Consider the following 57,063-nt stretch of genomic DNA (forward strand, 5'->3'; position numbering starts at 1 on the left):
GGCCCCGCCCGCTTGCCCCTCGTCTCAGCCAGTCCGAGGCGCAGGCGCATGAGGCGCTCGTCGCCAAGCTCGGCGAAAAAGGCATCTGGGCGAAATACGCCAATTTGAATTAAAACCGGCCTCAATTAAAAATGCCCGGGACTTGCCCGGGCATCCGCATCTCAGAGAAAAAACATCCGCTCAGTTCGGAACGGCCTGAACCTTGGCGCGCGCCTGTTCTTCGGCAACGCGCTGGGCGAACATCTGGGTGAAATCGATCGGGTCGATCATCAGCGGCGGGAAACCGCCGTTGCGGGTCACGTCGGCGATGATCTGACGGGCGAAGGGGAAAAGCATGCGCGGGCACTCGATGAAGAGAACCGGCAGCATGTGTTCCTGCGGGAAACCGGCAACGCGGAAGACGCCGCCATAGGTGAGTTCGGTATGGAAAACCGTCTTGTCGCCGTCCTTGGCTTCGGCATTCAGCGACAGCACGACATCGAAATCCGTATCCGAAAGCGGGTTGGCGTTGACGTTCACATTGATGTTGATCGTCGGCGCCTTGTCGCGGGCCTGCAGCGAACGCGGCGCGCCCGGATTTTCGAAGGAGAGATCCTTGGTATATTGCGCAAGGATCGAGAGGGTGGGGCTGGCCGCACCGTTGCTGTTGTTATCGTCTGCCATTGGCTTTTCCTCGAGGGGCATGGGAATGGTGCCGCCATCTAACATTTCAGGGAGGGGCTTACAACCCTGGGCGCTTGGCGCCGTTGATCGGCCGCAGCGCCTCAATCGCCGAGATGTTTGCCCGACCATGGTGAGTTGCGGTCCGGCTCCCTATGATAGTCCTCATCGTCGAGATCGACCACCTTCGAGTTCGGCCTGCGGTCGCGGAAATCGGGTTGCGGGCCGGCAGAATAGCCGCCCTTGGCATTGACGACGACGAAGCGCTTGGCGATCGCCCGCCAGACGAGTTCGCGCACCGGTGGGATGAGAATGAGGATCGCGACGATATCGGTGAGGAAGCCGGGAATGATCAGCAGCAGCGAGGCGATGACATTCATCGCCGGCCGCAGCAGCTCGCGCCCCGGCATCACCCCGTTTCGGCCCTCGCTCGACATGCGGCGCAAAATACCGATGCCCTGCCGGCGCAGCAGAACGACGCCGAGAACGAAGCCCAGCATGACGAGCGCCAGCGTCAGCCACAATCCGATTGCCCGGCCGACGACGACGAAACCGGCAATTTCGGCGAGCGGCAGCAGCAGAATGAAAGCTGGCAGGATCGAAAAACGCATGGTCGTCATGTCCCGGGCTTGCCGGTCTCCTCTTGGCGCCGGCGAAGATGCCAGCCATCATTTGAATCATCTGTATAGGCAGACTATATGGGAGTACAAATCAGAGATGTTAACGGCGGCTGCGATACGATATGAGTTCGAACGACTTCATCACATTATTCTTCCTGGTGGCGGCTGTGCTGATTTTCTTTCAGCTCCGCTCCGTGCTGGGCCGCCGCACGGGGAATGAGAAGCCGCCGCGCGATCTCTATACGCCGCGGGATGCGGCTCCGGCCGAAGCCGCCGATGCCGGCAAGGTCGTGACCCTGCCGCGCCGCGATTCGACGAGTGAGGATGAGGATCGCTTCGCTGCCATCGATGCCTTCGCCGCACCTGGAACGCCGCTCAACGAATCGCTGCGGGCGCTGAACAAGGCCGATCCCGCCTTCAGCCCGAAGGAGTTTCTGAACGGCGCCCGTATGGCTTACGAGATGATCGTCATGGCCTATGCCGACGGCGACCGGAAAACGCTGAAGAACCTGCTGTCGCGCGAAGTCTATGACGGCTTCGAGGCGGCGATCGGCGAGCGCGAAAGCCGGGGCGAGAAAGTGAAGTCCACCTTCGTCGGCATCGACAAGGCCGAAATCACCCATGCCGAAACGAAGGGCAGCGAAGCGCAGATCACCGTTCGCATCATCAGCCAGCTGATATCGGCCACCTACGACAAGGCGGATGTGCTGATCGAAGGCGACGCCGAAAACGTCGCCGAGGTCAACGACCTCTGGACCTTCGCCCGCGACACCCGCTCGCGCGATCCGAACTGGAAACTCGTGGCGACCGAATCGGAACATGAGTGACCACGCGCCGGACTTCGTCCTGCAGGCCATAAGCTTCGACACTCTGGAAGGCTGGAAGGATGATGATCCCTCCGGCCTTTTTGAGGTCATGCGACGCTGCCGCCGCCAGATCAGCGATGTCAAACCCTACCGCACCGGATCGCTCGGCCTGAGCTCGGAAGATCTGCTTCCGCTTCTGCTGGCCGCCGAGGATTTCACGCCGTCATCGCCGGCATCGGCGCGCGCCTTCTTCGAGATGCATTGCCGGCCTTTCGTGATCCGCCGCAAGGATGGCCATCCCGGCTTCGTCACCGCCTTTTACGAACCTGAGATCGAGGTGTCGGAGCGGCCGGATGAGGTTTTCCGTTTCCCCTTCTATCGGCGCCCGGACGATCTGATCGATCTCGACGATGCCAATCGCCCCGCCGAGCTGGACAATTCCTATGCTTTCGGCCGCCTGCATGATGGCCGTATCGCTGCCTATCCGGATCGCCGCGCCATCGATCAGGGATTTCTCGAAGGCCGCGGCCTCGAAATCGCCTGGGCGAAGTCGAAGGTCGACGTCTTCTTCGTGCATGTGCAGGGTGCGGCCCGTTTGCGCTACAGCGATGGCCGTATCGGCCGCATCACCTATGCGGCGAAGGCCGGCCATCCTTTCTCGGCGGTCGGCAAGCTGCTGATCGACCGAGGCGAGATTGCTCGCGCCGACATCTCGATGCAGACGATCCGCGCCTGGCTGGCGCGTAATCCCGAACGCGTCGACGAGGTGCTGTGGCATAACCGCTCTTATATCTTCTTCCGCGAGACGCCCTCGTGGGCTACCAGCCCGCGAACCGCCGATCTTCAGGCAGGCCCGATCGCCGCCGCCAAGGTGCCGCTTCTCGCCGGCCGCTCGCTTGCCGTCGACCGGCTGATCCATACCTTCGGTTTTCCTTTTTTCATTCGCGCTGAAAGCCTCACCCATCTCGATGACGGCCGGTCCTTCGGCCGGCTGATGCTGGCGCTTGATACCGGCTCGGCGATCGTCGGCCCGGCGCGCGGCGATATCTTCACCGGTTCGGGCGACATGGCGGGAGAAAGGGCCGGCACCGTCCGCAACGACGCCGATTTCACCATCCTTGTTCCCAAGGCCGCCGCTGGACGATTCGACTGATGGCCAAGGATCGAAAACTCAGCGCCGATGAGAGGATCCTCTGGGGCAAGGTTGCCCGCAGCACCCGGCCGATGCCTGAAAAGGCGGGTGAGTTGAATGAACTCGATGCCTTTCTCGTCGAGGCCGAAGCTGCCGCCGAACAGCAGAAGGCCGGAAAGCAGGCGTCCGCCGCGCCTTTGCCGCTGCAACCGGCAGCGCCTTCCGCGTCGAAACCGCCGGCCGGCGTGCATCATCCGCTGGAGAAGCCGGTCAAGCGCAAGATCGCTAAGGGCCGGCTGGCGCTCGAAGCACGGATCGACCTGCACGGCCTGGTGCAGAGCGAGGCTCATGTCATTCTGCTCGATTTCCTGATCCGCGCCCATGAGCGCGGCCTGCGTCATGTCTTGGTCATTACCGGCAAGGGCAGCTCGATGGGCAGTGCCGGCGCGTTGAAGCGGGCCGTGCCGCTGTGGTTCTCGAAGCCGGAATTCCGCTACCTGATTTCCTCCTACGAGCCGGCCGCACAGCATCATGGCGGTGAGGGCGCGCTCTACATTCGCCTGTCGCGGCGGCATGGGGAAAGGCCATGACCCCCTTCGGAGAGGCGGTTCGCAGGCTGAGAGCGCGCAAGGGTGTCTCGCAGAAGGAGATGGCGGAAGCGCTGAATGTCTCGCCCGCCTATCTCTCGGCGCTGGAACACGGCAAGCGTGGTTTGCCCACGTTCGATCTGCTGCAGCGCATCGCCGGTTATTTCAACATCATCTGGGACGAGGCTGAGGAACTGTTTCTGCTCGCCCGTTCTTCCGATCCGCGCGTCGTCATCGATACATCAGGCCTGCCGCCGGAATATACCGAATTTGCCAACCGATTGGCGCGGCGGATTCGCAACCTTGACAGTGCCGAGATCGGCCGGCTATCGGCACTTCTCGAAAATGGCGGCAAAGGCGACGGAAAAGCGTCATAATCCCCTGTTTTATGCCTTGTTCGGGGGACTTGCCATTGGGAAGTGTGCCCAAAAAACCTATATACGAGAGTGAAGAAAGCCGGTGATTCGCAAGGCCCGCCGCAGCTTTACGACAACAGGGAAAATCTCGACAGAATGAGCGATACATCCGCGACGGAAAACGGCGTAAGCACCGAATATGGCGCAGATTCCATCAAGGTTCTGAAGGGCCTTGATGCCGTGCGCAAACGCCCCGGCATGTATATCGGCGATACCGACGACGGCTCCGGCCTTCATCACATGGTCTACGAAGTCGTCGACAACGCCATCGACGAAGCGCTTGCCGGCCATGCCGACATCGTCACCGTCTCGCTCAATCCGGATGGCTCGGTGACGGTCACCGATAACGGCCGCGGCATCCCGACCGATATTCATACCGGTGAAGGCGTATCGGCGGCCGAAGTCATCATGACGCAGCTCCATGCCGGCGGTAAGTTCGACCAGAATTCCTACAAGGTTTCCGGCGGTCTGCACGGCGTTGGCGTCTCCGTCGTCAACGCATTGTCCGTCTGGCTGAAACTGAAGATCCGCCGCCAGGGCAAGATCCATGAAATGAGCTTCACCCACGGCGTGGCGGATGCGCCGCTGAAGGTCACGGGCGAAGCGCCTGACGAAACCGGCACCGAAGTGAGCTTCATGCCGAGCAGCGATACCTTCACCATGACGGAGTTCGACTACGGCACGCTGGAGCATCGTCTGCGCGAGCTCGCCTTCCTGAACTCGGGCGTGCGCATCCTGCTGACCGACAAGCGCCACTCCGATATCAAGCAGGAAGAACTGCGTTATGACGGCGGCCTCGAGGCCTTCGTTGCCTATCTCGACCGGGCCAAGAAGTCGCTCGTCGACAAGCCGGTCGCCATCCGCGGCGAAAAGGACGGCATCACCGTCGAAGTCGCGATGTGGTGGAACGACAGCTATCACGAGAACGTGCTCTGCTTCACCAACAATATTCCCCAGCGCGACGGCGGCACCCATATGGCCGGCTTCCGCGCGGCACTGACGCGCCAGGTGGTTTCCTATGCCGACAATTCCGGCATCACCAAAAAGGAAAAGGTGACGCTGCAGGGCGAAGATTGCCGCGAGGGCCTGACCGCGGTGCTGTCGGTCAAGGTGCCCGATCCGAAATTCTCCTCGCAGACCAAAGACAAGCTCGTCTCCTCGGAAGTGCGTCCCGTTGTCGAAAGTCTCGTCAACGAGGCGCTGAACACCTGGTTTGAAGAGCATCCGAGCGAAGCCAAGATTCTCGTCGGCAAGGTCGTCGAGGCCGCCGCGGCGCGCGAAGCGGCCCGCAAGGCCCGCGAATTGACCCGCCGCAAGGGTGCTCTCGATATTGCCTCGCTGCCGGGCAAGCTGGCCGACTGCTCCGAACGTGACCCGGCAAAATCCGAAGTCTTCCTCGTCGAGGGCGATTCCGCCGGCGGCTCGGCCAAGCAGGGCCGGTCGCGCGAAAACCAGGCGATCCTGCCGTTGCGCGGCAAGATCCTGAACGTCGAACGCGCCCGTTTCGACAAGATGCTGTCGAGCCAGGAAATCGGCACGCTGATCACCGCGCTCGGCACCGGCATCGGCAAGGACGAGTTCAATGCCGAGAAGCTTCGCTACCACAAGATCATCATCATGACGGACGCCGATGTCGACGGCGCCCATATCCGCACCCTGCTGCTGACCTTCTTCTTCCGCCAGATGCCGGAGCTGATCGAGCGCGGCCATCTCTACATCGCTCAGCCGCCGCTCTATAAGGTCGCCCGCGGCAAGTCGGTGCAGTATCTGAAGGACGAAAAGGCGCTCGAGGAATATCTCATCAGCCAGGGCCTGGAAGATGCCGCGCTGAAGCTCGGCAGCGGCGAAGTCCGCACCGGCCAGGATCTGCGCGAAGTCATCCTCGACGCGTTGCGCATGCGCGCTTTGCTCGACAATCTCCATTCGCGTTACAATCGTGCGGCCATCGAACAGGCGGCAATCGCCGGCGCCCTCAATGCCGAACTCGTCAGCGACCGGACGCGAGCGCAGGCACTGGCGAGCGAAGTGGCAAGCCGTCTCGACATCATCGCCGAGGAAACCGAACGCGGCTGGCAGGGCGATCTGACCAGCGATGGCGGCCTGCGCCTTGAACGCATGGTTCGCGGCGTCAAGGAGATCGTCGTACTCGACATGGCGCTGATCGGCTCCTCGGATGCCCGGCACATCGACCAGCTGGCGTCACGCCTCAAGGAAATCTACCAGACCCCGCCGTCGCTGCATCGCCGCGAAGGCGACCTCGAGATCTCGGGCCCGCGCGCCTTGCTCGACGCAATCTTCGCCACCGGCCGCAAGGGCCTGACCATGCAGCGATACAAGGGTCTTGGCGAGATGAATGCCGAGCAGCTCTGGGAAACGACGCTTGATCCGAACGTACGCTCGCTGCTGCAGGTCAAGGTCAACGACGCCACCGATGCCGACGGCCTCTTCGCCCGGCTGATGGGTGACGAAGTCGAGCCACGGCGCGAATTCATCCAGGACAACGCGCTGAGCGTCGCAAACCTCGATATCTGATCAATATTTTCTCAGCAAAAGGCCCCGCTGTTCTCGAACCGCGGGGCCGTTGTTTGTCCGGTTTCGCTCAATTCGCAACGAAACGGCCGTTAAAGGCGACCTCGGAGAGCGGTTTGCGCTGGCTGGGAAATTCGCGGGCCTGATTGCGTTCGGAGAGGACGGTTTTATCAGCCAGACGGCCAACGGCAACACCCGCCTCGACCCTGTATCCCGCGGGAATGCCGAAGGTCTTCATGATGTCCTCGTGTTTGATGCCGCCCATGCCATGGGCATAGAAACCGGAGAGGCGGGCCTGCAGGGACAGGTGGCCCCATGCCGCGCCGGCATCGAAGGAATGCGTGTAGCTCGGCTTTTCCTCGCCGGAACCGGCAGCCCCGGTGAAGCTTCGCGACACGACGAAGACCAGCGCTGACGCATTCCTAGCCCATTCCTGATTGGCATCGACGAGCAATGCGACGAATTTCTCCCAATGCTGTGAACCCTTCAGGGCATAGATGAAGCGCCACGGCTGCTGGTTGGAAGACGACGGCGCCCAATGGGCGGCGTCGAGCAGGCTGAGAAGCTGCGCCTCCTCGATGATTTCGCCGGTGAAGGCGCGCGGCGACCAGCGATCGAGAAACATCGGATCGATCGGATATTGGGATTCGCGGCTGTTGCTTTTTGTCATGCTGGTTCCGGGCGTTGGGGACAGAAATTCGGATCGGGGTTGGATTCAGTCCGTCCATACGATGTCGAGTTCCTCGCGAAAGGCGAAGCGCTTTAGATGATCATCGATGACACCCTGCATCCTTGCCTGTTGCGCGGGGTCGGCGACGGAAAGTGCCATGGTCAACGTCGCTTCGTCGGCGGCAAACATCACCTCGGCCGTATCGCTGAACGGTACCCGGCCCTTGTGCGGATCGAAATCGACGCTGAATTTATGGCTCCAGTGTTTGCACAGCTGCTGCAGATAGCGGCTTGCATGTTCCGTGCGCACGACAGCCTGGGAGAGATGCATTTTCGAACTCCACGTGATCTTCGTAACCGGAAGTCATATTTCCTGCTTTGTCGGCTTGGCAAGCGCTGCAACGTCGCAGTTTGGGTGCACAGACTGTCCTCGTAAAAGCGGCTATACTCGACAAAGATCATTCCCGTCGGTCCCGAATCTTGAGGAAAGTTTCAGAGCGTAAGGCGCAATTCAATGCGGTTTGTGCCGAAATCCGTCCGAATTCGAGGAAAGCCGTACCGCTTCGCGGCAAAGCCGTAATGACACCGGTGAATAATTCGTTCATAGGTGACTGCAAATCCGTTTTCGATGAGGAGGACTTCCATGAAGCTGATGCGTGTTGGCCAAGCAGGCAGTGAAAAACCTGCGCTTCTCGATGCCGATGGCAAGATTCGCGATCTCTCCGGCCATGTCGCCGATATCGCCGGCGAGGCGATCTCACCGGCTGGCCTCGCAAGGATAGCGGCAATCGATCCGAAGAGCCTGCCGGAACTTGAGCCCGGCCGCATCGGCGCCTGCGTTGCCGGCACCGGCAAATTCATCTGCATCGGCCTCAATTTCTCCGACCATGCCGCTGAAACCGGCGCCACGGTGCCGCCCGAGCCGGTGATCTTCATGAAGGCGACCTCGGCCATCGTTGGTCCAAACGACAGCGTCCGGATCCCGCGCGGTTCGGAAAAGACCGATTGGGAGGTCGAACTCGGCGTCGTCATCGGCAAGACCGCGAAATATGTCAGCGAAGCCGACGCGCTCGATTACGTCGCCGGCTATTGCGTGTCGCATGATGTTTCCGAGCGCGCCTTCCAGACGGAACGCGCCGGTCAGTGGACCAAGGGCAAATCCTGCGACACTTTCGGGCCGATCGGTCCCTGGCTGGTCACCAAGGACGAGATCGCCGATCCGCAAAACCTCGGCATGTGGCTGAAGGTCAACGGCCAGACGATGCAGAACGGCTCGTCCAAGACCATGGTCTATGGTGTCGCCCACATCGTTGCCTATCTCAGCCAGTTCATGTCGCTGCATCCGGGCGACGTCATCTCCACCGGAACGCCTCCGGGCGTCGGCATGGGCATGAAACCGCCACATTATCTCAAGGCCGGCGACGTGGTCGAACTCGGCATCGAGGGTCTCGGCACGCAGAAGCAGACCTTCCTAGCGGATCATTAACGACGCTTTCTGCTGAAAAACTTAAGTTTTCCAGTCGATACTGATGCCGGAGAGTCACTTCTCCGGCATTTCTTGTGCGGGTCTGGTTCGTCCATGTTGCTGTGCAACAAAAAACTGTTAGTCTGAGTAACGTGCCCGCGTAACGGAAAGATTCGATGCCTTTCAATCGGCGTCATCTTTTCGATAGAGAAAGGTGGCGCCTTTGTTTTATCAGCTTTATGAATTGAATCATGCTGCCATGGCGCCGTTTCGCGCCGCGGCCGATATCATACGGTTTGCCTATGCCAACCCGCTCAATCCGTTTTCGCATACGCCGCTCGGCCGGACGATGGCGGCCAGTCTCGAAATGTTCGAACGCACGACGCGGCGCTATGGCAAGCCGGAATTCGGCCTGAAGCAGACGGCGGTCGGCGGTCAAACGTTTTCCGTCCGCGAGGAGATCGTCTGGTCGCGGCCCTTCTGCAATCTCCTGCATTTCGCCCGCAATGTTCCAGCCGCCGCTCGCAGCAGCAACGATCCGCGCATCCTGATTGTTGCGCCGATGTCCGGCCATTATGCGACGCTGTTGCGCGGCACGGTAGAGGCGCTGCTGCCGAGTGCCGATGTCTACATCACCGACTGGATCGACGCCCGCATGGTGCCGATGACGGAGGGCACTTTCGATTTCGACGACTATGTCGACTACGTCATCGAGATGCTGCATTTCCTCGGTCACGACACGCATGTGATCGCCGTCTGTCAGCCTTCCGTTCCGGTGCTGGCTGCCGCTGCGGTCATGGAAGAGGCCAATGATCCGCTGTCGCCGGCGTCAATGACGCTGATGGGCGGCCCGATCGACACGCGCATCAACCCGACGGCGGTCAACAAGCTCGCCCAGGAGCGGTCGCTGCAGTGGTTCTCCGACAATGCCATCATGAACGTGCCCTGGCCGCAGCCGGGCTTCATGCGACCGGTCTATCCGGGATTCCTGCAGCTTTCGGGATTCATGTCGATGAATCTCGACCGGCATCTCGTCGCCCACAAGGAATTCTTCATGCATCTCGTGAAGAACGACGGCGAACCGGAAAAACATCGCGATTTCTACGACGAATATCTCGCTGTCATGGATCTGACGGCCGAATTCTACCTGCAGACGGTCGAGCAAGTCTTCATCAGGCATTCGCTGCCGAAGGGCGAACTGATGCATCGCGGCAAACGCGTCGATCCGGCGGCAATCCGCAAAGTGGCGCTGCTGACCGTCGAAGGTGAGAATGACGATATCTCGGGGGTCGGCCAGACAAAGGCGGCGCAGACGATCTGCGTGAACATTCCTGAACATATGCGCATGCACTATCTGCAGCCGGATGTCGGTCATTATGGTGTTTTCAACGGCTCGCGGTTCCGCCGCGAGATCGCGCCGCGCATCCTCGATTTCGTCCGCCAGCATTCCCGTTCTGCCGCCAAGCCTCCGGTCCCGCGTGTCATCAAGGGCGGCAAAACAGCCTGATTAAGGCATTGCTGAATTAGAAGAGCGGATTCAAGACCTTGTCCGATTTCGCGGGCAATCGTCTTGAAGGTGGTTATTGCGGTAACCACATCGATTTCAGCGTTCGGTATTCTGCCGGGCGTGGAAAGCGAGGATACCCGCACGATGAACCAGTCAGCATTGCTTCGACCGGATTGGACTCCGGCTACCATTGCCCTGATGATTCTCGGCTTCATGGTTTTCTGGCCTCTGGGTCTTGCCATGCTTGCCTACATCATCTTCGGCGACCGTCTGCGCGGCTTCAAGCGTGACGTCAACCAGGCGACCGATGGCTTTTTTGCCTCCTGCCGCCGTTCGAACGGCCGTCACCGCCCGCATTTCTCGACCGGCAACGTCGCCTTCGACGACTGGCGCAAGGCCGAGATCGACCGGATCGAGGAAGAGCGCCGCAAGCTCGATGAAATGCGCGAGGAATTCGACGCCTATATGCGCGAACTTCGCCGCGCCAAGGACCAGGAAGAGTTCGATCGCTTCATGCGCGACCGCAAGAACGCCAAGCGTGACGACAACGGCCCGGTCGCCGAATACCAGACGCCATGACGGCCTGAACGCCGAATTGATGACCGGCATCTTCCGATGCCGGTTTTTCTATGTCCGCTCCGCCGGCGAATCGGATAGAAAATACCCATGTTCTCGCTTTTGAAGACAAGGCCGAAAGCCCGGAAACCGGCGCCGCCCGAAACGCGGACGCTTGATGTGGCCGGCCGGCTGATGCCGTTGACCATCAAGCAGCACGACCGGGCGACCCGCATCACCTTGCGTATCGAGCCGGGCGGCCGGGCCTTGAAGATGACGGTGCCGAAAGGTCTTGCGGCGCGTGAGGTCAATGCCTTTCTCGATCGGCACCAGGGGTGGCTGCTCACCAAACTTGCCAAGTTTTCGACCGATGCCGGCCTGCGCGACGGCGGCGAAATTCTTTTTCGCGGCGTTTCCCACTGCATCCAGCATACCGGCAGCTTGCGCGGGCTGACGGAGGCGATTTCGATAGACGGCAGACCGGTGCTGCGGGTCAGCGGCATGGAGGAACATGTCGGACGGCGCATCGCGGCCTTTCTGAAGAAGGAGGCGCGGGCCGAACTCGTAACGCTGGCAACGATGCATGCCGGAACGATCCGGGCGTCGATCCGTTCGATCTCGATGAAGGATACGCGCAGCCGCTGGGGCTCGTGCTCGTCGGAGGGAAATCTGAGCTTTTCCTGGCGCATCGTCATGGCGCCGCCTTCGGTGATCGATTATCTCGCCGCCCATGAGGTTGCCCATCTCAAGGAAATGAATCACGGGCCGCACTTCTGGGCGCTCTGCCGCAAACTTTGCCCCGGCATGGACGAAGCGAAATCCTGGCTGAAGCGGCACGGCAGCCAGTTGCATGCCATTGATTTCGACTAGCCGAAAGGCGCTCTAAATACAGCTTTCCGTGCAAATTGGCTCGACTCTTGCCGCGTTTCGTGTCACTTCGCTGCCATGAGACCGGATATCAAGATCTGCGGCTTGACGACGCCTGATGCTGTCGATCGCGCGCTGACGCGCGGCGCGACCCATATCGGTTTTATTTTCTTCGAAAAGAGCCCCCGTTATATTGAGCCGGACCTGGCGGCAAAACTGGCCGAACCGGCGCGCGGCAAGGCGAAGATCGTCGCCGTCGTCGTCGATCCCAGCAATGACGAGCTGGACGAGATCGTCTCGCTGTTGAAACCGGATATTCTGCAGCTCCACGGCAATGAGAGCCCCGAACATGTGCTGACCATAAAGGCGCTTTACGGTCTGCCTGTGATGAAGGTGTTTTCGGTGCGCACCGCCGACGATCTGAAACGCGTCGAGGCCTATATCGGCATTGCCGATCGCTTTCTCTTCGATGCAAAAGCGCCGAAGGGTTCCGAATTGCCGGGTGGCAACGGCATTTCCTTCGACTGGAGCCTTCTGAGCTGGCTCGACGGCAGCATCGACTACATGCTCTCCGGCGGGCTGAACAAGAACAATGTCGCGGATGCGCTGGTGAAGACCAAGGCACGTGGTATCGACGTCTCCTCGGGTGTCGAAACAGCACCCGGCGTGAAGAGCGTCGCAATGATCGATGAATTTTTCGATGCGGTCGAAGAGGCGAATGCGCCTGTCGTGGCCTCAGGGAGTTGAGAGTGAACGAAACGCCTAAACCGAATTCCTTCCGTTCCGGGCCTGACGAAGACGGCCGTTTCGGCATTTATGGCGGTCGTTTCGTTGCCGAAACACTGATGCCGTTGATCCTCGATCTGCAGGACGAGTGGGACAGGGCCAAGAACGATCCGGCATTCCAGGCCGAGTTGAAGCATCTTGGCGCCCATTATATCGGCCGCCCGAGCCCGCTCTATTTCGCCGAGCGGCTGACGGCCGAACTCGGCGGCGCGAAAATTTATTTCAAGCGCGAGGAACTGAACCACACCGGTTCGCATAAGATCAACAATTGCATTGGCCAGATCCTGCTGGCCAAGCGCATGGGCAAGACCCGGATCATCGCCGAAACCGGCGCCGGCCAGCATGGTGTCGCCTCCGCCACCGTTGCCGCCCGCTTCGGCCTTCCCTGTGTCGTCTATATGGGCGCCACCGACGTCGAGCGTCAGGCGCCGAACGTTTTCCGCATGAAACTGCTCGGCGCCGAGGTCAAACCGGTGACGGCGGGCAGCGGCACGCTGAAGGACGCCATGAACGAGGCGCTTCGCGACTGGGTCACCAATGTCGAGGATACCTACTACCTGATCGGAACGGCGGCCGGTCCGCATCCCTATCCGGAGATGGTCCGCGATTTTCAGTCGGTGATCGGCACGGAAGCGAAAGAGCAGATGCTGGCAGCCGAAGGCCGCCTGCCGGATCTCGTCGTCGCTGCCGTCGGCGGCGGTTCGAACGCGATCGGCATTTTCCATCCTTTCCTCGATGATCCGACAGTGAAGATCGTCGGCGTCGAAGCCGGCGGCAAGGGCCTGCAAGGCGACGAACATTGCGCGTCGATCACCGCCGGTTCACCTGGCGTGCTGCACGGCAACCGCACCTATCTGCTGCAGGATGGCGACGGCCAGATCAAGGAAGGCCATTCGATTTCGGCCGGTCTCGATTATCCCGGCATCGGCCCCGAGCATTCCTGGCTGAACGATACCGGCCGCGTCGACTATGTGCCGATCATGGATCACGAAGCGCTTGAGGCCTTCCAGACCCTGACCCGCCTCGAAGGCATCATCCCGGCGCTCGAACCCTCGCACGCGATTGCCGAGGTGATCAAGCGCGCACCGAAGATGGGCAAGGACGAGATCATCCTGATGAACCTGTCCGGCCGCGGCGACAAGGATATCTTTACCGTCGGCAAGATTCTGGGAATGGGACTGTAAGACATGACCGCACGCATGGACAAACGCTTTGCCGAGCTGAAGGCCGAGGGCCGTCCGGCGCTTGTGACCTATTTCATGGGCGGCGATCCTGATTACGACACCTCGCTCGGCATCATGAAGGCGCTGCCGGAAGCGGGCTCCGACATCATCGAGCTCGGCATGCCCTTTTCCGATCCGATGGCCGACGGCCCGGCGATCCAGCTTGCCGGCCAGCGGGCGCTGAAAGCCGGCCAGACGCTGAAGAAGACGCTGCAGCTGGCGGCCGATTTCCGCAAGACCAACGACGCCACGCCGATCGTCATGATGGGCTACTACAACCCGATCTATATTTACGGCGTCGAGACCTTCCTCGACGACGCGCTCGCTGCCGGCATCGACGGCCTGATCGTCGTCGATCTGCCGCCTGAAATGGACGACGAACTCTGCATCCCGGCGATCCGCAAAGGCATCAATTTCATTCGCCTGGCGACGCCGACGACGGATGAGAAGCGTCTGCCGAAGGTTTTGAAGAACACCTCCGGCTTCGTCTATTACGTCTCGATGAACGGCATCACCGGTTCGGCGCTGCCGGATCCGTCGCTGGTTTCGGGCGCGGTCGAACGCATCAAGCAGCATACCAAGCTGCCCGTCTGCGTCGGCTTCGGCGTCAAGACGGCGGAACATGCCAAGGTCATCGGCGGTTCGGCCGACGGCGTGGTCGTCGGCACCGCCATCGTCAATCAGGTCGCCACGAGCTTGACCGCGGACGGAAAGGCGACGGCGGACACGGTTCAGGCTGTTGCCACGCTGGTGCGCGGCCTTTCCACGGGAACCCGTTCGGCGCGCCTTGTTGCTGCCGAATAGTTTGCCCACATTGGCACCAGTCAGTTAGGAGAATTCGAGTTGAACTGGATCACCAACTACGTTCGCCCGCGGATCAATTCCATGCTGGGCCGTCGCGAAGTGCCGGAGAACCTCTGGATCAAGTGCCCGGAAACCGGCGAGATGGTCTTCCACAAGGATCTGGAAGGCAACAAATGGGTTATTCCGGCCTCCGGCTATCACATGAAGATGCCGGCCAAGGCCCGCCTGGCCGATCTGTTCGACAACGGCGACTATGAATCGCTGCCGCAGCCGAAGGTCGCCCAGGACCCGCTGAAATTCCGCGATTCGAAGAAATATAGCGATCGTCTGCGCGACAGCCGCCTGAAGACCGAACAGGAGGACACGATCCTTGCCGGCCTCGGAAAGGTTCAGGGACTGAAACTCGTGGCGGTCGTGCACGAATTCAACTTTATCGGCGGTTCGCTCGGCATGGCCGCCGGCGAGGCGATCGTCAAGGCTTTCGAGCGTGCGACTTCGGAAAAGTGCCCGCTGGTCATGTTCCCCGCTTCCGGCGGCGCACGCATGCAGGAAGGCATCCTGTCGCTGATGCAGCTGCCGCGCACGACGGTTGCCGTCGACCTGCTGAAGGAATCCGGTCAGCCCTATATCGTCGTCCTGACCAACCCGACCACCGGCGGCGTCACGGCTTCCTATGCCATGCTCGGCGATATTCATCTGGCTGAGCCCGGCGCCGAAATCGGCTTTGCCGGCAAGCGCGTCATCGAGCAGACCTTGCGCGAAAAACTGCCCGAAGGTTTCCAGACCTCCGAATATCTGCTGGAACATGGTATGGTTGATATGGTCGTCAAACGCCACGATATCCCGGAAACGCTGGCACGCGTCCTGAAGATCTTGACGAAGAAGCCGGTTTCGGCGGCGAATACCATGAATAGCGGCGCGATCGCTCTGGCGGCGAGCGCCTGATAACCGATAGGGCGGGGTGCCGAATTGATACCCAGAGGCCAAACCGCGGTGAGTGAGGCAGCACAGGAGATCGACAAGCTCATGGGATTGCATCCCAAGGGTTTTGATCTGTCTCTCGACCGCATCATCCGTCTTCTCGATGTGCTCGGCAATCCACACCGGAAACTGCCGCCGGTGATCCATGTCGCCGGCACCAACGGCAAGGGGTCGGTCACCGCCTTCTGCCGCGCTCTACTCGAAGCCGGCGGCTATAGCGCTCACGTCCACACCTCGCCGCATCTCGTCAATTGGCACGAGCGTTATCGCATCGGTGTGGCGGGCGGGCGCGGGCAGCTTGTCGATGACGCCGTCTTTGCCGAGGCCCTGCGGCGTGTGGCCGATGCCAATGCCGGACAGCACATCACCGTCTTCGAAATCCTGACGGCGGTCACCTTCATCCTGTTTTCCGAACAGCCGGCCGATGCCGCGATCATCGAAGTCGGCCTCGGCGGCCGCTTCGACGCCACCAATGTCATTTCCGATCCGGCCGTCTCGGTGATCATGCCGATTTCGCTGGATCATCAGCCCTATCTCGGCGACAGGGTCGAGCTGATCGCCGCCGAAAAGGCCGGCATCATGAAGCCGGGGCTTCCTGTCGTCATCGGCCACCAGGAATATGACGCGGCACTCGACGTGCTGATGTCGACGGCCGAACGGCTGCATTGCCCGAGCGCCGTCTTCGGGCAGGATTTCATGGCGCATGAGGAATATGGCCGGCTCGTCTATCAGGACGAATTCGGTCTTGCCGACCTGCCGTTGCCGCGCCTTCCAGGCCGCCATCAATATGCCAATGCCGCCGCCGCCATCCGCGCCGTCAAGGCGGCGGGTTTCACCGTCACCGAGACGATGATGGAAAAGGCGATGAATTCGGTGGAATGGCCGGGCCGGCTGCAGCGCCTGGGCGAGGGCCGGCTGCTGGCGCATGCGCCCGCCGGGGCCGAGATCTGGATCGATGGCGGGCACAATCCCGGTGCCGGCGAAGTGATCGCCGAAGCCATGGCCAATTTCGAGGAGCGCCAGTCGCGGCCGCTTTTCCTCATCATCGGCATGATCAACACCAAGGACTCGGTCGGCTATTTCAAGGCTTTCGCCGGCTTGGTCGAGAAGGTCTTCTGCGTGCCGATCCGCGGCAGCGAGGCGATGATCGACCCGGTGATCTTATCGAACGCCGCTTATGATGCCGGTTTGGTTGCCGAACCGATGTCGACGGTCGGTGAGGCCCTCGAAGCGATAAAGGCCGTTACCGATCCAGAGGGGCTGCCGCCGCGCATCCTCGTCGGTGGCTCTCTCTATCTCGTCGGCGATGTGCTGTCCGACAACGGCACGCCGCCGAAATGATGGGCGAAATGAAGAATATGAAATGAAAAAGCCCGGCATCGCCGGGCTTTTTCATCAATGCGATATCAATCGATCAGGCAGCGTTCGAAATCCAGTTGGAAAGCGCGGTCTTCGGCTTGGCGCCGACCGAGATGTCGGCAACTTCGCCGCCCTTGAAGATCGCCAGCGTCGGAATGGAGCGGACGCCGAACTGTGCGGCGAGTTCCGGATTCTCATCGATATTCAGCTTGGCGACCTTGACCTTACCTTCCATCTCGACGGAGATTTCTTCAAGGCTCGGCGCAATCATCTTGCACGGGCCGCACCATTCAGCCCAGAAATCGACGACGACGGGTTCTGCGGATTCCAGAACTTCCGACTGGAAATTGTTGATATCGACTTTCACGGTAGCCATGGGCTGCTCCTTTGCCTCGGGTGTTGAACCACATGTGATGGTGCGGTGCCAAATTTTCAATGTCCGGTATTTCACTTTGTCTTGACCGCTGCAAGCGCCAAACCGAGTACCTTTTCGCTCAGCGTATAAAGCGAGGCGTTCTCGGTATAGACGAGCATGCACTCGATCGGCTTGTCGGGATAGAGCGGCGCCAGGATCTCGCGATAGATCGCCAGCTGTGCCCGGTGGGCGAAGGGGATGGCCGCCTCTGTCGCCGGCGGCACCCGATTGGTCTTGTAATCGAGGATGACGACCCGATCGGCAAGGACGGCAAGCCGGTCGATGCGGCCGGAGACCGCATAACGTCTGTCTTCAAGCGTCAACGTTCCCATGATCGAGACCTCGGGCTGGGCCTGCGAACCGAGGACGGCCTGCAGACCCTCTTCGTCCAATAGTTTCAGAACCGAATCGACGAGCTTGCGGCGTTCGGCTTCCGGCCAGAACCGCGCCGCCCGTTCGGCATAGCGGCCTGCGGCATCGGCCCGCTCCGCAGGCGGAATTTCCGGAAGCGCCTGCAGCATGTGATGGATCAGCCGACCCTTCTCCATTGACCGATCGCTGCGCTCCTTCTCGCCGAACAGCGGCGACACGACGAGCAAGCCGCCCTCGTCTTCATCGATGATCGTCCCGGCACCGGAGGGGCTAAGCGGCCGGGGCAGCTCGGCCTGCGGCGGCAATGGCCGCAACAGACCGTCCGGCAGCCTCTCCTCGCTGTCGCGCTCCCGGCTGCGGTCGATACGCTCGAAGCTTCGTTCCACCCGCGGCACACGCCATTTGATCCCCGGCCATTCGCCATCGGGACTGGAGAATGTGGTCGCCTCCACATGCGGATGGTCGTCGCGCAGTGCCGTCGAAATCATCATATGCCAGGTGTCGTTGCTGAGACGCACGCCGCGATAGCCGCAGACGACCAGCCGGTCGGCGGCACGCGTCATGGCGACATAAAGCAATCGGCGGTATTCTTCTTCCGCGAGCATCTGGATACGAACGGCGTCGTTCTGCGTCAGCGAATTGGCGAGATCGGAGACCGGAACCCAGACGGGCATTGGCGGCTCGTCGGCGTCGGTCTCGATCAGGCGTAGCTTCGGCAGATGGGTATGGGTGAAGGCCTTCGAACCGCCGTCGACAAGGAAAACGATCGGAGCCTCGAGACCCTTGGAGGCATGCACCGTCATGATCCGCACTTCGTTGCGCCCTTTATCCTGCTCGCGCTTGACGACTGGGGCTTCGAGCTCCAGCGTCGAGATGAAGGATTGCAGCCCGGGAAGGCCGGCGCTCTCGTGGTCGAGCGTGAAGGTCAGGAATTCGTCGAGAATATCGCTGACTTCGGTGCCGAGCCGGGCCAGGAATTGCCGCCGCCCGCCATGGCTGCCCAGCACACGCGCATAGAAATCATGAACCGACAGGCTCCTGGATTGGCGAAGGAACAGCTCCAGCCTCTCCACGGCCGCGCGGAAACGCTCGGTGCCGTCGGCGGCGAAGCGTTTGAGATGGTTCCAGACGCTCTCATTGTCGCCGCGCAGGGCGGCGACCGCAAAAATATCGTCCTCGGAGAGATCGAAAAGCGGGCTTTTGAGCACGGCGGCGAGCGAAAGATCGTCTTCCGGCAGCAGCAGGAAACGGCCGAGCGCCAGCAGATCCTGCACGGCGATATGGCTGGTCAGTATCAGTCGGTCGGCGCCGGCGACCGGAATGTCGCCGCGGCGTTTCAAGGCGCGCGTCAAGGCATTGACGAAGGCGTCGCGTTTGCGCACCAGCACTAGGATGTCGCCAGCTTCGATCAGGCGTTCTTTGCCTTTGTCGATGATCGTCTCGCGGCCGACGAGCGCGCCGATCGAATGGGCGATCCGCCTCGCCAGGATTGCGGCCGGCGCGCTTTCCGGCGTCGCGTCGAAGGGCGCCGTCCAGTCCTCCTCCTTGACCACCGCCTCAGGCGCGACCATCTCCCAGAGATCGACGGCGCCGGGATGCCCGATGCGGCTGGAGCGATGCACGACCGGTTCGTTAAGCGCGCTGAGGCCGCGCGAATTGTCGGGTTCCCTGAAAATATGGTCGACGGCCTCGAGCACATCGGCGGTCGAGCGGAAGGAAAGCGGCAGCCGCACGGAGGAAAAATTCTGCCCGCTGTCGGACACGCGCCGCCGCGTCCGGTCGCTTTCCTCGGAAAACCGCTCCGGCCGTGCCCCTTGAAAGGAATAGATCGACTGTTTCTCGTCGCCGACGGCAAAGAGCGTGCGCACGATCGGCCGGGCGCTTTCGCCGGAGAAGAAATCCTCGGCGAGCGACTGGATGACGCTCCACTGGATCGGGCTGGTATCCTGCGCCTCGTCGACGAGGATATGGTCGATGCCGCGATCGAGCTTGTAGTGGATCCAGGGGCCGACGCCGCTCTTCGTCAGCAGGTCGGCGGTGCGGGTGATCAGGTCCTCGAAATCGAGCTGGCTGCGCTGCTTCTTCAATTCCTCATAGTCGTGATTCAGCCGGTCGGCGAGCACGAGGGCGGCATGCGTGGCGCCGTACATCCGCATCAGTTTCAGCCGGTCGCGGCTTGCGGCGACATGGGCGCGAGCCGCGGCGATGGCGTTCGCCAGCTGCGGTGCTTCGGCAAGCATGGCCTTGACCGTGAATTGTGAATCCGCCTTCGGTTCGCCCTTCACCGTCAGAAAGATTTTCTCGAGAAACTCCGCGCGTTTTGCATCATCGCGTTCCCGCCCGGCAAGCCTGAGGCCGTAGGCAACTTCCTGCGCCTTCGCGCCGCCCTTCTGGTCGGCAAGCGACAGATAAAGCTCCAGCATGCCGCCGCTAAGCTCCGGCAGCGGCCAATATTGCGCTGCGATCCGGCTTTCGGTGTCATCGGGCGTGAGACCGAGCCTTTCGCGCAAAACCATCTCGACACCGCCCTGCTGTTCGGCCGCCGCGGTGAAACGACGGATGGCGTTGCGGTTGGCGACGATGTCGCCGAGCAGGTTCTCCAGTCCGGACTCGTCGCCGAGATCGAGCACATAGGCGAATGCCTCGGCAAGGGCGCTGTCTCCCTCAGGCGCGGAAGCCGTCAGCAGCGCCCGGCGGGCGTCGGAAAGCAGCGCCACTGCTGCGCGGTCGTCGAGAACCGAGAAATGCCCGGCGACGTTGGCCTCCAGCGGAAATTGATGCAGCAGCGCCTCGCAAAAGGCGTGGATCGTCTGGATCTTCAGTCCGCCGGGTGTCTCCAGCGCCTTGGCAAACAGCCGTCGAGCTTCGGCAAGTTTAATTCCGTCAGGCGCCGTCCCCTCGATCTGGGTGATCCGCCGGCCAAGAGTTTCATCGTCGAGCACCACCCAGTCCGCCAGCCGCTCAAAGACGCGGTTCGACATTTCCGAGGCGGCAGCCTTGGTATAGGTGAGGCATAAAATGGCGGACGGCCGCGCACCGGCAAGCAGAAGCCGGATGACGCGCTGGGTCAGCACATGCGTCTTGCCGGAGCCGGCATTGGCCGAGACCCATGCGGAGCGCTCGGGATCGGAGGCGATCGCCTGCTGGATCGTCGTCCAGCCGATCCAGGCGCCCGGATCGTCGTCGTTGGGAAGCGCCGTCACGTCACTCATCGCCGCCGCCTTCCTCGGTTTCTGCCGTCGACCATTCGGAGACGCGGGCGAGATGATCATAGTCGCCGCCGAAATCGAATTGCTGCGCCGGGATGAGCCGTGAGGTGAAGCCTTTCTCGCCGGATTGCAGCAGCGTCACGAACTTGACCAGCTGGTCGATCGACTCCTCGGCGAGATCCATCGCCGATTTCGCCTTGTCGCCGCGCGCCGAGCTCTCATTATTGACGGTGTCGACCTGAAAGCGGCGTCCGGGCCGCAAGCGGACATAGAGCAGGTCCTGCGGCACGAGACTGCCGGCATCACGGAAGGCGCCGCCGCGCAAGGCCGCCGCTTCGAGCGCAAGCTGCGGATCGAGGAGCACGCGTGCCTGCGTCGGCGAGGGATTGTAGCCGGTCTTGTAGTCGATGATATCGGCGGCGTTCGGTCCGGTGACGTCGATCCGGTCGGCAACACCGTTGAGCCGGATATTGATCGGTTCCAGTCCGATGCCGCCGCGAACCTCCGTCAGCGTCTTGCGGATGCCCGGCCGCCGTCCCGCCTCCCAGTCGAGGAAGGCGCTGGCCACCGCGCGAAAGCGTGGCCGCCACACGGCATCGATATGCGGCGGCAGCTGCTCCATGTCGAAAAGCTCGGAAAGGATACGCTCCATCGCCGCTGTTGCCTCAGGCGTGCCGGCGACATGGGCCTCGCGAATGAACCGGTCGATGATCTTGTGGTAGAGCGTGCCGCGTTCGGCCGCTCCGGGATCGCGGTTGAACGCATCGACGGGATCGAGGCGCAGGATGCGGCGGGCATAGATGGCGTAGGGGTCCCGGCGCAGCCGGCCGACTTCGCTGAAGGAGTAGGATGTCGGCTGCAGTGCCAGCGGTGGTTTCGGCGAGGGTCGCTGTGCTGGTGCCTGGGCTTCTCCGCGATCGATCAGGCCGGCCCATTGGAGGAACCGGTTGCCGCGTCCCTTCAATTCGGCTTCGAACGCCTCTCCGGCAAGCGCCAGCAGCCGCTGCAGCCAGCGCGAGGCGACCGTCGGTGTCGAGCCCTGGCGCAGCGCGCGCGCATAGATCAGATGGCGTGTGCCGTTCGCCATTTCGAAGTCGTGCGCCAGCTGGCCGATGCGCCGTTCCGGCGGCTCCAGTCCGATCTCCGTCTTCATCATGCGCGGAATGAAGGGATTGTTGGCGGTCTGCCCTGGCCAGGTGCCCTCGTTCAGACCGCCGAGGATCAGCGTATCGACGCCCTGCAGGCGGGCTTCCAGCGTGCCGAAGATGAAGAGGCGGGGATGGCTGAGCGCGCGCGGCTTGACCGCATGACCGGCGGCAAGCGCTGCCATGATGTCGATCCATTGCGGCCCGTCGGCCTCCATCTGGCCGTTGGTGTCGATCACTTCGCCGAGCAGGGCGGCGAGCGCATCTCCGGCTTCACCAGACCAGAGATCGGCGAGATTGCCGTGCGGATCGGCTGCCACCGCTTCAAGCGCGCGGCCGGTGCGCTCCGCCCATTCGGACAAGGTGAAACCAGCCGTCCTCCCGCGATCTTCCGGCCGGTGCCGGATCAAGGCCGAAGCCAGCGGCTCGGTCGCCTTTGTGACCCGCCGGGCAAGGTCGTAGGCGGCATCGGCGGCGTCGGGCGAAAGCGCCTTTCGCCATTGTGGCGCGTGCCTATCCTCAGCCTGTTCGCCAAGCTGCTGGGTCAGCAACGGTTCGAGCCTGCTGATATCGACCTCGGCCACGCCGCCGCGCAACGCCAGCAGCTCGAGCGCCTCGGTGGCGGAAATCAATGTATTGCGTTCCAGGCCGAAGCGGGCCAGCGGATGTTTGAGCAACGAGACGATCGCCACGGGATCGCCCGGGCGCAATGCCGCCTCCAGCAGCAATTGCAGAAGCGTGCCCTGCGGCGTCGCCGCAAGCGGCGTGCCGGCCGAATCGTCGGCGAGGATGCCGAAGCGGGAAAGCTCCGCCATCACCCGGCGGGCAAGATTGCGGTCCGGGGTGATGAGGGCCGCCCGGCTTTCGCCGTCCTGTCCCGGTCTTTCCAATGCCAGCCGGAGCGCAATGGCAATCGCGGTCGCTTCCTCGCGTTCGTTGGCGGCTTCGATCAGCGAAACATCGGCGAAAGCCGAAGAGAGAGCGCCTTCGGGCAGCTCGCTCTTCCAGGCGCCCCAATCGCTGGTCGCCTCTGCCGGAACGAGTGCCCGGGACAGAATTTCGGCGCGCCGGTCGAGATCGGTCTCCGGCCTGTCGAGCAGCGTCACGTCGGCGCGCGTCAGCTTCAGCCGCTTGAGCAGCGATGACAGGCCATATTGCGGATGGCTTCGGCTCGCGGGATTGGCGTGCCGGCCCGGTGAAAGCTCCGGCGCCACCATCTGCCAGTGCCGTTCCGGCATGGAGAGATCAAGGCCCGGAAGCACGATCACCCCCTCGGGCAGATCGGCGACGGCGGCGATCAGATCGGCGGTGGCGGCAACCGAGCCCGTCGAACCGGCGATGATGATCGGCCCGGGGGGCTTCGTCGCCGAAAGCCTGTTTGCTTCGGCCCGCAGAATGGCGTTTCGGTGTCGTGCCGGCGAGGATTTTCCGAGCTCGGAAAGCCGCTCCGGCCAGAAGGCGCTGGCGATCTGCAGGAATTCCGCCGTCAGCTGCCACCAGGCGGCGTAGTCGCCGGTGTCGAGTTTCGACAGTTCCGACCAGTCGAGATCCTCGGTTTCGATCGAATCGATCAGTTCCGCAAGGTTGCGGGCGAGCCAGATCGCATCCGCCGGGCTTGCCGGCGCCACCAGCGGCGAATCCGAATGAATGTGGCGGACGATCTCCGGCAGTTTGTTGCGCCAGGCAAGGATCAGCCGGGCAAGCTCGAGCAGGCGGGCGGTATTCGACAGCGGCTGGGCAAGATCAATCGTTGCCGGCAGCGCCTCGTCGAAATAACCGCTGTCGTCGTCGGTTTCGCCGAGGGGACGGATGACCGGCAGGATCGCCGAGCGGCCGCCGAGCAGATCGACGAATTCCGAGCGCAGCACGCGTACGGCGCGCCGGGTCGGCAGATAGATCGTCACTCTGGCAAGCGATAGCGGATCGTCGGCCTCATGCCGGAAGAGTGGCGTCAGCCGGCCGTCGCAAAGTGTCGTCGCCAACGTTTTCAGGATGGAGAGGCCCGCCGGGATCGTCAGAATGCGTGGCTGGTGCCGTTCCGCCATAGCTCACGCGAACGCCCGCAACCTGCGGATCGTTTCCTCCGCCTCGCCGATCGCCGCCGGCGTTCCCACCGTCAGCCAGTGGCCCTCGAGCACCATGCCGAAAAGCCGCCCGCTTGCGATCGCCTTGTCGAAATAGATATTGAGATTGAAGGCATCCTGCGGCGCGTCGTCGAGCAGCGACGGGTTCATGACGATCGCGCCGGCATAGACAACGGGATTGGAGGGATCGTCGCGATACCGCGTCAGCCGGCCGTCGGCTGCCATGCCGAAATCGTTCTTGCCGTTGTGGCCCGTGGTATCCTCTATCCTCACGCAAAGCAGCGCCATATCCATGCGCGCGGCATCGAAGAATCCGGCTAAGCGCTCCAGATTCGTCGCTCGCCCCGGCTGTTCGCCGATCCAGAAGAGATCGGCATTCATGACGAAGACATTTTCGCGGGTCAGCAGCTTCAGCCCTTTCGCCAGCCCGCCGCCGGAATTCATCAGCGCCTCCCGCTCGTCGGAGATGACGATGTCGAGCCCGGGATAATTCCTCAGATGATCGAGCATCTGGTGGGCGTGATGGTGAACATTGACGGCGGCTCGTTCGACACCGGCCGCAACCAGCGAATCCAGCGCATAGTCGATCATCGGCTTGCCGTCGATCTTCACCAGCGGCTTCGGGATCGTGTCGGTGATCGGGCGCATGCGGGTTCCAAGACCCGCGGCCAGTACCATGGCTTGTCTGATGGTCATCCTGATCCGGAACTTATGATTCGCTTTGGCCTATTCCAGCCCTTGTGCACCAATCGCGCAAGGGGGCAAGCGCTTCGTGCTCGAACGCGACCTGGAGATAGGCAAGCGTTCGCGGCATATGTTTGAGGTAACCGGGCTTGCCGTCGCGCTGCAACAGCCGCACCCAGAGACCGGCGAGCTTGCAGTTGCGCTGCGCCGACATGATCGCCCAGGCCTTCATGAATCCGGCTTCGTCGAAGCCGCCCTGGGCCCGGCGAAGGGCAAGGTATTCGTCCATCAGCTGCCGGAAAAGCCCCGGTTCGATCGTCACGCGCGCATCCTGGACGATGGAAGCAAGGTCATAGGCGGTCGGGCCGATCATCGCATCCTGGAAGTCGATGATGCCGACCTTGCGAATACCGCTTTCCTCTTCGCGCCAGATGATATTCGGCGAATGGAAGTCGCGCAGCAGCAGGTTCTTCTCGGCTGTTGCGAGCTCGTCGATGAGCCCATCCCAGATCGCCAGATACTCCGCCCGTTCGGCATCCGTGGGCGGTGTACCGCGCTTCCAGCCAATGTGCCAGTCGAGCACAAGCTGCACTTCCATCTTCATTGCCGTGCGGTCGAAGTCCGGAATGTGGTGCGTATGCGTTGTCGAAACCGGGATATCCTGAGGGATCCGCATGGAATGAAGATGGGCAAGGCAGGCGACACTTTGCCGATAACGTTCGGCGATCGGCCGCCCGTCGTCATCGAGCACGCCTTCGGTGCCGAGATCCTCGATCAGCAGGATGCCCTGCTCATAATCGACCTGGTAGATCTCCGGCGTCGCAAACCCCCGCTCGCGCAAGGCATCGGCAATCGCAACGAAAGGATAGGCGTTCTGTGCGAGATGCGCGACCTTGGGATAGGGCTTGCCGTCAAAGACCGGGGGTCCTTCGGGGTGCGGGCGCCAATCCATCAGTATTTTTCGCGGAGCGCCATCCGGATAGATCGCTTCATAGGCGCGCAGCGACGCATCGCCGGTCAGGAAACGGCGTTTCGCATGTGGATAGCCGGCCTTGTCGAGGAAGCTGCGGATCGCCAGAACACGACGGATGCGCAGAGCCTGGGTACCCGTGGCATTGATCGTTGCCCGCCGGCCGCTGCCTTCATGGTCGAGCCGCAGTGCGATGCGCTCGGCCGGCAGTTCGCCCTCAGCCATCTCCGGCCATTCGACCAGACAGATGCCGTTCTCCAGGGCCTCGTCGAAGCCGAGCTCCGTCAGTTCGGCGGGATGGCCGAGCCGGTAGAGATCGAAGTGCGAAACGGGCAAGCGCAGATCGTAGGATTGCACCAGCGTGAAGGTCGGGCTCGGGACTTCGAGCCGCTCGTCGTCGGCAATGGCGCGCAGGATCGCGCGGGCGAGCGAGGACTTGCCTGCACCGAGATCGCCGGAAAGGGCAAGGCAATCGCCGGCTTTCAGGGCGAGCGCCAGGTCTTCGCCGAGGCGGATGGTTGCCGCTTCATCTTTCAGGAAAACCGAGATCGTATCGCCGGTCGTCATTCGGCGGCAGCGGAATGCGGGATATCGACCGAGGGGATGCGGCAGACGACGGTCGTGCCCTTGCCCGGCTCGCTGTCGATCGTCACGTCGCCGTGATGCAGGCTGACGAAGCTGTCGACGATCGACAGGCCGAGGCCGGCACCGCCGCGTTTGCCGCTTTTTGCGCCCGTCGCAAAACGGTCGAAGACGGTGGCGATCATATCAGGCGAGATGCCGGGGCCGCGATCGCTGACGGCGAAAACGAAATCCGTGCCTTCGCGATGGCATTCCAGTGAGATCGAGGTGCCCTCCGGCGAAAAATTCGCCGCGTTGGAAAGCAGCTTCAGCAGGATCTGCTTCAGACGCTGCGGGTCGGCGACGATCGAGCCGAGATAGGCCGGCGCGGTGATTTCGAGCGCGACGCCGCTTTCATGCAGGCGATCGGCGATCTGCATGGAGACGTCGTCGAGCAGGTCGTTGAGATCGATTTCCGCATAGTTGAGCCGCATAATGCCGGCATCGACGGTCGCAAGGTCCAGAATGTCGTTGACGAGCGTCAAGAGAACCGAGGACGATGTTGAGATATGGTCGATATATTCGGCCTGCCGTTCGTTCAGCGGCCCGACGCCTTGCGTGCGCAGAAGGTCGGTGAAGCCGATGATATTCGTCAGCGGCGAGCGCAGCTCATAGGAGACATGCTGGACGAAGTCGTTCTTCAGCTCATCGGCCTTGCGCAGCGCTTCGTTCTTCTCGGTCAGCGCCCGCTCGGCCCGCACGCTGTCCGTCATGTTGACGAAGGTCAGCATGGTCTGGGCGTTCGGCAGCGGAATGACCGCATAGTCGAGCACCAGGCCGGAGAAGAGTTCCAGCGTTCCCTGGCCCGAGCGGCGTTCGTCGTCGAAGCTGGTGATCAGTTCCGCGAAGGTCTTCCAGCCGTCCGGCCGGTCATAGGACGGCGCACAGGCCTCGCCCAGCGCACGGATATGGGTGCCTGGCTTGGCTTCGGTTTCGGTGATCCCCCAGAGCGCGCGGAAAGCCGGGTTCGACAGGCGAATGCGTCCATCCGGGCCGAACACCGCCACACCTTCGGAAAGATGGTCGATCGTTTCGCCCTGCACCTTGACCAGCGTGTTGTAGCGCGTTTCGAGATCGACCTGCTCGGTCAGGTTTTCGAACACCCAGGTGGCGCCGCCCTGCGGATGGGCGGTGGCAAAGACACGCAGCGTCTGCCCGTTCGGCAGGTGCCAGAGGTCGGATTGCGTGTCGAGCGCGCGATAGACGGAAAGGGCCGCTTCCTTCCAGCTTTTCCAGTTGAGCTGGTCCGGCAGTTTCTTGGCGGCCCGCAGCCGCTCGAGCAGCTCGCTATTGTCGGGCCGGCCTTCGAGGAAGGCGATATCCAGCTCCCAGAGCGCGACGAAGGCCTGGTTGTAGAATTGCAGCCGGCGGTCGCCGTCGAAGATGGCGACGGGGGTGGCGAGGTGGTCGAGCGTTTCGGCATGGCTCTTCAGCGTCCGTTCCAGCTCGGCGCGCACCGCCTCTATATCTGACACATCGATCGCGATGCCGGCCGAACCGCCGGGAAGCCTGACGTCGACGACGTCGAAGAAGGTGCGGTTGCCGTGCACCACCGTCGAGATCGTGTCATGGAAGGGCGATTCCGGCGTCGTCGTCGCACGAATGCGTTCGCGTGCCACGGTCGTCAGCATCTCGCGGCCTTCATTGATCGCCTGCTGCGGCGAGCGCGCTTCGACGGCCTCGCCATAAGCCTGGTTGACCCAGGTGAGGCGGCCGGCCGGATCGCGCTGCCAGGCCGGCATGTCGATCGCGTCGAGCATGGTCTGGAAGGCCGAGATCGACGTCATCAGCCGGTCGCGCTCGATCCGGAGTTCGGCAAGCTCGGCGCGCAGATTGTTGAGCGCCACGAAACGGACGAAGGCGCGGCCGCCGGAAACCCGGCCCTGCGCCTCGAGGATTTCATCGCGGATGGTTTCGACCACCATGTCGAAGCTCTGTGCCCCGTCGCGCAGCCGGTCGATGGCCTTCTCCAGATCGGCGGCCGAGCGTGACTTCAGCCAGAGGCCGAAGGCCAGGAATTCGCCGTCCTGCGGCGCGCCGGTCTCGGGCGGCAACTGGCCGAGCAGTTCGGGACGGGCATTGCCGTCCCAGATGACGATCCTTCGGTTCTTGTCGGCGATCAGCGCCTGATATTGCGAAATGCGCTGCTGGGCATCGGAAAGCGCCGAGCGGATTTCCCGGCTCTCGCTTTCCAGATTGCCGCGCTGGCGCACCAGCCACAATGTCGAAAGCAGTGCTGCCGATATGACGCCGATGACGACGGAAACGCCGACGACCTGCGAAGATGTGAAGAGGTGAGCCGAGGCCGCCGCCTGCTGCTCCGTCTGTGCCAGAACCGGCCGCGCCAGCGCGGCAAGCGCCGTACCGGCCGCGCAGGCTTTCAGAAAGCGCGCCAATGATCCATGCTCTTGCTTTGCGGCCTCGTGTGCCGTTGCAGATTGATGTTGTTGGCCTGCGATCAGCGGGCGGCGACCGGCGCGAACGCCATCATCCGCCTGACCGGGCAGGCTGTTTTTCAGTTCCGACATCCGCGGTATGTCTCCGTCCTTCAATGTGCCGCATTACGACAAGACATCCCATTTCCGGAGCGGCCGGACAGGGTCCGGCGCCACGAATCAAGTCTTAAAACAATACTTCGGATGGGAATCGGCGGGAAGGGAGCGCCCAAAAAATAAGCCGCGGCATTTGTCAATGCCGCGGCTTCTACATCTTGTGGATATTAACGATCAGATCAATATCTGTAGTGGTCGGACTTGAACGGGCCCTTCGGCGAGACGCCGATATAGGCAGCCTGTTCCTCGGAAAGCTGAGTCAGCTTCACGCCGAGCTTGTCGAGATGCAGGCGTGCGACCTTTTCATCGAGATGCTTCGGCAGGATATAGACCTGGTTGGAATACTGGCCCGGCTTGGTGAAGAGCTCGATCTGCGCCAGCGTCTGGTTGGTGAAGGAGGCCGACATCACGAAGGAGGGGTGACCGGTGGCGTTGCCGAGATTGAGCAGGCGGCCTTCGGAAAGAAGGATGATGCGGTTGCCCTTGGGGAACTCGATCAGGTCGACCTGCGGCTTGACGTTGGTCCACTTGAGATTGCGCAGCGCGGCGACTTCGATTTCATTGTCGAAGTGGCCGATATTGCCGACGATCGCCATGTCCTTCATCTGACGCATGTGGTCGATGCGGATGACGTCCTTGTTGCCGGTCGTGGTGATGAAGATATCGGCCGAGGAAACGACGTCCTCGAGCAGCACGACTTCATAACCGTCCATGGCGGCCTGCAGGGCGCAGATCGGATCGGCTTCGGTGACCTTGACGCGGGCGCCGGCGCCGGAGAGCGAAGCGGCAGAACCCTTGCCGACGTCGCCGTAGCCGCAGACGACGGCAACCTTGCCGGCCATCATCACGTCGGTGCCGCGGCGGATGCCGTCGACCAGCGATTCCTTGCAGCCATACTTGTTGTCGAACTTCGACTTGGTGACGGAATCGTTGACGTTGATCGCCGGGAAGGGCAGCAGGCCCTTCTGGCTAAGCTGGTAGAGGCGGTTGACGCCGGTCGTCGTTTCCTCTGTGACGCCCTTGATCGCGTCGCGCTGCTTGGTGAACCAGCCCGGCGAAGCGGCGAGGCGCTTCTTGATCTGTGCGAAGAGGATTTCCTCTTCCTCGGAATGCGGATGCGACAGCACGTCCTCGCCCGCTTCGGCGCGGGCGCCGAGCAGGATGTACATGGTGGCGTCGCCACCGTCATCGAGGATCATGTTGGAAAGGCCGCCATCGGCCCACTGGAAGATCTTGTCGGTATAGACCCAGTAATCCTCGAGCGACTCACCCTTGATGGCGAAAACAGGAACGCCGGCGGCGGCGATCGCGGCAGCCGCGTGATCCTGCGTCGAGAAGATGTTGCACGAGGCCCAGCGGACTTCGGCGCCAAGCGCCACCAGCGTTTCGATGAGCACAGCCGTCTGAATGGTCATGTGCAGCGAGCCGGTGATGCGCGCGCCCTTCAGCGGCTTTGCGTCGCCGAATTCGGTGCGGCAGGACATCAGCCCCGGCATTTCGGTTTCGGCGATGGTAATTTCCTTGCGGCCGAAATCCGCAAGCCCGATATCGGCGACGACATAATCTTTTTCAGTGCTCATAGAGGTCTCCAGGCTGAAAAACGTCTCAAAATTGGCGCAGGCGCGAAGATGACCGCGCGATGGATGGGCCGCGTCCTGATGCAGGTCGCCCGGAGATGCGCAGCGGTTCCGGGATGACGACATACAAAAAAAGAGAGCCGAAGCGCGTCGCATGAAGCAGGTTCGATGCGGCGTGCTCCAGCGCACGGCATATCAGCCGTTTAGCAGGCTTCGGATGGGAAGGCAATAAGGATATAAAGAAGTCTTTATATGTTTATATGAGCTGGACCCGCTGCAGAATTCCTGAAATCAGAATCGATCTAAGGACAAAATTGCAGCAGTTCAAACCGCTCACATCTCTTCGCCGAACCGGTTCTGGATCAGCTGGTCCAGGGCCTCAAGGGCTTCCTCGGCCTGGCTGCCGCTCGCCGAGACGACGACGCTCGAGCCGGGGCTTGCCGCCAGCATCATCAGGCCCATGATAGAGGTGCCGCCGACCGTCATTCCGTCCTTGGAAACGGTGATGGCGGCGTCGAAGGTCTCGACCATCTGTACGAATTTGGCGGAGGCGCGCGCGTGAAGGCCGCGCTTGTTGATAATGAGGAGTTCCCGGGAGAGCGATGTCATGAAGGGCCGTTATTTTCCGCTGAGCACGCGGCTCGCGACATTGATATATTTCCGTCCGGCTTCGGAAGCCTCCACCAGCGCCTTCTCCATGTTGTTCTCGCCACGCACGCCGGCGAGCTTGATCAGCATCGGCAGGTTGACCCCGGCAATGACTTCGGTATGGCCGCTGCTCATGACGGAAATGGCAAGATTGGATGGTGTGCCGCCGAACATGTCGGTCAGAATGACGACGCCATGGCCGTCGTCGGCACCGGAAACAGCTTCCAGAATGTCCTGCCGCCTTTGATCCATGTCGTCTTCGGGGCCAATACAGACCGTCTCGATGAATTTCTGAGGACCGACGACGTGCTCGACAGCATGACGAAACTCTTCAGCCAGCTTGCCATGAGTGACAAGCACAAGTCCGATCATGATATTACTGCTCCCATATACGCGAACGGTGGCCCCAATATCGCAATGCAGCAATTACGTCCACCGGTGGGGGCACATCTTGGCGATGAAAAGCCGAAGTGCAAGATAAAAATGCGAATATATAAGGCAGATTGATCAATCCGGAAGGCGTCAATGCCCGATATCGGGTGCTTTCGCCATCAGGATTGCAAGCGGTGAAGAGACGCCTGTGAGCAACCGCAATGCGGGAAGTGAAAGACCGGGCGCCAGGCTGACGATTTCACCCTCCGGCGGCACACGGTTTTCACCGGAAGCACTGCCCGGTAGCACGGCATAATGCATCGCCGCCTGGGGCACATGCTCCTGCCGGACGATGCCGGTGCCGCGAAGCTCGATCAGCCCGGCAATCGATGGCGGGCATGTGGCCATCACGGTCCCGGTCTCTTCAGAGAGAAGAACCTGGTCGTCGGCGACCAGTGCTGTAAACAGCCCGAGCTGGCGCGCCTCGGTCATGCAGGTGAAGGCCAGCATCGATTTTCCCCAGCCGGAGGGGCCGCTGAACAGAAGCCCCGTCCTGCCGACGATGATTGCCGTCGCATGGATGTTCGGAGCCGCCGTCATGCGGCGGCATCAAGGGGCAAAGTGAGAATGAAGCGGGCGCCGAGCACCTGTCCGCCCTCGGCATCGGTGATATTCTCCGCTCTCAGCGAGCCGCCATGGGCCTCGGCGATCTGGCGGCTGATCGACAGGCCAAGCCCCGAATTCTGCCCGAAGCCTTCCGATTCCGGCCGGTCAGTATAGAAGCGCTCGAAGATACGGTCGATATTTTCCGCCTGAATGCCGGGGCCATTGTCTTCGATCGTGGTGACGCAGCGCGACCGTGTCCGCACCAGCCGCACGGTAATCTTGCCACCCTTCTCAGGCACGAAGGAGCGGGCATTCTCGATCAGGTTGGCGATGATCTGGCCGATGCGCAGGTCGTGGCCGTTGACGACGAAGCGCGTCTTGACGTTCGGCTTGCGTTCGATCGCATATTCGATCTCCACCTGCTTCTTGGTGCTCCTGACCTGGCGGGAAACCTCGATGAGGTCGCGCAGCAGCACCTCCATGTCGACCGAACCGGCATCGACACGTGCGAGTTCGGCATCGAGGCGCGAGGCGTCGGAGATATCGCTGATCAGCCGGTCGAGGCGGCGCACATCGTGCTGGATGACGTCCATCAGCCGCTTCTTGGAATCGTCGGATCGGGCAAGCGGGAGCGTTTCGACGGCGCTGCGCAGCGACGTCAGCGGATTCTTGAGTTCGTGGCTGACATCGGCGGCGAAACTCTCGATCGCATCGATGCGGTCGTAAAGCGCCGTCGTCATCTCGCGCAAGGCAATGGAAAGATTGCCGATTTCATCCTGGCGGGCGGAAAAGTCGGGAATTTCCTCGCGCGCTTTGGCCCCGCGCCGGACCCGGATGGCGGCGGCCGAAAGGCGGCGCAGCGGATTGGCGATCGTCGACGAAAGCACCAGCGAGAGCAATACGTTGACGAGCGTCGCGACCCCGAAGACGCGCATGATGGCAAGCCGCTCGGCATGAACGATATTGTCGATGTCGCCTGCCTGTGTCGATAGCAGCAGCACGCCGAGCACGGCGCGGAAACGCTGGATCGGCACGGCGACCGAAACGATGAGCTCGCCTTTCTCGGTCGTGCGCACGACGGCGCCGCGCACCCCGGTGAGTGCGTTCATCACCTCCGGATAGATCGAGCCGTCACCGCCCGGCGCTTCCTTGTAGAGCGGCAGGTTGCCGGGCTGCAGCGCCTTGTTGAACAGGGTGGCGAACCACTCGCCCCAGGTCTGCTTCTCCTCCTCGACCGGCGGCAGATCGAAGCGCAGCACCTGGCCGCGCGAATAGAGATGGCGCGAATCGAGCAGCAGATTGGCATCGGCATCGAAGATGCGGGCGCGTGTGCGCGTCGGAGAGATCAGCCGGCGCAGCACCGGCGCGACCTTCTCAGGATCGATCGGGAACTCGAGGTCCTCGTCGTTCGGTACCGGGGTGATGCTTTGACCGGCCTGCAGCTCGAGCAGCTTCTGCGGATCGATGGTGATCGAGTTGGTATCGACCGACGCCGAAGCCGAAATGGCGCCGGCGATGATCTCGCCCTGCGTCAAAAGGCTCTCGGCGCGGGCGTCGATCAGTCCCTCGCGAAACTGGTTGAGATAGAGAATACCACCGACGAGCACGACCAGCGCGACGAGATTGAAGAACAGGATGCGCCGCGTCAGGCTCGAGAACACGGCATTGCCGAAGATACGGCGGATCAGCGTGAAGGGATGCGACCAACGGCGGCCTCTGACGCGACGGGTGCTCACGCCCTCCGCATCGTCGAGATCCCTTTCCTGTACCAACTGTGCCAACGACTGGCCCTTTCGAAGGGCGGGGCCGGATAAACCGGCCCGCAGCCCTTAATTGCGTCTCGCGCTGCGCCGTTTGGGCTCAGGCTGCTTCGCGGAAGCGGTATCCCACTCCGTAGAGTGTTTCAATCATATCAAAGTCGTTGTCGACCATCTTGAATTTCTTGCGCAGCCGCTTGATGTGGCTGTCGATGGTCCGGTCGTCGACATAGACCTGTTCGTCGTAGGCTGCGTCCATCAGCGCGTCGCGGCTTTTAACGACGCCGGGGCGCTGTGCCAGCGAATGCAGGATCAGGAATTCGGTGACCGTCAGGGTCACGGCCTCACCCTTCCAGGTGCAGGTATGGCGTTCCTGGTCCATGACCAGCTGCCCGCGCTCCAGCGAACGGGCCTGCTGCACGGCGCCGTTCTTCGGCGCGCCGCCGGCGGGGCTGGCGCCGGCGGCCGCGGCTTCACGGCTTGAGGCGCGGCGCAGCACGGCGCGGACGCGCTCGACCAGCAGGCGCTGCGAAAACGGCTTGGTGATGAAATCGTCGGCGCCCATCTTCAGGCCGAAGAGCTCATCGATCTCCTCATCCTTGGAGGTGAGGAAGATAACGGGAATGTCCGATTTCTGCCGCAGCCGGCGCAGCAATTCCATGCCATCCATGCGCGGCATCTTGATATCGAAGATCGCCAGCTGCGGCGGCCGCGCCAGCAGGCCGTCGAGGGCCGAAGCACCGTCCGTATAGGTCTCGACCTTATATCCTTCGGCCTCCAGTGCGATCGACACCGAGGTGAGGATGTTGCGGTCGTCATCAACGAGCGCGATTGTCGGCATGGTGTTGATCTCCATCATCAGTGCGCAATCTCCCGGATTTGCTTTCCCCAGGCGGTCTCAGTGACCGGATGCGCTTATGGAGGATAAAGGTGGAACAAATTGTGGCAAAGATAAAGGGAAAGATTGTCGTCGAATTCGAAGGCAATCGTGAGTGGTGCGGTAAAATGTTTCAACGCGTTCATCTAAAACGATTTAAAATTATGGCGTTAAATTTAAATCGATTAAATAGTTGATATTACTATATTTTTTCAAGTTTGGTCTCTTGCGTTTTAAAATTTCTCCCCGTATTTTCGCGATTAGTTTTAACGGCAACGAGCCTGAGCGAAGGGAACTAGCCATGGAAATGTTCGGAGTTCATAACCCGGCAACAGAGCTGGCAACGGTTGGATTGGGCGGCGCAGCCAGCGTTCGCTACAACTTTTCCGCCGCCGCGCTCTACGAAGAATCGATCCGCCGGGGCGAAGCCGAACTGACCGCTCAAGGTGCGCTGCGGGCCCTCACCGGCCAGCACACCGGCCGTTCGCCGCGTGACAAGTTCGTCGTTCGCGACAGCAATACCGATGGCGAAATCTGGTGGGACAACAACAAGCCGCTCTCGCCGGAGCATTTCGCGCTGCTGCGCGCGGATATGCTGGCGCATGCCGTCGGCAAGGACCTGTTCGTTCAGGATCTCATTGGCGGTGCCGAGGAAGGCCATGCTCTGCCGACCCGTGTCGTCACCGAATTTGCCTGGCATTCGCTGTTCATCCGCAATCTGTTGATCCGCCCGAACGCCGCAGCGCTGCCGAGCTTTGCACCGAAGCTGACGATTATCGATCTGCCGAGCTTCAAAGCCGATCCGGCCCGCCACGGCTGCCGTTCGGAAACGGTGATCGCCTGCGACCTGACCAATGGTCTTGTCCTCATCGGCGGCACCTCCTATGCCGGTGAAATGAAAAAGTCGGTCTTTACCGTTCTCAACTACCTGCTGCCGGCCAAGGGCGTTATGCCGATGCACTGCTCGGCCAATGTCGGCCCGAATGGGGATGCGGCGGTGTTCTTCGGCCTGTCCGGCACCGGCAAGACGACGCTGTCGGCCGATCCGGCCCGCACGCTGATCGGCGACGACGAACACGGCTGGAGCGAAAACGGCATCTTCAATTTCGAAGGCGGCTGCTACGCCAAGACCATCCGCCTGTCGGCCGAAGCCGAACCGGAAATCTATGCGACGACCCAGCGCTTCGGCACCGTGCTCGAAAACGTCGTGCTGAACGAGCGTCGCGAGCCGAATTTCGATGACGGCTCGCTCACCGAGAACACCCGCTGCGCCTATCCGATGGATTTCATCCCGAACGCTTCGGAAACCGGCCGGGCCGGGCATCCGAAGACGATCATCATGCTGACCGCCGATGCCTTCGGCGTCATGCCGCCGATCGCCCGTTTGACGCCCGATCAGGCGATGTACCACTTCCTTTCCGGCTACACCGCCAAAGTGGCCGGCACCGAAAAGGGTGTCGTCGAACCGGAAGCAACCTTCTCCACCTGCTTCGGTGCGCCCTTCATGCCGCGGCATCCGGCTGAATACGGCAATCTGCTGAAGGAGCTGATCAGCCGCCACGGCGTCGAATGCTGGCTGGTGAATACCGGCTGGACCGGCGGCGCCTACGGCACCGGCAAGCGCATGCCGATCAAGGCGACGCGCGCGCTTCTCGCTGCTGCTCTCACCGGCGAACTCGGCCAGGTCGAATTCCGGGCGGACACCAACTTCGGCTTCGCCGTGCCGGTCTCCGTCAACGGCGTCGACAGCAGCATCCTCGATCCACGCTCGACCTGGGCCGACAAGGCAGCCTATGACGCGCAGGCCGAAAAGCTGGTCTCGATGTTCATCGCCAATTTCGCCAAATTCGAGGGTCACGTCGATGGCGGCGTCCGCGATGCGGCTCCGGGCGTAAAGGTTGCGGCCGAATAAATCGAAGCCTGCCTTAAAAAATCTCTGACTCACGTGAAACCCGGCATCGCAGGATTGCCGGGTTTTTCGGTTGACGGCCGATATTTTCAATTCGCCGCCGATGTGAGATAGAACGCCGCATGGCCAGCGACGCGCTCTATATCGATGACAGGATCACCATATCAGGATGGGAGCTGACGGAACAGTTCGTTCTGGCCGGCGGTCCCGGCGGGCAGAATGTCAACAAGGTCTCGACCGCCGTCCAGCTGTTCTTCAACATCCAGAATTCGCCGTCGCTCAATGAGCGCGTCAAAACCAATGCGGTCAAGCTCGCCGGCCGGCGCCTGTCGAAGGACGGCGTGCTGATGATCGAGGCGAGCCGGTTTCGCAGCCAGGACCGCAACCGCGAGGATGCGCGCGAGCGGCTGAAGGAGCTGATTCTGGAGGCCGCCAAGCCGCCGCCGCCGCCGCGCAAGAAGACCAGGCCGACCAAGGGTTCGGTCGAACGCCGCCTGAAGGAAAAATCCGGCCGCTCGGAAGTCAAGAAAATGCGCGGCCGCCCCGGTGGCAGCGGCAGTGAATGACATGCCGGGACTGTTGAGCGGCATTCGCCATCTCCCCGGCTATCTCGACCGGGCACGTCAGGAGGCATTGGTGGAGGTAATCCGCACCATTGTCGCTGAGGCGCCGCTTTATGTGCCGGTCATGCCCGGCACCGGCAAGCCGATGTCGGTGCGCATGACCAATTGCGGGCCGCTCGGCTGGGTGACGGACAAGGAGCGCGGCTACCGCTACCAGCCGACGCATCCGGCAACCGGCAGGCGCTGGCCCGACATGCCGCAGGAATTGCTCGATATCTGGAATGATGTGTCCGGCTACGACAAGCCGCCGGAAGCCTGTCTGGTGAATTTCTACGCCGACGACGCGCGCATGGGTCTGCATCAGGACAAGGACGAGAGGGATCTGCGGGCGCCTGTCGTCTCGATCTCGCTGGGCAACAGCTGCCTCTTCCGCGTCGGCGGCCTCAACCGCAATGATCGCACGCTATCCTTCAAGCTTGCGAGCGGCGACCTGGTCGTGCTGGGCGGCGAGGGGAGGCTTTGTTTCCACGGCGTCGACCGCATTCATCCGGCAACCTCGACGCTGTTGAAGAATGGCGGCCGCATCAATCTGACGCTGCGCCGCGTCACTGCGTCTGATGGATCGTCGGAATAGAATCGCCTGCTATAATTTCCGCAGCGCCACCTGCTCGATCAGGTGATCCTTGCCCTTTTTCAGGATAAGATCGGCACGCGGCCGCGTCGGCAGGATGTTCTGGCGCAGGTTTTTCAGGTTGATGTTCGCCCAGAGATCCCCGGCGATTTCGAGCGCTTCCGCATCGCTGATAGAGGCGTAGCGATGGAAAAAGGAGTTCGGATCGCGGAAGGCGGTCTCGCGCAGCCGCATGAAGCGGGCGACGTACCAGTTATGGATCTGGTCTTCGGCGGCATCGATATAGATCGAGAAATCGAAGAAATCGGAGACCATCGGCACGATCTTGCCGCCGGCCGGCAGGTCGCGCGATTGCAGCACATTGATCCCCTCGAAGATCAGAATGTCGGGCCGGTCGACGATCTTGTATTCGTCCGGCAGCACGTCATAGACGAGGTGCGAATAGCTGGGCGCCTTCACATCCGGCTGCCCGGCCTTGATCGCCGAGAGAAAGCGCAGGATCGCGGCCGTATCGTAACTCTCCGGAAAACCCTTGCGCTGCATCAGCTTTTCCCGCTGCAGCACGGCATTCGGATGAAGGAAGCCGTCGGTGGTGACGAGGTCGACCTTCGGGCTGGAAGGCCAGCGCCCCAGTAGCTCCTTGAGGATACGGGCGGTGGTCGATTTTCCCACGGCGACCGAGCCGGCAATGCCGATGACGAAGGGCGTCTTCGTCACATCGGAAAGGCTGAGGAAGCGGTTGCGCTGTTCGAACAGCATCTGCGAGGATTCGACATGTGCCGACAGCAGACGCGACAGCGACAGATAGATGCGCCGGACTTCGTCGAGATCGATCGGGTCGCCCATCGAACGCAGCCGTTTGACTTCGTCGCTGGTCAGCGTCAGCGGCGTATCGGCGCGGAACTTCGCCCATTGTTCGGAAGAGAAGAAGTGGTAGGGCGAATAGGAATCCGACTGGAAGTGATCCAACGTTTCCGGCACCCCGATAATCTCAGTCGCGATACTCATGAACTCTGCCGGCCGGCCTTTTCCTTGAGGCCGGACTGCGCGGTTCTGCGCTCGAGTTCGGCCATGACATTCTCTAACGGTATTTCAGCAATCTTCAATACGACCAAAAGGTGATAGAGCACATCGGCGGCTTCATAGGTCAGATTGTCGCGGTCGCCGGTCACCGCCGCCATCACGGCTTCGATCGCCTCTTCACCGAGCTTCTTGGCCGCTTTCGGCTGGCCGGCGGCGACGAGCTTGGCTGTCCAGGATTGTTCTGGCGAGGCTTTCGACCGCTCTGCGACGATGCTTTCGAGATCGGAAAGGGAAAATCCGCTCATATGTCCGCTTTCAAGGTTCAGTCGAGACGCATGTCGATGCCGCACTTCGACATATAGTGCTTCGCCTCGCCGACGGAATAGGTGCCGAAGTGGAAGATCGAGGCGGCGAGCACGGCATTGGCATGGCCCTGTTTGACCCCGGCGACGAGGTCGTCGAGGTCGCCGACACCGCCCGACGCGATGACGGGTACACGCACCGCATCGGCGATCGCCCGCGTCAGTTCCAGATCGTAGCCGACCTTGGTGCCGTCGCGGTCCATCGAGGTGACCAGCAGCTCGCCGGCGCCGCGCTCCACCATCTTCTGGGCGAATTCGATGGCGTCGAGGCCGGTCGCGTTGCGGCCGCCATGCGTGTAGATTTCCCAGGCGCTGAGATTGTCGCCGCCAACCGCTTGGCTACGCCTGCGCTTGGCGTCGATCGAAACGACGATGCATTGGTCGCCGAACTTGTCGGCCGCCTCAGTGACGAAATCGGGATTGCTGACCGCTGCCGAATTGATCGAGACCTTGTCGGCGCCACAAAGCAGCAGCTTGCGGATGTCGGCGATGGCGCGCACCCCGCCGCCGACCGTCAGCGGCATGAAGCATTGATCGGCCGTGCGCGACACGACATCGAAGATCGTCTCGCGATTGTCCGAGGAAGCGGTGATGTCGAGGAAACAGAGTTCGTCGGCGCCGGCCGCATCATAGGCCTTCGCCGCTTCGACCGGATCGCCGGCATCGACGAGATTGAGAAAGTTGACGCCCTTGACGACGCGGCCGTCCTTGACGTCGAGGCAGGGGATCACACGGGCTTTAAGGGTCATTTACGCGGTCTCCCTTGCCTTGCTGGCCTTGATCAGCGCCAGTGCTTCCGCCGGATCGATCCGGCCGTCATAAAGCGCGCGACCTGAAATAGCCCCCTCCAGCTTCTGCGCATCGGGCTGCAGCATGCGCTTGATGTCTTCGATGGAGGCAAGGCCGCCGGAAGCGATGACGGGAATGGAGACGGCATCGGCAAGTGCAAGCGTCGATGCCCAGTTGATGCCGGTCAGGATGCCGTCGCGGTCGATATCGGTGTAGATAATCGCGCTGACGCCGGCGCCCTCGAATTTCCGGGCGAGCTCGACGATGCCGAGTTCGGACGCCTCCGCCCAACCCTCGACGGCCACCTTGCCGCCCTTGGCGTCGATGCCGACGGCCACATGGCCTGGAAATTTCCGGCAGGCCTCGATGACCAGATCAGGATCGCGCACCGCGACGGTGCCGAGAATGACGCGCCGCAGCCCGCGCGCGAGCCACGCTTCGATATGATCGAGCGTGCGGATGCCGCCGCCCAGCTGCACCGGATTTTTCGTCGCCTTCAGGATTGCTTCGACGGCGTCGCCATTGGCCGAATGTCCCGCAAAGGCGCCGTCGAGATCGACCACGTGCAGCCATTCGAAACCCTGGTCTTCGAAGGATTTCGCCTGGGCGGCCGGATCGGTGTTGTAGACCGTCGCCTGCTGCATGTCGCCGAGCTTCAGGCGGACGCATTGGCCGCCCTTCAGGTCGATCGCGGGAAAAAGGATCATATCGTCTTACGTCCGTAGAGTGGTCGGTACCATCAGCGCATTCCACGCATCTACGATATCCGAGTGGAAAAAGACAGCGGCAATGGTGGCCGCGCCGAAAAGCAGAAGAAGGAGCAGGGTGACGGTAAAGCCGGCGCGAACCTGGCGCCAGAAGCCGAGGCGCCGCTTCATCGATTTTTCGATGTCGCGCACCTCTCGCAGCGCCTGGCTGTTGACGGCGGCCAGCCGGATTTCCGGCTCCATCGCCTCCACATAGGTTTCGGCATAACTCGAAAGGATCTGCGAGGCGCGGTCGCGCAGCGTATTGCGCAGGTCGGTCGAGAGATAATTGCCGGCGACCGCGGCAAGTTCGGCCTCATTGGGCGAACGGCCGGCATTGCGCTTGCGATAGCTGACGACGAAATCGCGTTTCTGCCGCTCGTAGAGGGCGTAGGCAAGCAGGCCGATCAGATCGTCCTCGCCTTCGATATAAAATTCCAGCACGGCCTCGGCGATGTCGGCGGCGTTGATGCCGTTGGCGCGCAGCTGCGAATTCTCCTTGCCGGCAAGGAATTCATGGATCATCGGTCCAACCTTTCTTTCAACGCCTTGGCTGCATTGGAAAGCGCTCTCTTATGAATGGTCTCATCGACACGGCGGATGATCGTTCCGTCGGGAAGTCGGATGTCGGAGAAGGGAGGCAGGCCTTCTCTGGAAGGTCTCAGCGTGTAGAATACCTGGCCTGATTTCCGCGACGCCGGCATCGAGCGCACTCCTGTTCCGCCGTTTCCATAAAGGGGAAATGAGGCGGCGGTATTACGGGTTCCAGCGGAGGAAATTGGCGATCAGCGCCAAGCCGAGTTTCTGGCTCTTTTCCGGGTGAAACTGTGCACCGACCATGTTGTCGCGTCCGACAAGAGCGGTCATCGCACCGCCATAGTCGACGGTCGCGATGACGTCGTCGGCATTCTCGGCGGCCAGATGATAGGAATGCACGAAATAGGCATGCAGCCCGTCCGGGCCGGTCGCAATGCCGTTAAAGATCGGGTGGTCCCGCTGCAGGTCGAGTGTATTCCAGCCGATCTGCGGGATCTTCAATTGCGGGTCATCGGGCGTCATCCCGATCACATCGCCGCGGATCCAGTTAAAACCGTGCGTCACGGTCTTTTCGAGGCCGCGCGAGGACATCAGCTGCATGCCGACGCAGATGCCGAGGAACGGCCGCGCCTTCTTCTCGACGGCCTCGATCAGCACCTCAGCCATGCCGGGAACGGCATCGAGACCGCGCCGGCAATCGGCATACGCGCCGACGCCTGGAAGCACGATACGATCGGCCGCGGCAACATCCTCAGCCCTGTCGGTCAGATCGATCTGCGCATCGATACCCGCCTCGCGCGCGGCCCGCTCGAAAGCCTTGGTCGCCGAGCGCAGATTGCCGGAGCCATAGTCGATAATCGCGACGCGCATCGTCAGCGTCCTCCATCAAAACCAAAGAGACCAAGCGATGTCGCTTGGCCGTGCGGGCCGTTCGGTCGGCTCTTGTTCTCCCAGCCCGGCGCGGCGGCATCAGTGTCGGGCCCCGCCGCCCGGTCGGAAAAGTAGACGTCTTCGGCAATGCCGATCGTATCGGCCGCTATCAGTGCGTCTTCATTCCAGCCCTTGCCGGCCAGGTTGCGGATGCGCAAATTCTGGCCCTCCAGGCCGACCAGCAGGTTCACGCCCAACGTGATGGCTGCTCCCGCCGGCCAGAGACCCGGCTCGTCCATCAGCGCGCCGCCGATTGCCTGCAGCAGAAAGGCAGCCGCCGCGTATAACCACAGCCGATGGAACAGCAGCCAGGCCCATGGAAACAGCAAACCGAGCCACGTGAAGCCGTCGCGGATCACACGCGTTTCGTCAAGGCGCGTGCCAGCGCTGCCGGGCGGTGTCAGGAAGATATAGCTTGATGTCATTGTCGCCGCTCCCTTGAAGGGCTCAGACGAGCGTGCCCTTGGTAGAGGGAACGCGGCCCGCCTGTCTCGGATCGATCTCTGTCGCCGTGCGCAATGCGCGGGCGACGGCCTTGAAGCACGTCTCGGCAATATGGTGGTTGTTGGCGCCATAATGGTTGAGAATATGCAAGGTGATGCCGGCATTCTGGGCAAGCGCCTGGAAGAATTCGCGAACGAGTTCGGTGTCGAACGTGCCGATCTTCGGCGCACTGAAGGCGACGTTCCAGACGAGGAACGGCCGGCCGGAAAGATCGACCGCAGCTTTGGTCATCGTCTCGTCCATGGCGAGATCGATCGACGCGTAGCGCGTAATGCCGCGCCGGTCGCCGAGCGCCTTGGAGATCGCCTGGCCGATGGCAATGCCCGTATCCTCGACCGTGTGGTGGTCGTCGATATGCAGGTCGCCCTGGGATTCGATCTCCATGTCGATCAGGGAATGCCGCGCAAGCTGGTCGAGCATATGGTCGAAGAAGCCGACACCGGTCGAAATCTTCGATTTGCCGGTGCCGTCGAGATTGACGGAGACGGAAATCGAGGTCTCGTTGGTCTTGCGGGAAACGCTGCCCGTACGGCTTGCTGCGGTCTCGGCCATATGGCCCTCCATCGGAATAAGGCCGTTCCTTATCAGGCGCATCGGCAAATATCCAGAAGCCGGGCAAGAGAAAAGCCTGGCCATTTGCAAACGGCGCCGGCCCACTTACATAGGGCTCAACAGGGCCAATGTCTGGTCTCGCGTAAAGCCCGCGTCATGGGCAGACAGGTGTTTGATGACAACGATCATTACAGTTCGAAAAGGCGGCAAGGTGGTGATGGCCGGCGATGGCCAGGTGAGCCTCGGCCAGACCGTCATGAAGGGCAATGCCCGCAAGGTGCGGCGCATCGGCAAGGGCGACGTCGTCGCCGGTTTTGCCGGCGCCACCGCCGATGCCTTCACCCTGCTCGAACGGCTTGAAAAGAAGCTGGAGCAATATCCCGGCCAGCTGATGCGCGCTGCCGTCGAACTCGCCAAAGACTGGCGCACCGACAAATACCTGCGCAATCTCGAAGCCATGATGCTCGTCGCCGACAAGTCGATCACGCTGGCGATCACCGGCAACGGCGATGTTCTGGAACCGGAGCACGGCACGACGGCGATCGGTTCCGGCGGCAATTTTGCCCTAGCGGCCGCCCTGGCACTCATGGATACCGACAAATCGGCCGAAGAGATTGCCCGCCGCGCCCTCGAAATCGCAGCCGACATCTGCGTCTACACGAACCATAATGTCGTGGTGGAAGCGCTGGATGCCGAAGGCTGAACCCTATGCCTTCCGGCCGCTTGCCGTGGCTGATCTGCCGCTCGTCGCCACATGGCTGGAAAGCCGGCATGTCAGGCGCTGGTGGCGCGATCCGGCCGAGGCGCTGGCTTCAATGGAAGAGCATATCGATGCGGCTTCCGTCTCTTGCTTCATCGTCACTTTGAATGGGAAGGACTTCGCCTTTATTCAGGCCGCCGATCTCGACGACGAGGACGATGAAGCGCTCGCCGGCCAGCCGAAGGGCACCTACGGCATCGACCAGTTCATCGGCATAGAGGAACTCGTTGGCAAGGGTCACGGACCGGCCTTTATGATAGGGTTCTGCGATATGCTCTTTGCAAAGGGCGCGCGGCGGATCCTCGTCGATCCGCATCCTGACAATGCATTCGCAATCAGAGCCTATACCAAGACGGGCTTTCAAGGACTTGGCGAAACAACGACTAAATACGGCCGGGCGCTGTTGATGGCCCTGGACCGCCAGGAGAATGATACGCAATGACCACCTTTTCCCCCCGCGAGATCGTTTCCGAACTCGACCGCTACATCATCGGCCAGCATGACGCCAAGCGCGCCGTTGCGATTGCGCTGCGCAACCGCTGGCGCCGCCAGCAGCTCGACCCGAGCCTGCGCGACGAAGTCATGCCGAAGAACATCCTGATGATCGGCCCGACCGGCGTCGGCAAGACCGAGATCTCCCGCCGCCTGGCAAAACTCGCCGGCGCGCCCTTCATCAAGGTGGAAGCGACCAAATTCACCGAGGTCGGCTATGTCGGCCGCGATGTCGAGCAGATCATCCGCGATCTGGTCGAGGTCGGCATCGGCCTGATGCGCGAGAAGAAACGGACCGAGGTCCAGGCCAAGGCGCATGTCAGCGCCGAGGAGCGTGTTCTCGATGCGCTGGTCGGCACCACCGCATCGCCTGCCACCCGCGAAAACTTTCGCAAGAAGCTGAGGGACGGCGAACTCGACGACAAGGAAATCGATATCGAGGTGGCCGACGCCGGCTCCGGCATGGGCGGCTTCGAAATACCCGGCATGCCGGGCGCCAATATCGGCGTGCTCAACCTGTCGGAAATGTTCGGCAAGGCGATGGGCGGCCGCACCAAGAAGGTCCGCACCACGGTCAAGGCCTCCTACAGCGATCTGATCCGCGACGAATCCGACAAGCTGATCGACAATGAGGTGATCCAGCGCGAGGCCGTTCGCTCCACCGAGAATGACGGCATCGTCTTCCTCGACGAAATCGACAAGATCGCCGCCCGCGACGGCGGCATGGGCGCCGGCGTTTCGCGCGAAGGCGTGCAGCGCGACCTGCTGCCGCTCGTCGAAGGCACGACGGTTTCGACCAAATACGGGCCGGTGAAAACGGACCATATCCTCTTCATCGCCTCCGGCGCCTTCCACGTCTCCAAACCGTCGGATCTTCTTCCCGAGCTGCAGGGGCGCCTGCCGATCCGTGTCGAATTGCGCCCGCTGAACAAGGAGGATTTCCGCCGGATCCTGACCGAGACGGAAGCAAGCCTCATCCGCCAGTATCGCGCGCTGATGGAAACCGAAAGCCTGAACCTCGAATTCACCGACGACGCCATCGATGCGCTCGCCGATGTCGCCGTGCATCTGAACTCCTCCGTCGAAAACATCGGCGCCCGGCGTCTGCAGACGGTGATGGAGCGGGTCCTCGACGATATTTCCTACAATGCGCCCGATCGCGGCGGCACGGCCGTCACCATCGATGCCGCCTATGTGCGCGAGCATGTCGGCGATCTCGCGCAGAATACCGATCTCTCGCGCTTCATTCTGTGATATCGGCGCACCGGTCCATGTCTTTCCCGATGTGAATGCCGGATTGTGACGAACTCTATCCTCGACAGCGGGCCTTTTACTTTTTAGTGAAGGCCCGTTTTGTTTTCCGCTCCGGCTTTATTCGGCCAAGATTCTGGTCCAGTCAGCCGCATCGCAAACAGGACGATGGAACGGGACGGGATAGCGGATCGTGCGACGCCTTTTGACAAGCCTTTTGATTGCCGCTGCCCTGGTGAATTCGGCGCCTGCCTTCGCCATGCAGACGGTTCCGGCCGGCAACCGTCATGCCGAGCAGCCCGATATTCCGGGCGCGTCGGTGAGACGCACCAAAGGAACCAAGAGCAGCTTCGATCTGAAATATGAAAAGGTCCACGAGCTTCTGGCGACCGATCGCGAGCTGATGGGCAAGATCCGTAAGGTCTCCAGCGCTTACGGCATCAATCCCATCCATGTCGTCGGCGCGATCGTCGGCGAACATACCTATAATGTCGACGCCTACGACCGGCTGCAGGCCTATTATGTCAAGGCTGCCTCCTATGCCGGAGAAAGCTTCCGCTTCGCCTATGACGGCGAAAACGTCGACGATTTCGTGGCGCGGCCGCAATTTGCCGAATGCAAAGCCAAGAGTGATTCCTACACGCTCTGGTCCTGTCGCGAGGATGTCTGGGAAAGCGATTTCCGCGGCAAGACGGTGGGTGGCAAGTCCTTCCCCAACAATCGTTTCAGCGCGGTCTTTTTTCAGCCCTTCTATGCCGGCCAGACCTTCGGCCTCGGCCAGGTCAATCCGCTGACGGCGCTGATGCTCTCCGATCTGGTGGCCCGCGTCTCCGGTTACCCGAAGCTGAACGAAAAGAATGCCGGCGCCGTCTACAGGGCGATCATGGATCCCGATATCTCGCTCGCCTTCGTCGCCGCCTCGATCCGCCGGTCGATCGACGATTACAAGGAGATCGCCGGCATGGATATCTCGGGCAATCCCGGCCTGACCGCGACGCTTTATAATGTCGGCAATTCGCGCCAGCGCGCCGCAGCCCTTGCCGCGAAAAACCGCGGCTCCGGCGCCACCGCCTGGCCCGAAGAGAATTATTACGGCTGGCTGATCAACGACAAGCTGGACGAACTCAAGGGCCTGCTCTAGCTTCAGGCCTGACGGGAAGATGTCGATCTTCCCCGAAAGGCTTTTCCGATGGACATGCGTCCTGATCCCTTCGTTCCGCCGGCGCCGCTGCCGCGCACCGTGCCGCCGAGCCGGCTGGAAATCATCCGCACCATCCTGCGCAACCCGCTCGAACTCTGGGGCGAACCCTCCTACACGCTGCCCTGGATCCGCACCAATTTCTTCGGCCAGAGGACGCTGATCGTCAATGATCCCGACCTGATCAAGCATGTGCTGGTCGACAACGCCAATAATTACCGCATGTCGGATGTGCGCCAGCTCGTCCTGCGTCCGATCCTCCGCGACGGTCTTTTGACGGCCGAAGGACCTGTCTGGAAGAGATCACGCAAGGCGGTTGCGCCCGTTTTCACACCCCGCCACGCCCAGGGATTCGCCGGGCAGATGCTGCGCCAGTCGGAAGACTATGCCGGCAAATATCAGAGCGCGGGCGAGGCGGGGGCAATTTTCGATATCAGCACGGATATGACCGAGCTGACCTTCGCGATCCTCGCCGACACGTTATTTTCAGGTGAAATCGTCACTTCGAGAGGCCATTTTGCCGATGACGTCAATGCTCTCCAGCATCGCATGGGCCGCGTCGATCCGATGGATCTAATGCGCGCGCCGTCCTGGGTTCCACGTGTGACACGCATCGGCGGTCAGAAAGTGCTGGAGAAGTTCCGCGCCATCGTGCGCAACACGATGGATATGCGGTTGGCTAAGATGAAGGCCGATCGCGGTACGGCACCCGAGGATTTCCTGACGCTGCTGCTGGAACAGGAAGGCCCCGACGGGCTGACGAAGGAAGAAATCGAAGACAATATCCTGACCTTTATCGGCGCAGGCCATGAGACCACGGCGCGGGCGCTGGCCTGGACGCTCTATTGCGTCTCGAACAGCCCGCATATCCGCCAGGCGATGGAGGTGGAAATCGACGCGGTGCTCGCCACCGGAGCCGAACCGGTGGCATGGCTGGATATGATGCCGCAGACGCGTGCCGCCTTCGAGGAGACGTTACGCCTCTATCCGCCGGCGCCATCCATCAATCGCGCCGCCATAGCCGATGATTCCTGGATAAGCCCCAAGGGCGAGCGGATCGAGCTCGAGACCGGGATCACGGTGCTGATCATGCCCTGGACGCTCCATCGCCACGAACTCTATTGGGACAGACCGCGCGCCTATATGCCCGAGCGTTTCCTGCCCGAAAATCGCAGCTCTATCGGGCGCTTCCAGTTTCTGCCTTTCGGCGCCGGTCCGCGTGTCTGCATCGGCGCCACCTTTGCGCTTCAGGAGGCGGTGATTGCCCTTGCCGTCCTGATGCATCGCTATCGCTTCGATTCCACCGACGAGACCAATCCCTGGCCGGTGCAGAAGCTGACGACGCAGCCGCAGAACGGACTGCCGATGCGGGTGACGCCGCGCATAATTTCCCGACAAGCATAAATCTTTCGAATTATTGCGGAATTGACTGTGAATGAAAGCCGGGCAAAGTGGCAGCATTCACAGTTGTTGCAGGGAGAATGTCGCATGAGCCGCATTGAAAAGAACGGTCTTGCCATCGAAGCCATCCTTCATGATTTCCTCGTCAAGGAGGTGCTGCCTGGCTTGGCGGTCGATGCGGACAAGTTCTTTGCCGATTTTTCGGCGATCGTCCACGATCTGGCTCCGAGGAATCGGGCGCTGCTGGCAAAACGTGACGAGCTGCAGCTCAAGATCGACGACTGGTATCGTCGGCACGGCGCCCCGAGCGATATGGACGACTACCAATCCTTTCTGCGTGGAATCGGCTATCTCCTGCCGGAGGGATCGGACTTCCAGGTGTCGACCCAGAATGTCGACCCCGAGATCGCCTCGATCGCCGGCCCGCAGCTGGTCGTTCCGGTGATGAACGCCCGTTATGCGCTGAACGCCGCCAATGCCCGCTGGGGCTCGCTCTATGATGCGCTTTATGGCACGGACGCCATTCCGGAGAGCGACGGCGCCGAAAACGGCAAGGGGTACAATCCGAAACGCGGTGAGAAGGTCATCGCCTGGGTGCGCGATTTCCTCGACACATCGGTGCCGCTGCAGGAGAGCCACTGGAAGGATGTCGGCGGTTTCGCCATCAAGGATGGGGGGCTCGCCCTCCGATCGACCGATGGCGAACAGGCAATGCTTGCGGATCGCGGGCATTTTGCCGGCTATCGCGGCGATGCCGTCGCTCCGACCCATATTCTCCTCAAGAACAACGGCATCCATATCGAGATCGTCATCGACGCGACGACGGCAATCGGCAAGTCCGATCCGGCTCATATTTCCGATGTCTGGCTGGAATCGGCGATCACGGCGATCATGGACTGTGAGGATTCGATTGCCGCCGTCGACGCCGAGGACAAGACCGTCGTCTATCGCAACTGGCTCGGCCTGATGAAGGGCGATCTGCAGGAGGAGGTGGCAAAAGGCGGGGTAAGCTTCATCCGCAAGCTCAACCCGGACCTGGAATACAGGGGTCCCGATGGCGCCGCCTTCGAAGTGCATCGCCGCTCGCTGATGCTGGTGCGCAATGTCGGACACCTCATGACCAATCCGGCGATTGTCGACAAGGACGGCAACGACGTGCCTGAGGGCATCATGGATGCCGTTATCACCGGCCTGATTGCGCTTTATGATATCGGCCCGGCTGGCCGGAGGAAGAATTCCCGCGCCGGCTCCATGTATGTGGTCAAACCGAAGATGCATGGGCCGGAAGAGGTGGCTTTCGCCGTCGAGATCTTTTCGCGGGTCGAAGATGCGCTTGGCATGGCGCGCAACACCATCAAGATGGGCATCATGGATGAGGAACGCCGCACAACGGTTAATCTCAAGGAGTGCATCCGCGCCGCCCGCGAGCGCGTCGTCTTCATCAATACCGGTTTCCTCGATCGCACTGGCGACGAGATCCACACCTCGATGGAGGCCGGCCCGATGATCCGCAAGGGCGATATGCGCCAGGCCGCGTGGATATCGGCCTATGAGAACTGGAATGTCGACATCGGCCTCGAATGCGGTCTTGCCGGCCATGCCCAGATCGGCAAGGGCATGTGGGCGATGCCGGATCTGATGGCGGCGATGCTGGAGCAGAAGATCGCCCATCCGAAGGCCGGCGCCAACACCGCCTGGGTCCCGTCGCCGACGGCGGCAACCCTGCACGCTACCCATTATCACCGCGTCAATGTCGCCAGGGTTCAGCAGGGGTTGAAGGACCGCGCCCGCGCCAAGCTCTCCGACATTCTCTCGGTACCCGTTGCGGTGCGGCCGAACTGGACGCCGGAGGAAATCCAGCGCGAACTCGACAACAATGCCCAGGGCATCCTCGGCTACGTCGTGCGCTGGATCGATCAGGGCGTCGGCTGCTCGAAGGTGCCCGACATCAACAATGTCGGCCTGATGGAGGATCGCGCCACCTTGCGCATCTCGGCCCAGCATATGGCGAACTGGCTGCATCACAAGGTCGTCACCGAGGCCCAGATCGTCGAAACGATGAAGCGCATGGCGGCCGTGGTCGACCGGCAGAACGAGGCGGATCCCCTCTACCAGCCAATGGCCGGTAATTTCGACGGCTCGATCGCCTTCCAGGCCGCCCTCGACCTCGTGCTGAAGGGCAGGGAGCAGCCGAACGGCTATACCGAGCCGGTTCTTCATCGCCGGCGCCTCGAGCTGAAGGCGAAGCCGGCCGGTTGAGGGTATAGCCGAGAATAGAAAAAGGCCGCCGGAGCGACAGTCCGGCGGCCTTTTTTATACCGAATTCGGTCTCTACTTACTGGATAACGATGACCTTGGACGTGCCCTTGCCGGGACGGACGCGGCTGTAAAGGTCGATCACGTCCTGATTCATCAGGCGAATGCAGCCCGAGGAAGCGGCGGTGCCGATCGAAGACCATTCCGGCGTGCCGTGCAGGCGGAACAGCGTGTCTTTGCCATCGTCATTAAAGAGATACATGGCGCGCGCGCCGAGCGGATTGCTGAGGCCCGGGCCCATGCCGTCTTCGACATATTTGGCGACATCCGGACGGCGTTCAGCCATTTCCTTCGGCGGGTGCCAGGTCGGCCATTCCTGCTTCCAGGCGACGTAGGCAGTGCCGGCCCATGCGAAGCCCTGCTTGCCGACGCCGATGCCGTAGCGCATCGCCTTGCCGTTGGCCAAGATGTAATAGAGGAAGCGCTCGCGCGTGTTGACGATGATCGTTCCGGGACGCTCCGTGGTCTGGTAGCTGACGACCTGGCGGCGGAACTGCGGCTTGACCCTGTCGATCGGGATCGCCGGCAGAGAGTATCCGGCATCCTTGGTTACGCCATAGGCGTCGTTGAAGATCTGGGCTGTCTGTACCGTCGGGCCTGCGCCCTTGTCGTCGACGGATGCGCTGTCTGATGTCGAGGAGCAACCGGCCAGTGCGAGCGTCGTCAGCAGGCCAAGTACCGGGAATGCATTGCGGATGCGCATAGATGACTCTTGAAGTTTTGGGGCAAGGAGAACAGTCTTTCGACCATTGTTGATTATGGTTTATTTTCGATTAACTTGCGCTTTGCAAGGCTACTGCAGCGCGACAAATCCGTCTGCGGCGCAAATTAAAAGCGCATGGTTTTTTTGCAACAACACGCCAGCCCCTGGGATGGTTATCCATGACGATTTTGAGCGTTTACAATAACAATCCGTTAATTGATGGCCGGCAATCGGACAGGGCCATGATGGTGCGGCGGGGAACGCAGATATTGCTGCATGAAATGCGCCACGCGGTGCTACCCGAACTGCCGCTGGCGAGCGGCCGCCGCGCCGATTTGATCACCGTTTCGGAAAAGGGCGAGGTCTGGATCATCGAGATCAAGACGTCGATCGAGGATTTCCGGGTGGATCGTAAATGGCCGGAATACAGGCTGCATTGCGACCGGCTGTTCTTCGCCACTCACGAAGGTGTGCCGCTCGACATCTTTCCCGAGGAGTGCGGGCTTTTCCTCTCGGACGGTTACGGCGCCCATATGATTCGCGAGGCGCCGGAACACCGCATGGCCCCGGCCACACGAAAATCCGTCACGCTCAACTTCTCGCGCGCCGCCGCCCAAAGGCTGATGATGGCCGAATGGGCGAACGGTAAACCGTTCACCGTCGATGATGTCTGATGGATATGTCGGTTATTTCGGCGCCCGTTTGGCAAGGATGCGCTGCAGCGTGCGCCGGTGCATATTGAGCCGGCGCGCCGTTTCCGAGACGTTGCGCTCGCACATTTCATAGACCCGCTGGATATGTTCCCAGCGCACCCGGTCGGCCGACATCGGGTTCTCCGGAAGCTCGGCCTTTTCGCCCGCCCGCTGTGTCAGCGCCGAAAAGACGTCGTCGGCATCCGCGGGCTTTGCCAGGTAATCGACGGCGCCGAGTTTTACGGCGGTCACCGCGGTTGCGATATTGCCGTAGCCGGTCAATACGATGATTCGGGTGTCGTCGCGCCGCTGGCGGATCGCTTCGATGACATCAAGCCCGTTGCCGTCGCCGAGCCGAAGGTCGACCACCGCATATTTCGGCGGCCTGCCTTTCGATTTCGCAACGCCTTCGGCGACCGATTCGGCCGTCTCCACCTGGAAACCGCGCGTCTCCATCGCCCGGGCCAGCCGGCGCAGGAACGGCCCGTCATCATCGACGATCAGCAGGCTGGCGTCGGGACCGATATGATCTTCATCCCCAGCGGCGAAATTTTCGTGATTTTGTTCTGTCATCGTCTTGCCCTGGCGCTTGAACGCCCGATCTGCGTCAACCGCTTATATCCTACTTATGCCGACAAAGTCACTTTGTCGAATTTGCGTCGATCAGCATGCGCGGCCATTCGATCCGGATCCGCGCGCCCGCACTTTCCGGGTCGCGATTCTCGAAAGTCAAAGATGCCCCCGAGCGCTCCAGCAGGGTCTTGGCGATGAAAAGCCCGAGGCCGAGGCCGCCCGCCGTATCCTCTTTCTGCCGCCTGGTCATGTAAGGCTCGCCGATCCGCGTCAGAATATCGGGGGCATAACCAATGCCGTCATCCTCGATGACGATCAGCACTTTATCGTGATCATGCTCGACGGTGATCTTCACTTTCTCCCGCGCATAATCGACGGCGTTTTCGATCAGATTGCCGAGCCCGTACATGATGCCGGCATTGCGGTCGGTCACCGGCTCGTCCTTGCGCGGGCTCTTTTCGATCAGCTCCAGGATGATGCCGAATTCCCGGTGCGGCGCGACGACCTCCTCGATCATCGAGGAAAGCGGCAGCCGGCGCATATGCGCTTCGCCTTCCGACGAGAGTGTCGTCAAGCGCCGCAGAATGTCACGGCAGCGTTCGCTCTGGCTGCGCAACAGCATCACATCCTCGCGGAAACGATCGTCGTCCTTGAGTTCGCGCTCCATTTCCTTGGCGACGACGCTGATCGTCGCAAGCGGCGTGCCGAGTTCGTGGGCGGCCGCAGCCGCCAGTCCGTCGAGCTGCGAAAGATGCTTTTCCCGCTGCAGCACCAGTTCGGTCGCAGCCAGCGCATCGGCAAGCTGGCTCGCCTCCATCGACACCCGATAGGCATAGAAGGCGGCGAACGCCATCGTCGAGGCGATCGAGCACCAGACGCCGAACTGCATGACGTTGTGGACATTGATTTCGACGCCGTCGAACCACGGCAGCGGAAAGGGCGAAAAGGCAAGCACCGTGATGCAGATCATCGCAAAGCCGATCAGCGCCGTACTGTAACGGATCGGCTGCGAGGCAAACGAGATGATAACCGGCACGCAGACGAGGGCGGCGAAAGGATTGGCAAGGCCGCCGGTGATGAAGAGCAGCGCGCAAAGCTGCAGAAGATCGAAGCCGAGCAACGCGAAGGCGGCCGGCGATTCGAGCCGGTGTGTCGGCGGATAGCGGATCGTCAGGTAGAAGTTCACCCAGGCAAGGGCGGCGATCAGCGACGAGCTGGCAATCAGCGGCAACGGAAATTTCAGCCAGAAGGCGACGATGAACACCGTCAGCGCCTGCCCGCCGACGGCAAGCCAGCGCAGCCGGACCAGCGTTTGCAGGCGCAGCCTGCGGCTGCTGTGGCGGTCCTCCAGCGTAAGGCTTTCCGTCTTGTCGATCATGCCGCGGGCTCCTTCAGTGGGCCTCATGTACCACGCGGTTTTGCCCGTGTCGTCGGCAAGGCGTCTTCCGGCCGCTCCGGCCAGGGATGCCGGGGATAGCGGCCGCGCATATCGGCGCGCACATCCTTCCATGAGCCGGCCCAGAAGCCCGGCAGGTCGCGGGTCGTCTGGATCGGCCGGTGCGCTGGCGAGGTCAGTTCGAGCAGCAGCGGCAGACGGCCGCCGGCGATCGCCGGGTGCTGCTTCAGCCCGAATAGCTCCTGCACGCGGATCGTCAGCACCGGCTCCTCGCCTTCATATTGGATCGGATGCCTTTGGCCGGTCGGCGCTTCGAAATGGGTCGGCGCAAGTCGGCTAAGGTCGCGCTGCAACTCGTGCGGCACCAACGACATCAGCCCGTTCGAAAGCCCGGCCGCGGAAATTTCGGAGAGGCCGCGGGCCTCCGTCTGATAGGGGCCGAACCAATCGTCCAGCCGGGAAAGCAGGGCATCGTCCCCGACATCGGGCCAGGGATCGCCGATCGTCCGGTGAAGAAATCCGATCCGCTCGCGAAGCTGCATGGCCTCCTTGGAGAAGGCGAGATGATCGAGCCCGAGCTCGCGCACCCCCTCCACCAGCGCCTGGGTGACCGCCGCTCCGGAAGGTCGTGGCAACGGCGTTTCTTCGAAGACGATCGCGCCGAGCCGGGTTGCCCGTCGAGCCCGTATCTGCCGGCTTTGCCGGTCGAAGAAGATCTGATCGCCGGTTTTGATCTCGCCGGGCAGCTCGGCTTCAATATCGGCGCGTGTCACCTCGGCCGCCGCCAGAACCCGCGCCTGCGCCGCCCGCCCGGTAAGGTCGGCGATAACCAGCATCTGGCTGCCGGCCAGCCTCTCTGTTTCAGGCAATTCCGCGCCGCGCCCGTTCGCCATCACGAATCGGCCGCGCCCGCCGCGCTGAAGGGCGATTCGATCCGGGAATGCATGCAGCAGCAGCTGGCCCGCAAGCGCCGGCGCCGGTGCGGTAACTCTGTCGAGGCCGCTCGCCAGCCGCCCCGCCAGCCGCCGTGAGGCCTCCGCTCTTTCGCCGCGTTCGGCCTTGAAGCGTCGCAGCCGCTCCTCGATATCGATATTCGTTCCACCCAGCCCCTGTTCGGTGAGAAGCACGGCGATCGATGCAGCATCCCGGGCGTGCCCCGATTCGCCAGCGGAAACGACCATGGCGGCAAGCCGCGGCGGCAAAGCGAGATCGCGCATTACCTTGCCGCGTGCCGTCAGCGCCCCATCCTTGTCGAGCGCGCCGAGCTGGCCAAGCAGCACCCGCGCTTCCTTAAGCGTCGTCTCCGGCGGCTGGTCGACAAAGGCAAGCGATCCCGGATCCTGAACGCCCCAATGGGCGAGATCAAGCACCAGTCCGGAAAGATCGCTGGACAGGATCTGCGGCGGCGTGAAGGCCGGCAGGGCCGCCGTCTGTCCCTGGTGCCACAGCCTGACGGCGATGCCCGGTTCGGTTCGTCCGGCACGGCCCGCCCGCTGATCGGCGGACGCCCGCGACACGCGCACCGTCTCCAGCCTTGTGATCCCGGTCGACGCCTCGAACACCGGCAGGCGCTGCAGCCCGCTGTCGATTACGATCCTGACGCCGTCGATGGTGATTGAGGTTTCGGCGATCGATGTCGCCAGCACGATCTTGCGCGTGCCCTTCGATGCCGGCCGGATTGCCGCGTCCTGCTCCTTCTGGCCAAGATTGCCATAGAGCGGCGCAATCAGTGTCTCGGGTCCAAATCGTCCCTGCAGCCGTTCGGCGGTTCGGGTGATCTCCGCCTGGCCGGGCAGGAAAGCGAGGATGGAGCCGGTTTCAGCGGCATGGGCATCGAGGATCGCCCGCGTGACAGCATCCTCGATGCGCTCGCCGCCCGGCCGATCCTGGTAACGGATATCGATCGGAAAGCTGCGCCCCAGGCTTTCGATGACAGGCGGATGGTCGAGCAGGGCCGCCACACGTTCGACGTCGAGGGTCGCAGACATGACGAGAATACGCAGGTCCTCGCGCAGCGCCGATTGGACGTCGAGCGCCAGCGCCAGCCCGAAATCGGCATCGAGCGAACGCTCATGGAATTCGTCGAAGATCACCGCAGAGACACCGGCGAGCTCCGGGTCGTCGAGGATCATCCGGGCAAAAACCCCCTCGGTCACCACCTCGACCCGCGTCGCCGCCGATATCCTGTTGTCGAGGCGCATGCGGTAGCCGATCGTCTCGCCGACCTGTTGGCCGAGCAATGACGCCATCCGGCTTGCCGCTGCCCGCGCCGCCAGTCGCCGCGGCTCCAGCAGAATGATCTTGCCGTCGCCGCGCCAGGCCTGGTCAAGCAGGTAAAGCGGCACCAGTGTCGTCTTGCCGGCGCCGGGCGGTGCGGAAAGGACGGCACGTTTCTGCTCGGCCAGGGCGGCGCCGACCGCCGGCAGGACATGGGAAACCGGAAGTTCCGGCAATGATGCACTGATTGTCACTTTCGCCCTGTCATCGTCTCATAGGTAAGGATAGTGCCGGCCAGCCGTTCTTCATCGAGAACAAGCATCCTTCACTCTGCCGGATCGGTTTTTCCGCCCAGACTAGCCAGTGAGGCGCGTTATAGGCAAGCACCTGGAATTGCCTCATAGGCTTCCCATATAAGCCTTGCCTCCCTCGCCGAAGCCATTCTTTCGGGATTCGGCGAAAACGAATCTCAAAAACGCCCGATCGGGCGGCGAATTTCTTCGTTTTGGAAGTGAGACGACAAAAGCCGTGAGTTTTCAATCTGTTACAAAAATGTCAAAAAACTTTTGGTATGGCTGTTGACTTGGAAAAGGGGTTAGTTCTATAAGCCCACTCACTGAACGAGGGCGGCGGCGCTGCTGGCGACGAAGTCTTTCGTTCTAA

The 57,063-nt window shown here is 61.8% G+C and carries 54 protein-coding genes (1 of these 54 cut by a window edge); 25 read left to right on the forward strand and 29 right to left on the reverse strand.

From position 1 onward, the window contains the following. Positions 1-113, forward strand: partial view of a DNA polymerase III subunit epsilon gene (gene dnaQ / locus ATY75_RS07085; protein WP_088936979.1) — the final stretch only. Its footprint begins 610 nt before the window's first position; the window shows 113 of its 723 coding nt (coding positions 611-723); its start codon lies beyond the left edge, outside the window; the stop codon is at positions 111-113. 67 nt (positions 114-180) lie between these two features. Here dnaQ and secB read toward each other — a convergent pair whose 3' ends face one another. After that, entirely contained in the window at positions 181-663 is a 483-nt protein-coding gene (gene secB, locus ATY75_RS07090) for a protein-export chaperone SecB (RefSeq protein WP_088936980.1), read from the reverse strand. A gap of 101 nt (positions 664-764) precedes the next feature. Beyond that, a complete protein-coding gene (locus ATY75_RS07095; protein WP_088937020.1) occupies positions 765-1,271 on the reverse strand; it encodes an FxsA family protein in 507 nt (168 codons plus the stop codon). 131 nt (positions 1,272-1,402) lie between these two features. On the opposite strand from ATY75_RS07095, the gene ATY75_RS07100 reads away from it, so the two are divergent. The 5 genes from ATY75_RS07100 to gyrB all read left to right on the forward strand — a co-directional run bounded on the left by ATY75_RS07100 (position 1,403) and on the right by gyrB (position 6,753). Continuing rightward, entirely contained in the window at positions 1,403-2,107 is a 705-nt protein-coding gene (locus ATY75_RS07100; protein WP_088936981.1) for a Tim44/TimA family putative adaptor protein, read from the forward strand. Continuing rightward, positions 2,100-3,239: a murein transglycosylase A gene (locus tag ATY75_RS07105; RefSeq protein ID WP_088936982.1), complete on the forward strand. Its 1,140-nt coding sequence runs from the start codon at positions 2,100-2,102 to the stop codon at positions 3,237-3,239. Before ATY75_RS07100 ends, ATY75_RS07105 begins: the two co-directional genes overlap by 8 nt. Further along, entirely contained in the window at positions 3,239-3,808 is a 570-nt protein-coding gene (locus tag ATY75_RS07110; RefSeq protein ID WP_064835450.1) for a Smr/MutS family protein, read from the forward strand. Before ATY75_RS07105 ends, ATY75_RS07110 begins: the two co-directional genes overlap by 1 nt. Next, positions 3,805-4,182, forward strand: a complete 378-nt coding sequence (locus ATY75_RS07115; protein ID WP_003544097.1) for a helix-turn-helix transcriptional regulator — start codon at positions 3,805-3,807, stop codon at positions 4,180-4,182. Before ATY75_RS07110 ends, ATY75_RS07115 begins: the two co-directional genes overlap by 4 nt. A 135-nt stretch (positions 4,183-4,317) precedes the next feature. Next, positions 4,318-6,753: a DNA topoisomerase (ATP-hydrolyzing) subunit B gene (gene gyrB / locus ATY75_RS07120; protein WP_064841218.1), complete on the forward strand. Its 2,436-nt coding sequence runs from the start codon at positions 4,318-4,320 to the stop codon at positions 6,751-6,753. A 67-nt stretch (positions 6,754-6,820) separates the two neighbouring features. Here the strand turns inward: gyrB and ATY75_RS07125 are convergent, their stop codons facing one another. Both ATY75_RS07125 and ATY75_RS07130 read right to left on the reverse strand, forming a co-directional pair. Next, entirely contained in the window at positions 6,821-7,420 is a 600-nt protein-coding gene (locus ATY75_RS07125) for a nitroreductase family protein (RefSeq protein WP_088936983.1), read from the reverse strand. Positions 7,421-7,465: 45 nt separating this feature from the next. Then, on the reverse strand, positions 7,466-7,750 hold the full coding sequence (locus ATY75_RS07130) for a DUF2218 domain-containing protein (RefSeq protein WP_088936984.1): 285 nt from the start codon (positions 7,748-7,750) through the stop codon (positions 7,466-7,468). A 312-nt stretch (positions 7,751-8,062) separates the two neighbouring features. Here ATY75_RS07130 and ATY75_RS07135 point away from each other — a divergent pair, with 312 nt between their 5' ends. The 9 genes from ATY75_RS07135 to ATY75_RS07175 all read left to right on the forward strand — a co-directional run bounded on the left by ATY75_RS07135 (position 8,063) and on the right by ATY75_RS07175 (position 16,948). Beyond that, a complete protein-coding gene (locus tag ATY75_RS07135) occupies positions 8,063-8,905 on the forward strand; it encodes a fumarylacetoacetate hydrolase family protein (protein WP_088936985.1) in 843 nt (280 codons plus the stop codon). A 202-nt stretch (positions 8,906-9,107) separates the two neighbouring features. Continuing rightward, positions 9,108-10,391 carry a polyhydroxyalkanoate depolymerase gene (gene phaZ, locus ATY75_RS07140; RefSeq protein WP_088936986.1) on the forward strand — a complete coding sequence of 428 codons (1,284 nt, stop codon included), beginning with the start codon at positions 9,108-9,110 and terminating at the stop codon, positions 10,389-10,391. Positions 10,392-10,535: 144 nt separating this feature from the next. Continuing rightward, positions 10,536-10,970, forward strand: a complete 435-nt coding sequence (locus ATY75_RS07145; protein ID WP_003571403.1) for a DUF2852 domain-containing protein — start codon at positions 10,536-10,538, stop codon at positions 10,968-10,970. Positions 10,971-11,057: 87 nt separating this feature from the next. Then, positions 11,058-11,816 (forward strand): SprT family zinc-dependent metalloprotease, encoded by a 759-nt coding sequence (locus ATY75_RS07150; RefSeq protein WP_088936987.1) that lies wholly within the window; start codon positions 11,058-11,060, stop codon positions 11,814-11,816. A 75-nt stretch (positions 11,817-11,891) separates the two neighbouring features. Further along, entirely contained in the window at positions 11,892-12,560 is a 669-nt protein-coding gene (locus ATY75_RS07155) for a phosphoribosylanthranilate isomerase (RefSeq protein WP_088936988.1), read from the forward strand. A gap of 2 nt (positions 12,561-12,562) precedes the next feature. Then, a complete protein-coding gene (trpB, locus tag ATY75_RS07160) occupies positions 12,563-13,783 on the forward strand; it encodes a tryptophan synthase subunit beta (protein WP_088936989.1) in 1,221 nt (406 codons plus the stop codon). A gap of 3 nt (positions 13,784-13,786) precedes the next feature. Further along, positions 13,787-14,626: a tryptophan synthase subunit alpha gene (trpA, locus tag ATY75_RS07165; RefSeq protein WP_088936990.1), complete on the forward strand. Its 840-nt coding sequence runs from the start codon at positions 13,787-13,789 to the stop codon at positions 14,624-14,626. A 39-nt stretch (positions 14,627-14,665) separates the two neighbouring features. Further along, positions 14,666-15,571 (forward strand): acetyl-CoA carboxylase, carboxyltransferase subunit beta, encoded by a 906-nt coding sequence (gene accD, locus ATY75_RS07170; RefSeq protein WP_064835468.1) that lies wholly within the window; start codon positions 14,666-14,668, stop codon positions 15,569-15,571. A 24-nt stretch (positions 15,572-15,595) separates the two neighbouring features. Then, complete coding sequence (locus tag ATY75_RS07175; RefSeq protein WP_190241324.1) at positions 15,596-16,948, forward strand: folylpolyglutamate synthase/dihydrofolate synthase family protein; 1,353 nt, start codon at positions 15,596-15,598, stop codon at positions 16,946-16,948. A gap of 73 nt (positions 16,949-17,021) precedes the next feature. Here the strand turns inward: ATY75_RS07175 and trxA are convergent, their stop codons facing one another. The 12 genes from trxA to ATY75_RS07235 form a co-directional block, all read right to left on the reverse strand. Next, the gene (trxA, locus tag ATY75_RS07180) at positions 17,022-17,342 is read right to left on the reverse strand and encodes a thioredoxin (RefSeq protein ID WP_004672616.1); all 321 of its coding nucleotides are present in this window, start codon (positions 17,340-17,342) and stop codon (positions 17,022-17,024) included. Positions 17,343-17,413: 71 nt separating this feature from the next. Beyond that, complete coding sequence (addA, locus tag ATY75_RS07185; protein ID WP_088936992.1) at positions 17,414-20,965, reverse strand: double-strand break repair helicase AddA; 3,552 nt, start codon at positions 20,963-20,965, stop codon at positions 17,414-17,416. After that, entirely contained in the window at positions 20,958-24,152 is a 3,195-nt protein-coding gene (gene addB / locus ATY75_RS07190) for a double-strand break repair protein AddB (protein ID WP_088936993.1), read from the reverse strand. Before addB ends, addA begins: the two co-directional genes overlap by 8 nt. 3 nt (positions 24,153-24,155) lie before the next feature. Further along, a complete protein-coding gene (locus ATY75_RS07195; protein ID WP_088936994.1) occupies positions 24,156-24,887 on the reverse strand; it encodes a nucleotidyltransferase family protein in 732 nt (243 codons plus the stop codon). Between the two features lie 13 nt (positions 24,888-24,900). Beyond that, positions 24,901-26,412 carry a tRNA (adenosine(37)-N6)-threonylcarbamoyltransferase complex ATPase subunit type 1 TsaE gene (gene tsaE / locus ATY75_RS07200; protein WP_088936995.1) on the reverse strand — a complete coding sequence of 504 codons (1,512 nt, stop codon included), beginning with the start codon at positions 26,410-26,412 and terminating at the stop codon, positions 24,901-24,903. Next, a complete protein-coding gene (locus tag ATY75_RS07205) occupies positions 26,409-28,994 on the reverse strand; it encodes a PAS domain-containing sensor histidine kinase (RefSeq protein WP_088936996.1) in 2,586 nt (861 codons plus the stop codon). Before ATY75_RS07205 ends, tsaE begins: the two co-directional genes overlap by 4 nt. 203 nt (positions 28,995-29,197) lie before the next feature. Then, positions 29,198-30,598, reverse strand: a complete 1,401-nt coding sequence (gene ahcY / locus ATY75_RS07210) for an adenosylhomocysteinase (RefSeq protein ID WP_064835482.1) — start codon at positions 30,596-30,598, stop codon at positions 29,198-29,200. Between the two features lie 330 nt (positions 30,599-30,928). Beyond that, positions 30,929-31,204: an HPr family phosphocarrier protein gene (locus tag ATY75_RS07215; RefSeq protein WP_003544133.1), complete on the reverse strand. Its 276-nt coding sequence runs from the start codon at positions 31,202-31,204 to the stop codon at positions 30,929-30,931. 9 nt (positions 31,205-31,213) lie between these two features. Beyond that, entirely contained in the window at positions 31,214-31,615 is a 402-nt protein-coding gene (locus ATY75_RS07220; RefSeq protein WP_003544139.1) for a PTS sugar transporter subunit IIA, read from the reverse strand. Positions 31,616-31,765: 150 nt separating this feature from the next. Next, positions 31,766-32,215, reverse strand: a complete 450-nt coding sequence (locus tag ATY75_RS07225) for a serine/threonine protein kinase (RefSeq protein WP_088936997.1) — start codon at positions 32,213-32,215, stop codon at positions 31,766-31,768. After that, positions 32,212-34,002, reverse strand: a complete 1,791-nt coding sequence (locus ATY75_RS07230) for a sensor histidine kinase (protein ID WP_088936998.1) — start codon at positions 34,000-34,002, stop codon at positions 32,212-32,214. The genes ATY75_RS07225 and ATY75_RS07230 overlap by 4 nt, the downstream gene beginning before the upstream one ends. Before the next feature lie 79 nt (positions 34,003-34,081). Further along, complete coding sequence (locus ATY75_RS07235) at positions 34,082-34,819, reverse strand: response regulator transcription factor (protein ID WP_190237340.1); 738 nt, start codon at positions 34,817-34,819, stop codon at positions 34,082-34,084. A gap of 337 nt (positions 34,820-35,156) precedes the next feature. Here ATY75_RS07235 and ATY75_RS07240 point away from each other — a divergent pair, with 337 nt between their 5' ends. The 3 genes from ATY75_RS07240 (at position 35,157) to ATY75_RS07250 (ending at position 37,961) form a co-directional block, all read left to right on the forward strand. Further along, on the forward strand, positions 35,157-36,767 hold the full coding sequence (locus ATY75_RS07240) for a phosphoenolpyruvate carboxykinase (protein ID WP_088936999.1): 1,611 nt from the start codon (positions 35,157-35,159) through the stop codon (positions 36,765-36,767). Between the two features lie 119 nt (positions 36,768-36,886). Continuing rightward, entirely contained in the window at positions 36,887-37,330 is a 444-nt protein-coding gene (gene arfB, locus ATY75_RS07245; protein ID WP_064835491.1) for an alternative ribosome rescue aminoacyl-tRNA hydrolase ArfB, read from the forward strand. Position 37,331: 1 nt separating this feature from the next. Beyond that, complete coding sequence (locus ATY75_RS07250; RefSeq protein ID WP_088937000.1) at positions 37,332-37,961, forward strand: alpha-ketoglutarate-dependent dioxygenase AlkB; 630 nt, start codon at positions 37,332-37,334, stop codon at positions 37,959-37,961. A 9-nt stretch (positions 37,962-37,970) separates the two neighbouring features. Here the strand turns inward: ATY75_RS07250 and coaA are convergent, their stop codons facing one another. From coaA to hisB, 9 genes are read right to left on the reverse strand one after another with little or no spacing between them, the layout of a single operon-like run. Next, a complete protein-coding gene (coaA, locus tag ATY75_RS07255; protein ID WP_049732684.1) occupies positions 37,971-38,966 on the reverse strand; it encodes a type I pantothenate kinase in 996 nt (331 codons plus the stop codon). After that, entirely contained in the window at positions 38,963-39,286 is a 324-nt protein-coding gene (locus ATY75_RS07260) for a phosphoribosyl-ATP diphosphatase (RefSeq protein ID WP_003571373.1), read from the reverse strand. The genes coaA and ATY75_RS07260 overlap by 4 nt, the downstream gene beginning before the upstream one ends. A gap of 17 nt (positions 39,287-39,303) precedes the next feature. Next, positions 39,304-40,092, reverse strand: a complete 789-nt coding sequence (gene hisF / locus ATY75_RS07265; RefSeq protein ID WP_088937001.1) for an imidazole glycerol phosphate synthase subunit HisF — start codon at positions 40,090-40,092, stop codon at positions 39,304-39,306. Next, on the reverse strand, positions 40,093-40,839 hold the full coding sequence (hisA, locus tag ATY75_RS07270; RefSeq protein WP_088937002.1) for a 1-(5-phosphoribosyl)-5-[(5-phosphoribosylamino)methylideneamino]imidazole-4-carboxamide isomerase: 747 nt from the start codon (positions 40,837-40,839) through the stop codon (positions 40,093-40,095). It lies immediately after the preceding gene. Between the two features lie 6 nt (positions 40,840-40,845). Next, entirely contained in the window at positions 40,846-41,403 is a 558-nt protein-coding gene (locus tag ATY75_RS07275; protein ID WP_088937003.1) for a hypothetical protein, read from the reverse strand. Beyond that, complete coding sequence (locus ATY75_RS07280) at positions 41,400-41,582, reverse strand: hypothetical protein (protein WP_088937004.1); 183 nt, start codon at positions 41,580-41,582, stop codon at positions 41,400-41,402. The genes ATY75_RS07275 and ATY75_RS07280 overlap by 4 nt, the downstream gene beginning before the upstream one ends. A 52-nt stretch (positions 41,583-41,634) precedes the next feature. Beyond that, positions 41,635-42,285 carry an imidazole glycerol phosphate synthase subunit HisH gene (gene hisH / locus ATY75_RS07285; RefSeq protein WP_088937005.1) on the reverse strand — a complete coding sequence of 217 codons (651 nt, stop codon included), beginning with the start codon at positions 42,283-42,285 and terminating at the stop codon, positions 41,635-41,637. Positions 42,286-42,287: 2 nt separating this feature from the next. Then, the gene (locus ATY75_RS07290) at positions 42,288-42,770 is read right to left on the reverse strand and encodes a DUF2628 domain-containing protein (protein WP_088937006.1); all 483 of its coding nucleotides are present in this window, start codon (positions 42,768-42,770) and stop codon (positions 42,288-42,290) included. 22 nt (positions 42,771-42,792) lie between these two features. Then, positions 42,793-43,401, reverse strand: a complete 609-nt coding sequence (gene hisB, locus ATY75_RS07295) for an imidazoleglycerol-phosphate dehydratase HisB (RefSeq protein WP_088937021.1) — start codon at positions 43,399-43,401, stop codon at positions 42,793-42,795. 175 nt (positions 43,402-43,576) lie between these two features. On the opposite strand from hisB, the gene hslV reads away from it, so the two are divergent. The 6 genes from hslV to ATY75_RS07325 all read left to right on the forward strand — a co-directional run bounded on the left by hslV (position 43,577) and on the right by ATY75_RS07325 (position 50,762). Next, positions 43,577-44,104 (forward strand): ATP-dependent protease subunit HslV, encoded by a 528-nt coding sequence (hslV, locus tag ATY75_RS07300; protein WP_064835508.1) that lies wholly within the window; start codon positions 43,577-43,579, stop codon positions 44,102-44,104. Then, positions 44,091-44,603, forward strand: a complete 513-nt coding sequence (locus tag ATY75_RS07305) for a GNAT family N-acetyltransferase (protein WP_088937007.1) — start codon at positions 44,091-44,093, stop codon at positions 44,601-44,603. The genes hslV and ATY75_RS07305 overlap by 14 nt, the downstream gene beginning before the upstream one ends. Next, positions 44,600-45,907 carry an ATP-dependent protease ATPase subunit HslU gene (hslU, locus tag ATY75_RS07310; protein WP_088937008.1) on the forward strand — a complete coding sequence of 436 codons (1,308 nt, stop codon included), beginning with the start codon at positions 44,600-44,602 and terminating at the stop codon, positions 45,905-45,907. Before ATY75_RS07305 ends, hslU begins: the two co-directional genes overlap by 4 nt. A gap of 190 nt (positions 45,908-46,097) precedes the next feature. After that, the gene (locus tag ATY75_RS07315) at positions 46,098-47,045 is read left to right on the forward strand and encodes a DUF1402 family protein (RefSeq protein WP_088937009.1); all 948 of its coding nucleotides are present in this window, start codon (positions 46,098-46,100) and stop codon (positions 47,043-47,045) included. Positions 47,046-47,093: 48 nt separating this feature from the next. Further along, positions 47,094-48,506, forward strand: coding sequence for a cytochrome P450 (locus ATY75_RS07320; protein ID WP_088937010.1), 1,413 nt, complete (start codon positions 47,094-47,096; stop codon positions 48,504-48,506). An 84-nt stretch (positions 48,507-48,590) separates the two neighbouring features. Further along, complete coding sequence (locus tag ATY75_RS07325; RefSeq protein ID WP_088937011.1) at positions 48,591-50,762, forward strand: malate synthase G; 2,172 nt, start codon at positions 48,591-48,593, stop codon at positions 50,760-50,762. 76 nt (positions 50,763-50,838) lie between these two features. Here ATY75_RS07325 and ATY75_RS07330 read toward each other — a convergent pair whose 3' ends face one another. Next, the gene (locus ATY75_RS07330; protein WP_088937012.1) at positions 50,839-51,522 is read right to left on the reverse strand and encodes a L,D-transpeptidase; all 684 of its coding nucleotides are present in this window, start codon (positions 51,520-51,522) and stop codon (positions 50,839-50,841) included. 179 nt (positions 51,523-51,701) lie between these two features. On the opposite strand from ATY75_RS07330, the gene ATY75_RS07335 reads away from it, so the two are divergent. Beyond that, on the forward strand, positions 51,702-52,196 hold the full coding sequence (locus ATY75_RS07335; RefSeq protein ID WP_049732699.1) for an MmcB family DNA repair protein: 495 nt from the start codon (positions 51,702-51,704) through the stop codon (positions 52,194-52,196). 12 nt (positions 52,197-52,208) lie between these two features. Here ATY75_RS07335 and ATY75_RS07340 read toward each other — a convergent pair whose 3' ends face one another. The 3 genes from ATY75_RS07340 to hrpB all read right to left on the reverse strand — a co-directional run bounded on the left by ATY75_RS07340 (position 52,209) and on the right by hrpB (position 56,654). After that, positions 52,209-52,787, reverse strand: a complete 579-nt coding sequence (locus ATY75_RS07340; protein WP_064835522.1) for an ActR/PrrA/RegA family redox response regulator transcription factor — start codon at positions 52,785-52,787, stop codon at positions 52,209-52,211. 67 nt (positions 52,788-52,854) lie between these two features. Beyond that, the gene (locus tag ATY75_RS07345) at positions 52,855-54,165 is read right to left on the reverse strand and encodes an ActS/PrrB/RegB family redox-sensitive histidine kinase (protein WP_088937013.1); all 1,311 of its coding nucleotides are present in this window, start codon (positions 54,163-54,165) and stop codon (positions 52,855-52,857) included. Positions 54,166-54,188: 23 nt separating this feature from the next. Continuing rightward, positions 54,189-56,654 (reverse strand): ATP-dependent helicase HrpB, encoded by a 2,466-nt coding sequence (hrpB, locus tag ATY75_RS07350; protein WP_088937014.1) that lies wholly within the window; start codon positions 56,652-56,654, stop codon positions 54,189-54,191. Positions 56,655-57,063 lie beyond the last annotated feature (409 nt).

This window comes from Rhizobium sp. N122, from assembly GCF_002211295.1.
In the GTDB taxonomy this organism is placed as follows: domain Bacteria; phylum Pseudomonadota; class Alphaproteobacteria; order Rhizobiales; family Rhizobiaceae; genus Rhizobium.

Bases quoted from the DNA above. Each gene is read 5' to 3' on its own strand.
- secB (WP_088936980.1), bottom strand. From the start codon at position 663: ATGGCAGACGATAACAACAGCAACGGTGCGGCCAGCCCCACCCTCTCG.
- ATY75_RS07095 (WP_088937020.1), bottom strand. From the start codon at position 1,271: ATGCGTTTTTCGATCCTGCCAGCTTTCATTCTGCTGCTGCCGCTCGCC.
- ATY75_RS07100 (WP_088936981.1), top strand. From the start codon at position 1,403: ATGAGTTCGAACGACTTCATCACATTATTCTTCCTGGTGGCGGCTGTG.
- ATY75_RS07105 (WP_088936982.1), top strand. From the start codon at position 2,100: ATGAGTGACCACGCGCCGGACTTCGTCCTGCAGGCCATAAGCTTCGAC.
- ATY75_RS07110 (WP_064835450.1), top strand. From the start codon at position 3,239: ATGGCCAAGGATCGAAAACTCAGCGCCGATGAGAGGATCCTCTGGGGC.
- ATY75_RS07115 (WP_003544097.1), top strand. From the start codon at position 3,805: ATGACCCCCTTCGGAGAGGCGGTTCGCAGGCTGAGAGCGCGCAAGGGT.
- gyrB (WP_064841218.1), top strand. From the start codon at position 4,318: ATGAGCGATACATCCGCGACGGAAAACGGCGTAAGCACCGAATATGGC.
- ATY75_RS07125 (WP_088936983.1), bottom strand. From the start codon at position 7,420: ATGACAAAAAGCAACAGCCGCGAATCCCAATATCCGATCGATCCGATG.
- ATY75_RS07130 (WP_088936984.1), bottom strand. From the start codon at position 7,750: ATGCATCTCTCCCAGGCTGTCGTGCGCACGGAACATGCAAGCCGCTAT.
- ATY75_RS07135 (WP_088936985.1), top strand. From the start codon at position 8,063: ATGAAGCTGATGCGTGTTGGCCAAGCAGGCAGTGAAAAACCTGCGCTT.
- ATY75_RS07145 (WP_003571403.1), top strand. From the start codon at position 10,536: ATGAACCAGTCAGCATTGCTTCGACCGGATTGGACTCCGGCTACCATT.
- ATY75_RS07150 (WP_088936987.1), top strand. From the start codon at position 11,058: ATGTTCTCGCTTTTGAAGACAAGGCCGAAAGCCCGGAAACCGGCGCCG.
- ATY75_RS07155 (WP_088936988.1), top strand. From the start codon at position 11,892: ATGAGACCGGATATCAAGATCTGCGGCTTGACGACGCCTGATGCTGTC.
- trpA (WP_088936990.1), top strand. From the start codon at position 13,787: ATGACCGCACGCATGGACAAACGCTTTGCCGAGCTGAAGGCCGAGGGC.
- trxA (WP_004672616.1), bottom strand. From the start codon at position 17,342: ATGGCTACCGTGAAAGTCGATATCAACAATTTCCAGTCGGAAGTTCTG.
- addA (WP_088936992.1), bottom strand. From the start codon at position 20,965: ATGAGTGACGTGACGGCGCTTCCCAACGACGACGATCCGGGCGCCTGG.
- addB (WP_088936993.1), bottom strand. From the start codon at position 24,152: ATGGCGGAACGGCACCAGCCACGCATTCTGACGATCCCGGCGGGCCTC.
- ATY75_RS07195 (WP_088936994.1), bottom strand. From the start codon at position 24,887: ATGACCATCAGACAAGCCATGGTACTGGCCGCGGGTCTTGGAACCCGC.
- tsaE (WP_088936995.1), bottom strand. From the start codon at position 26,412: ATGACGACCGGCGATACGATCTCGGTTTTCCTGAAAGATGAAGCGGCA.
- ATY75_RS07205 (WP_088936996.1), bottom strand. From the start codon at position 28,994: ATGTCGGAACTGAAAAACAGCCTGCCCGGTCAGGCGGATGATGGCGTT.
- ahcY (WP_064835482.1), bottom strand. From the start codon at position 30,598: ATGAGCACTGAAAAAGATTATGTCGTCGCCGATATCGGGCTTGCGGAT.
- ATY75_RS07215 (WP_003544133.1), bottom strand. From the start codon at position 31,204: ATGACATCGCTCTCCCGGGAACTCCTCATTATCAACAAGCGCGGCCTT.
- ATY75_RS07220 (WP_003544139.1), bottom strand. From the start codon at position 31,615: ATGATCGGACTTGTGCTTGTCACTCATGGCAAGCTGGCTGAAGAGTTT.
- ATY75_RS07225 (WP_088936997.1), bottom strand. From the start codon at position 32,215: ATGACGGCGGCTCCGAACATCCATGCGACGGCAATCATCGTCGGCAGG.
- ATY75_RS07235 (WP_190237340.1), bottom strand. From the start codon at position 34,819: ATGCCGACAATCGCGCTCGTTGATGACGACCGCAACATCCTCACCTCG.
- ATY75_RS07240 (WP_088936999.1), top strand. From the start codon at position 35,157: ATGGAAATGTTCGGAGTTCATAACCCGGCAACAGAGCTGGCAACGGTT.
- arfB (WP_064835491.1), top strand. From the start codon at position 36,887: ATGGCCAGCGACGCGCTCTATATCGATGACAGGATCACCATATCAGGA.
- ATY75_RS07250 (WP_088937000.1), top strand. From the start codon at position 37,332: ATGCCGGGACTGTTGAGCGGCATTCGCCATCTCCCCGGCTATCTCGAC.
- coaA (WP_049732684.1), bottom strand. From the start codon at position 38,966: ATGAGTATCGCGACTGAGATTATCGGGGTGCCGGAAACGTTGGATCAC.
- ATY75_RS07260 (WP_003571373.1), bottom strand. From the start codon at position 39,286: ATGAGCGGATTTTCCCTTTCCGATCTCGAAAGCATCGTCGCAGAGCGG.
- hisF (WP_088937001.1), bottom strand. From the start codon at position 40,092: ATGACCCTTAAAGCCCGTGTGATCCCCTGCCTCGACGTCAAGGACGGC.
- hisA (WP_088937002.1), bottom strand. From the start codon at position 40,839: ATGATCCTTTTTCCCGCGATCGACCTGAAGGGCGGCCAATGCGTCCGC.
- ATY75_RS07275 (WP_088937003.1), bottom strand. From the start codon at position 41,403: ATGATCCATGAATTCCTTGCCGGCAAGGAGAATTCGCAGCTGCGCGCC.
- ATY75_RS07280 (WP_088937004.1), bottom strand. From the start codon at position 41,582: ATGCCGGCGTCGCGGAAATCAGGCCAGGTATTCTACACGCTGAGACCT.
- hisH (WP_088937005.1), bottom strand. From the start codon at position 42,285: ATGCGCGTCGCGATTATCGACTATGGCTCCGGCAATCTGCGCTCGGCG.
- ATY75_RS07290 (WP_088937006.1), bottom strand. From the start codon at position 42,770: ATGACATCAAGCTATATCTTCCTGACACCGCCCGGCAGCGCTGGCACG.
- hisB (WP_088937021.1), bottom strand. From the start codon at position 43,401: ATGGCCGAGACCGCAGCAAGCCGTACGGGCAGCGTTTCCCGCAAGACC.
- hslV (WP_064835508.1), top strand. From the start codon at position 43,577: ATGACAACGATCATTACAGTTCGAAAAGGCGGCAAGGTGGTGATGGCC.
- ATY75_RS07305 (WP_088937007.1), top strand. From the start codon at position 44,091: ATGCCGAAGGCTGAACCCTATGCCTTCCGGCCGCTTGCCGTGGCTGAT.
- hslU (WP_088937008.1), top strand. From the start codon at position 44,600: ATGACCACCTTTTCCCCCCGCGAGATCGTTTCCGAACTCGACCGCTAC.
- ATY75_RS07320 (WP_088937010.1), top strand. From the start codon at position 47,094: ATGGACATGCGTCCTGATCCCTTCGTTCCGCCGGCGCCGCTGCCGCGC.
- ATY75_RS07325 (WP_088937011.1), top strand. From the start codon at position 48,591: ATGAGCCGCATTGAAAAGAACGGTCTTGCCATCGAAGCCATCCTTCAT.
- ATY75_RS07330 (WP_088937012.1), bottom strand. From the start codon at position 51,522: ATGCGCATCCGCAATGCATTCCCGGTACTTGGCCTGCTGACGACGCTC.
- ATY75_RS07335 (WP_049732699.1), top strand. From the start codon at position 51,702: ATGACGATTTTGAGCGTTTACAATAACAATCCGTTAATTGATGGCCGG.
- ATY75_RS07340 (WP_064835522.1), bottom strand. From the start codon at position 52,787: ATGACAGAACAAAATCACGAAAATTTCGCCGCTGGGGATGAAGATCAT.
- ATY75_RS07345 (WP_088937013.1), bottom strand. From the start codon at position 54,165: ATGATCGACAAGACGGAAAGCCTTACGCTGGAGGACCGCCACAGCAGC.